The 56,447-nt window shown below is 59.9% G+C and carries 53 protein-coding genes (2 of these 53 running past the window's edge); 25 read left to right on the top strand and 28 right to left on the bottom strand.

The window, feature by feature from the left end:
- The 3 genes from purL to ACYVDM_RS16045 form a co-directional block, all read left to right on the top strand.
- Positions 1-684, top strand: partial view of a phosphoribosylformylglycinamidine synthase gene (gene purL / locus ACYVDM_RS16035; RefSeq protein WP_415792342.1) — the 3' portion only. 3,363 nt of this gene lie to the left of the window's left edge; only the last 684 of its 4,047 coding nucleotides appear in the window; its start codon lies off the left edge, out of view; its stop codon occupies positions 682-684.
- A 188-nt stretch (positions 685-872) separates the two neighbouring features.
- The gene (locus tag ACYVDM_RS16040; protein WP_415792341.1) at positions 873-2,339 is read left to right on the top strand and encodes a M20 family metallopeptidase; all 1,467 of its coding nucleotides are present in this window, start codon (positions 873-875) and stop codon (positions 2,337-2,339) included.
- Between the two features lie 22 nt (positions 2,340-2,361).
- Complete coding sequence (locus tag ACYVDM_RS16045; RefSeq protein WP_415792340.1) at positions 2,362-2,916, top strand: DUF1415 domain-containing protein; 555 nt, start codon at positions 2,362-2,364, stop codon at positions 2,914-2,916.
- 63 nt (positions 2,917-2,979) lie between these two features.
- Here ACYVDM_RS16045 and ACYVDM_RS16050 read toward each other — a convergent pair whose 3' ends face one another.
- From ACYVDM_RS16050 to ACYVDM_RS16075, 6 genes are all read right to left on the bottom strand, one after another.
- Positions 2,980-3,948, bottom strand: coding sequence for a bile acid:sodium symporter family protein (locus tag ACYVDM_RS16050; RefSeq protein ID WP_415792339.1), 969 nt, complete (start codon positions 3,946-3,948; stop codon positions 2,980-2,982).
- A gap of 105 nt (positions 3,949-4,053) precedes the next feature.
- Positions 4,054-5,040: a Bug family tripartite tricarboxylate transporter substrate binding protein gene (locus ACYVDM_RS16055; protein WP_415792338.1), complete on the bottom strand. Its 987-nt coding sequence runs from the start codon at positions 5,038-5,040 to the stop codon at positions 4,054-4,056.
- Between the two features lie 40 nt (positions 5,041-5,080).
- Positions 5,081-6,229 (bottom strand): mandelate racemase/muconate lactonizing enzyme family protein, encoded by a 1,149-nt coding sequence (locus ACYVDM_RS16060; protein WP_415792337.1) that lies wholly within the window; start codon positions 6,227-6,229, stop codon positions 5,081-5,083.
- On the bottom strand, positions 6,226-7,137 hold the full coding sequence (locus ACYVDM_RS16065) for an NAD(P)-dependent oxidoreductase (RefSeq protein ID WP_415792336.1): 912 nt from the start codon (positions 7,135-7,137) through the stop codon (positions 6,226-6,228). Before ACYVDM_RS16065 ends, ACYVDM_RS16060 begins: the two co-directional genes overlap by 4 nt.
- A 32-nt stretch (positions 7,138-7,169) precedes the next feature.
- Entirely contained in the window at positions 7,170-8,630 is a 1,461-nt protein-coding gene (locus ACYVDM_RS16070; RefSeq protein WP_415792335.1) for an NAD-dependent succinate-semialdehyde dehydrogenase, read from the bottom strand.
- Between the two features lie 9 nt (positions 8,631-8,639).
- On the bottom strand, positions 8,640-9,638 hold the full coding sequence (locus ACYVDM_RS16075) for a 2-hydroxyacid dehydrogenase (protein ID WP_415792334.1): 999 nt from the start codon (positions 9,636-9,638) through the stop codon (positions 8,640-8,642).
- Between the two features lie 168 nt (positions 9,639-9,806).
- Between ACYVDM_RS16075 and ACYVDM_RS16080 the strand changes: the two genes are divergently transcribed.
- Positions 9,807-10,595: a FadR/GntR family transcriptional regulator gene (locus ACYVDM_RS16080; RefSeq protein WP_415792333.1), complete on the top strand. Its 789-nt coding sequence runs from the start codon at positions 9,807-9,809 to the stop codon at positions 10,593-10,595.
- 43 nt (positions 10,596-10,638) lie between these two features.
- On the opposite strand, the gene pdxA is transcribed toward ACYVDM_RS16080, so the two are convergent.
- The 4 genes from pdxA to ACYVDM_RS16100 form a co-directional block, all read right to left on the bottom strand.
- On the bottom strand, positions 10,639-11,619 hold the full coding sequence (gene pdxA, locus ACYVDM_RS16085) for a 4-hydroxythreonine-4-phosphate dehydrogenase PdxA (protein WP_415792332.1): 981 nt from the start codon (positions 11,617-11,619) through the stop codon (positions 10,639-10,641).
- A gap of 84 nt (positions 11,620-11,703) precedes the next feature.
- Positions 11,704-13,380, bottom strand: a complete 1,677-nt coding sequence (locus tag ACYVDM_RS16090; RefSeq protein WP_415792331.1) for a PhoH family protein — start codon at positions 13,378-13,380, stop codon at positions 11,704-11,706.
- A gap of 58 nt (positions 13,381-13,438) precedes the next feature.
- Positions 13,439-13,903 (bottom strand): peroxiredoxin, encoded by a 465-nt coding sequence (locus ACYVDM_RS16095; RefSeq protein ID WP_415792330.1) that lies wholly within the window; start codon positions 13,901-13,903, stop codon positions 13,439-13,441.
- Positions 13,900-14,358: an Mth938-like domain-containing protein gene (locus ACYVDM_RS16100; protein WP_415792329.1), complete on the bottom strand. Its 459-nt coding sequence runs from the start codon at positions 14,356-14,358 to the stop codon at positions 13,900-13,902. The genes ACYVDM_RS16095 and ACYVDM_RS16100 overlap by 4 nt, the downstream gene beginning before the upstream one ends.
- Before the next feature lie 183 nt (positions 14,359-14,541).
- On the opposite strand from ACYVDM_RS16100, the gene alaC reads away from it, so the two are divergent.
- From alaC to ACYVDM_RS16120, 4 genes are all read left to right on the top strand, one after another.
- Positions 14,542-15,729: a pyridoxal phosphate-dependent aminotransferase gene (gene alaC / locus ACYVDM_RS16105; protein ID WP_460475423.1), complete on the top strand. Its 1,188-nt coding sequence runs from the start codon at positions 14,542-14,544 to the stop codon at positions 15,727-15,729.
- A gap of 115 nt (positions 15,730-15,844) precedes the next feature.
- Positions 15,845-17,149, top strand: a complete 1,305-nt coding sequence (locus ACYVDM_RS16110; RefSeq protein WP_415792501.1) for a homoserine dehydrogenase — start codon at positions 15,845-15,847, stop codon at positions 17,147-17,149.
- Positions 17,146-18,555 (top strand): threonine synthase, encoded by a 1,410-nt coding sequence (thrC, locus tag ACYVDM_RS16115; protein ID WP_415792327.1) that lies wholly within the window; start codon positions 17,146-17,148, stop codon positions 18,553-18,555. The genes ACYVDM_RS16110 and thrC overlap by 4 nt, the downstream gene beginning before the upstream one ends.
- Positions 18,556-18,699: 144 nt before the next feature.
- On the top strand, positions 18,700-18,921 hold the full coding sequence (locus tag ACYVDM_RS16120; RefSeq protein ID WP_415792326.1) for a YgdI/YgdR family lipoprotein: 222 nt from the start codon (positions 18,700-18,702) through the stop codon (positions 18,919-18,921).
- A gap of 418 nt (positions 18,922-19,339) precedes the next feature.
- Here ACYVDM_RS16120 and ACYVDM_RS16125 read toward each other — a convergent pair whose 3' ends face one another.
- The gene (locus tag ACYVDM_RS16125) at positions 19,340-20,359 is read right to left on the bottom strand and encodes a class 1 fructose-bisphosphatase (RefSeq protein WP_415786967.1); all 1,020 of its coding nucleotides are present in this window, start codon (positions 20,357-20,359) and stop codon (positions 19,340-19,342) included.
- A gap of 110 nt (positions 20,360-20,469) precedes the next feature.
- The gene (gene pepN, locus ACYVDM_RS16130; RefSeq protein ID WP_415786965.1) at positions 20,470-23,181 is read right to left on the bottom strand and encodes an aminopeptidase N; all 2,712 of its coding nucleotides are present in this window, start codon (positions 23,179-23,181) and stop codon (positions 20,470-20,472) included.
- 170 nt (positions 23,182-23,351) lie between these two features.
- On the opposite strand from pepN, the gene ACYVDM_RS16135 reads away from it, so the two are divergent.
- Positions 23,352-23,984: a DUF4136 domain-containing protein gene (locus ACYVDM_RS16135; RefSeq protein ID WP_415786963.1), complete on the top strand. Its 633-nt coding sequence runs from the start codon at positions 23,352-23,354 to the stop codon at positions 23,982-23,984.
- Positions 23,985-24,279: 295 nt separating this feature from the next.
- Here the strand turns inward: ACYVDM_RS16135 and ACYVDM_RS16140 are convergent, their stop codons facing one another.
- Entirely contained in the window at positions 24,280-24,648 is a 369-nt protein-coding gene (locus ACYVDM_RS16140; RefSeq protein ID WP_415786961.1) for an H-NS histone family protein, read from the bottom strand.
- Between the two features lie 146 nt (positions 24,649-24,794).
- Between ACYVDM_RS16140 and ACYVDM_RS16145 the strand changes: the two genes are divergently transcribed.
- The 7 genes from ACYVDM_RS16145 (at position 24,795) to glcF (ending at position 33,864) form a co-directional block, all read left to right on the top strand.
- Positions 24,795-25,613, top strand: a complete 819-nt coding sequence (locus ACYVDM_RS16145; RefSeq protein ID WP_415786959.1) for a carbon-nitrogen hydrolase family protein — start codon at positions 24,795-24,797, stop codon at positions 25,611-25,613.
- A gap of 11 nt (positions 25,614-25,624) precedes the next feature.
- Positions 25,625-27,085: a metalloprotease TldD gene (gene tldD, locus ACYVDM_RS16150; protein ID WP_415786957.1), complete on the top strand. Its 1,461-nt coding sequence runs from the start codon at positions 25,625-25,627 to the stop codon at positions 27,083-27,085.
- Positions 27,086-27,312: 227 nt separating this feature from the next.
- Positions 27,313-28,386 carry a 3-deoxy-7-phosphoheptulonate synthase AroG gene (aroG, locus tag ACYVDM_RS16155; RefSeq protein ID WP_415786955.1) on the top strand — a complete coding sequence of 358 codons (1,074 nt, stop codon included), beginning with the start codon at positions 27,313-27,315 and terminating at the stop codon, positions 28,384-28,386.
- A gap of 62 nt (positions 28,387-28,448) precedes the next feature.
- Entirely contained in the window at positions 28,449-29,858 is a 1,410-nt protein-coding gene (locus ACYVDM_RS16160; RefSeq protein WP_415786953.1) for an FAD-binding oxidoreductase, read from the top strand.
- Between the two features lie 95 nt (positions 29,859-29,953).
- Positions 29,954-31,453 (top strand): FAD-linked oxidase C-terminal domain-containing protein, encoded by a 1,500-nt coding sequence (locus tag ACYVDM_RS16165; RefSeq protein WP_415786951.1) that lies wholly within the window; start codon positions 29,954-29,956, stop codon positions 31,451-31,453.
- Between the two features lie 11 nt (positions 31,454-31,464).
- On the top strand, positions 31,465-32,628 hold the full coding sequence (glcE, locus tag ACYVDM_RS16170; RefSeq protein ID WP_415786947.1) for a glycolate oxidase subunit GlcE: 1,164 nt from the start codon (positions 31,465-31,467) through the stop codon (positions 32,626-32,628).
- 6 nt (positions 32,629-32,634) lie between these two features.
- Positions 32,635-33,864: a glycolate oxidase subunit GlcF gene (glcF, locus tag ACYVDM_RS16175; RefSeq protein WP_415786945.1), complete on the top strand. Its 1,230-nt coding sequence runs from the start codon at positions 32,635-32,637 to the stop codon at positions 33,862-33,864.
- 52 nt (positions 33,865-33,916) lie between these two features.
- Here the strand turns inward: glcF and ACYVDM_RS16180 are convergent, their stop codons facing one another.
- Positions 33,917-34,786: an N-formylglutamate amidohydrolase gene (locus ACYVDM_RS16180; protein ID WP_415786943.1), complete on the bottom strand. Its 870-nt coding sequence runs from the start codon at positions 34,784-34,786 to the stop codon at positions 33,917-33,919.
- Positions 34,787-34,849: 63 nt separating this feature from the next.
- Positions 34,850-35,839, bottom strand: coding sequence for a Bug family tripartite tricarboxylate transporter substrate binding protein (locus ACYVDM_RS16185; protein ID WP_415786941.1), 990 nt, complete (start codon positions 35,837-35,839; stop codon positions 34,850-34,852).
- Positions 35,840-36,041: 202 nt separating this feature from the next.
- Here ACYVDM_RS16185 and gcvA point away from each other — a divergent pair, with 202 nt between their 5' ends.
- The 3 genes from gcvA (at position 36,042) to ACYVDM_RS16200 (ending at position 39,019) form a co-directional block, all read left to right on the top strand.
- Positions 36,042-36,944, top strand: coding sequence for a transcriptional regulator GcvA (gene gcvA / locus ACYVDM_RS16190; RefSeq protein WP_415786939.1), 903 nt, complete (start codon positions 36,042-36,044; stop codon positions 36,942-36,944).
- A 27-nt stretch (positions 36,945-36,971) separates the two neighbouring features.
- A complete protein-coding gene (mnmA, locus tag ACYVDM_RS16195; RefSeq protein WP_460475424.1) occupies positions 36,972-38,114 on the top strand; it encodes an MnmA/TRMU family protein in 1,143 nt (380 codons plus the stop codon).
- Between the two features lie 86 nt (positions 38,115-38,200).
- On the top strand, positions 38,201-39,019 hold the full coding sequence (locus ACYVDM_RS16200) for a sulfite exporter TauE/SafE family protein (RefSeq protein ID WP_415786935.1): 819 nt from the start codon (positions 38,201-38,203) through the stop codon (positions 39,017-39,019).
- Positions 39,020-39,024: 5 nt separating this feature from the next.
- Here ACYVDM_RS16200 and ACYVDM_RS16205 read toward each other — a convergent pair whose 3' ends face one another.
- Positions 39,025-39,642, bottom strand: a complete 618-nt coding sequence (locus ACYVDM_RS16205) for a glutathione S-transferase N-terminal domain-containing protein (protein ID WP_415786934.1) — start codon at positions 39,640-39,642, stop codon at positions 39,025-39,027.
- 183 nt (positions 39,643-39,825) lie between these two features.
- Between ACYVDM_RS16205 and purB the strand changes: the two genes are divergently transcribed.
- Together purB and ACYVDM_RS16215 are read left to right on the top strand one after the other, a co-directional pair.
- Positions 39,826-41,202 carry an adenylosuccinate lyase gene (purB, locus tag ACYVDM_RS16210; RefSeq protein WP_415787091.1) on the top strand — a complete coding sequence of 459 codons (1,377 nt, stop codon included), beginning with the start codon at positions 39,826-39,828 and terminating at the stop codon, positions 41,200-41,202.
- Between the two features lie 51 nt (positions 41,203-41,253).
- Positions 41,254-41,712: a c-type cytochrome gene (locus tag ACYVDM_RS16215; RefSeq protein WP_415786932.1), complete on the top strand. Its 459-nt coding sequence runs from the start codon at positions 41,254-41,256 to the stop codon at positions 41,710-41,712.
- Positions 41,713-41,792: 80 nt separating this feature from the next.
- Here ACYVDM_RS16215 and ACYVDM_RS16220 read toward each other — a convergent pair whose 3' ends face one another.
- The 3 genes from ACYVDM_RS16220 to ACYVDM_RS16230 all read right to left on the bottom strand — a co-directional run bounded on the left by ACYVDM_RS16220 (position 41,793) and on the right by ACYVDM_RS16230 (position 43,811).
- Positions 41,793-42,485: a cytochrome b/b6 domain-containing protein gene (locus tag ACYVDM_RS16220; RefSeq protein WP_415786930.1), complete on the bottom strand. Its 693-nt coding sequence runs from the start codon at positions 42,483-42,485 to the stop codon at positions 41,793-41,795.
- Between the two features lie 120 nt (positions 42,486-42,605).
- Positions 42,606-42,896 (bottom strand): hypothetical protein, encoded by a 291-nt coding sequence (locus tag ACYVDM_RS16225; protein ID WP_415786928.1) that lies wholly within the window; start codon positions 42,894-42,896, stop codon positions 42,606-42,608.
- Positions 42,897-43,430: 534 nt separating this feature from the next.
- Positions 43,431-43,811 (bottom strand): hypothetical protein, encoded by a 381-nt coding sequence (locus tag ACYVDM_RS16230; protein WP_415786926.1) that lies wholly within the window; start codon positions 43,809-43,811, stop codon positions 43,431-43,433.
- A 77-nt stretch (positions 43,812-43,888) separates the two neighbouring features.
- Between ACYVDM_RS16230 and ACYVDM_RS16235 the strand changes: the two genes are divergently transcribed.
- From ACYVDM_RS16235 to ACYVDM_RS16250, 4 genes are all read left to right on the top strand, one after another.
- Complete coding sequence (locus ACYVDM_RS16235) at positions 43,889-44,581, top strand: DUF3053 family protein (RefSeq protein ID WP_415786925.1); 693 nt, start codon at positions 43,889-43,891, stop codon at positions 44,579-44,581.
- Positions 44,582-44,637: 56 nt separating this feature from the next.
- On the top strand, positions 44,638-45,855 hold the full coding sequence (locus tag ACYVDM_RS16240) for an AI-2E family transporter (RefSeq protein ID WP_415786923.1): 1,218 nt from the start codon (positions 44,638-44,640) through the stop codon (positions 45,853-45,855).
- A 141-nt stretch (positions 45,856-45,996) separates the two neighbouring features.
- Positions 45,997-46,368, top strand: coding sequence for a hypothetical protein (locus ACYVDM_RS16245; RefSeq protein ID WP_415786921.1), 372 nt, complete (start codon positions 45,997-45,999; stop codon positions 46,366-46,368).
- 152 nt (positions 46,369-46,520) lie between these two features.
- A complete protein-coding gene (locus ACYVDM_RS16250; protein WP_415786919.1) occupies positions 46,521-47,600 on the top strand; it encodes a DNA/RNA non-specific endonuclease in 1,080 nt (359 codons plus the stop codon).
- Here ACYVDM_RS16250 and ACYVDM_RS16255 read toward each other — a convergent pair.
- The 9 genes in view from ACYVDM_RS16255 to ACYVDM_RS16295 are tightly spaced (at most 40 nt apart) and all read right to left on the bottom strand, a layout consistent with a single transcriptional unit that may run on beyond the window.
- A complete protein-coding gene (locus tag ACYVDM_RS16255; RefSeq protein WP_415786917.1) occupies positions 47,580-48,032 on the bottom strand; it encodes an excinuclease in 453 nt (150 codons plus the stop codon). The two genes, ACYVDM_RS16250 and ACYVDM_RS16255, sit on opposite strands and share 21 nt — an antisense overlap.
- 40 nt (positions 48,033-48,072) lie before the next feature.
- On the bottom strand, positions 48,073-49,299 hold the full coding sequence (locus tag ACYVDM_RS16260) for a beta-ketoacyl-ACP synthase (RefSeq protein ID WP_415786915.1): 1,227 nt from the start codon (positions 49,297-49,299) through the stop codon (positions 48,073-48,075).
- A complete protein-coding gene (fabG, locus tag ACYVDM_RS16265; RefSeq protein WP_415786913.1) occupies positions 49,299-50,030 on the bottom strand; it encodes a 3-oxoacyl-ACP reductase FabG in 732 nt (243 codons plus the stop codon). Before fabG ends, ACYVDM_RS16260 begins: the two co-directional genes overlap by 1 nt.
- A 26-nt stretch (positions 50,031-50,056) precedes the next feature.
- Positions 50,057-50,515, bottom strand: a complete 459-nt coding sequence (locus ACYVDM_RS16270; RefSeq protein WP_415786911.1) for an ApeP family dehydratase — start codon at positions 50,513-50,515, stop codon at positions 50,057-50,059.
- Entirely contained in the window at positions 50,512-51,711 is a 1,200-nt protein-coding gene (locus tag ACYVDM_RS16275) for a beta-ketoacyl-[acyl-carrier-protein] synthase family protein (RefSeq protein WP_415786909.1), read from the bottom strand. The genes ACYVDM_RS16270 and ACYVDM_RS16275 overlap by 4 nt, the downstream gene beginning before the upstream one ends.
- Positions 51,708-52,244: a hypothetical protein gene (locus tag ACYVDM_RS16280; RefSeq protein WP_415786907.1), complete on the bottom strand. Its 537-nt coding sequence runs from the start codon at positions 52,242-52,244 to the stop codon at positions 51,708-51,710. The genes ACYVDM_RS16275 and ACYVDM_RS16280 overlap by 4 nt, the downstream gene beginning before the upstream one ends.
- A 6-nt stretch (positions 52,245-52,250) precedes the next feature.
- The gene (locus ACYVDM_RS16285; RefSeq protein WP_415786905.1) at positions 52,251-53,504 is read right to left on the bottom strand and encodes an NAD(P)/FAD-dependent oxidoreductase; all 1,254 of its coding nucleotides are present in this window, start codon (positions 53,502-53,504) and stop codon (positions 52,251-52,253) included.
- A gap of 17 nt (positions 53,505-53,521) precedes the next feature.
- Positions 53,522-55,828: an MMPL family transporter gene (locus ACYVDM_RS16290; protein WP_415786903.1), complete on the bottom strand. Its 2,307-nt coding sequence runs from the start codon at positions 55,826-55,828 to the stop codon at positions 53,522-53,524.
- 34 nt (positions 55,829-55,862) lie between these two features.
- Positions 55,863-56,447: the 3' portion of a LolA family protein gene (locus ACYVDM_RS16295; RefSeq protein WP_415786901.1), read on the bottom strand. 27 nt of this gene lie beyond the right edge of the window; only the last 585 of its 612 coding nucleotides appear in the window; its start codon lies off the right edge, out of view — the gene reads right to left on this strand; its stop codon occupies positions 55,863-55,865.

The raw sequence follows: 56,447 nt of genomic DNA on the forward strand, positions 1-56,447 counted from the left end.
CACATGACCGACCTGTTGGCGGGACGCATCGATCTGAGCACCATGCAAGGCCTGGTCGCCGTCGGTGGTTTTAGCTATGGCGACGTGTTGGGGGCAGGAGAAGGCTGGGCGCGCACCATTCGTTTCAACAGCCGCCTGTCAGATCAGTTCGCGGCCTATTTCGCCCGTCCCGATACTTTTGGGCTGGGTGTGTGTAACGGCTGCCAGATGATGGCTGCCCTGGCCCCGATGATCCCTGGCGCCGAGTTCTGGCCGCGCTTTACCCGCAACCAATCGGAAAAGTACGAGGCCCGTTTGTCGCTGGTCGAGCTGGCAAAGTCGCCCTCGATCTTCTTCAAGGACATGGAGGGCACCCGTGTCCCCGTGGCGGTCGCGCACGGCGAAGGCTATGCCGACTACACCAAGCAAGGCGATGCCGGCAAAGTGCTGGTGGCCGCGCGCTTTATCGATCACCACGGCAATGCCACCGAAGCGTACCCCTTTAATCCCAACGGCAGCCCTGATGGGCAAACCTCGGTGACGACGGCCGATGGACGCTTTACCGTGATCATGCCGCACCCCGAACGCGTCACGCGCAACGTGATGATGTCGTGGGCGCCGCCCGAATGGGGCGATGCCGATAGTGGTGGCGCCTATACGCCCTGGATGCGCATGTTCCGCAACGCACGGGTGTGGGTGGGCTGATCCGTACCACCGCCCGCCGAGCCTGATGGCTGCCCGGCGGTGCGGTGGCGATGGCGGCCGTCAACGCTAAATAGAAATGTCCGTCCACACCGGACATTCTCACGTTGCACCAACACCGATGGCGGTTGTCGACTTTGGGCGGCGAGGCATAGAATCAAGGTTTGCTCTTCTTCGTATAGGACCCTGCCATGAATGCCCGCATTCCCGACGACGCTTTGCCGTCCACCCTCGACCCGGATGCCCTGCAGGCGTTTGTGGATCGCCAGTGGGACGATGAAATCATCCCGGCCCTGACGGACTACATCGCTGTGCCGGCCAAAAGCCCGGCTTTTGATGCCGACTGGGAGCAAAACGCATACCTCGAGCGGGTCGTGCGCGATGCGTCGCAGTGGGTCGAGTCACGCAAGGTATCGGGCCTGAAGCTCGAGATCGTGCGCCTGCCGGGCCGTACCCCCGTCATCTTTTTCGATGTGCCCGCCACGCGGGCAGACAACGGCGATACCGTGCTGCTGTATGGCCATCTGGACAAACAACCCGAATTCTCGGGCTGGCGCTCAGATCTGGGTCCCTGGACGCCCAAATACGAGGACGGCAAGCTCTATGGCCGCGGCGGCGCTGATGACGGCTATGCCATCTACGCGTCGATCACCGCCATCATGGCGCTCGATGCGCAGGGTATTCCTCGCCCGCGCTGCGTCGGTATCGTCGAGACCTGTGAAGAATCAGGCAGCTACGATTTGCTGCCCTACGTCGATGCGTTGCGCGACCGGTTGGGCAATGTGGCCCTCGTCCTCTGTCTGGACTCCGGCGCTGGTAACTACGATCAATTGTGGATGACAACCTCGCTACGCGGCATGGTCGCGGGCGCGCTCGAGGTGCAAGTGCTCGACGAAGGCGTGCATTCCGGCGACTCCAGTGGCGTGGTGCCCTCCAGTTTCCGAATTTTGCGTCATCTGCTCGATCGCCTCGAAGACAGTGGCACCGGTCGCCTGTTGCCACAAAGCCTGCATTGCGAAATTCCGACGGACCGCCAAGAACAAGTGCGCGAAACCGCTCGCGTTCTGGGTGACGAGGTCTGGCGCCGTTTCCCCTGGAGCTGTGGTGGCGACGGCAGCTTTGTGTTGCCCATGACCTCCGCGCCCGAAGAGGCTTTGCTCAATCGCACTTGGCGCCCGACCTTGTCAGTGACCGGCGCCGAAGGGCTGCCACCGCTGTCGAGCGCCGGTAACGTGCTGCGTCCGCGCACCTCGTTCAAGCTGTCGTTGCGCCTGCCACCGTTGATCGACGCCGCGGCGGCGTCGGATGAAATCAAGCAGTTGCTAGAGGCAGACTCGCCTTACAACGCCAAGGTCATCTTCAAGGCGGAGCACAGCGCGACCGGCTGGAATGCACCCGCGTCCGAGGCCTGGCTGACGCAAGCCCTGGATGCGGCGTCGCGCCAGTACTATGATGCGCCGTGCGGCTATATCGGGCAGGGTGGCACGATTCCGTTGATGAGCTTGCTGCAAGAGGGTTTTCCCAAAGCGCAGTTCATGGTTTGCGGCGTATTGGGACCGCGCTCCAATGCCCATGGCCCCAACGAGTTTCTGCACGTGCCCTACGGCAAGAGACTGACAGCATCGGTGGCACAAATCATGGCGGCCCTGCCAGTCTGATCAGTGGCTTGCACCTAGACCTATGATTCACACCGACGGCGCTTATCAGCGCATTATCGACGACACGCGTTTATGGGTGGAGCGGGCCGTGATCGGCCTGAACCTCTGTCCGTTTGCCAAGGCCGTACACGTCAAGAACCAGATTCGCTACGCCGTCAGCGATGCAACCGACGCCGAGGGTGTTCTGACCGATCTGGAAAGCGAGCTGCTATTGATCTCGCAGGCCGATCCGAACCAGATCGATACCACCTTGCTGGTGTTGCCGGATGCGTTGGGCGATTTTTATGAGTTCAACGATTTTGAGGACAATACCGAGCGCCTGCTCAAACGCATGCGTCTGGTAGGCGATCTGCAGGTGGCCACGTTCCACCCGGATTTTCAGTTTGCCGATACGGAGCCCGACGATATCGAAAACTGTACCAACCGTTCGCCGCATCCGATCTTGCATCTCTTGCGCGAAGACAGCATCGATCGCGCGGTCGAAGCGTTCTCGGATGCCTCAGAAATCTACGAAAAGAACATCAGTACGCTACAGCGCCTGGGATGGGACGGCTGGTGCAAACTGATGGCGGGATAGCCAATGCAAATGGCCGGGATCAATCCCGGCCATTTGCATTGATGGTGCACGCCCAAGGGCCGCTTAGTGCGGCCGTTTCGCAAAGCGCGCGGCCAGGACCGCACACACCATCAATTGAATCTGATGGAACAACATCAGCGGCAGCACAATCGCGCCGACCGCCTGGCCCGCAAAGATCACCTGCGCCATGGGAATACCCGTGGCGAGACTTTTCTTCGAGCCGCCAAACAGCAGCGTGATGCGATCCGCAATATCGAATTTGAAAACCTTGCCCAGGATGACGCAGCCCAACAGCGCCAGCGCCAGCAAGACAGCGCAGCACACCACCAGCCCGATCAGCGCCGGGATAGGCGTATTGCGCCATAGCCCTTCGTTCACCGCCTCGGAGAAGGCCGTGTACACGACCAGGAGGATCGACCCCTGATCGACAAACTTCAGGACTGACTTGCGTTTGTGTACCCAGGCACCGACCCAGCGGCGCATGATCTGGCCCAGCACAAACGGCAGTAGCAACTGCAGCATGATCTTGCCGACGGCGTCAAAAGACATCGATACATTCGCGCTGGCGACCACAACCGTTCCCGCTAGCAGCGGCGTCAGGAAAATACCCAACAAGCTCGACGCCGACGCACTGCAAACCGCCGCAGGCACATTACCGCGCGCCATGGACGTGAATGCGATCGCCGATTGCACGGTCGCGGGCAGGCAGCACAAAAACAAGATGCCGGTATAAAGCTCGGGCGTGACCAGCGGCTCTAGCACGGGCTTGAGCGCGACCCCAAGAACGGGGAACATGATGAACGTGGCGGAGAAAACCGTCAGATGTAGGCGCCAGTGCAGGGCGCCGGCAATGATCGCCTCACGCGACAGACGTGCACCGTGCAGGAAAAACAGCAGCGCAATGGCTAAGTTGGTGATCCAGTCAAACGCCACCAGGCCCTGACCATGGGCAGGCACCAAGCTGGCGATAATGACGGTGGTGACAAGAAGGAGGGTAAAACGGTCGGGCAGAAAGCGCGTGTAGCGTGACATGGAAGGGGCTGCAGAACGATCACGGCCGTAGCGGCCAAAGTCCGCTATTGTAGACCGCTACGACTGCCGCCCCGTTCAGCTTCCAGTAGGGTAGCGTTGAGCGGGCTACTCGATCTTGATTCCAGCACGATCAATGACGCCAGTCCATTTCGGTACTTCGGCGGCGACCAGGGTCTTGAACTGTGCCGGGGAACTGGCCACGATTTCAACTCCTTGTTTGCTGAATTTCTCGACCACGTCTTTTTCCTGCAGCATCCCCACCATGCCCGCGTTTATTTTCTTGATGACGTCGACAGGGGTACCCGCCGGGGCTTGCATGCCAAACCACACCGTCACCTCATACCCTGGTACGCCCGCTTCGACCACGGTTGGAATATTCGGCAACAGGGGAGCACGCTTGGCGCCGGTGGCGGCGAGTCCGGTGAGTTTGCCTGCCATGAGGTTGGGATAGACGTTGGGCAGATTGTCGAACAGGACATCGATGTCGCCCGCAAGAAGCGCCGTGACAGCGGGAGCGCTGCCTTTATAGGGGATGTGAGTCATCTTGGTTCCGGTCAACTCCAGAAACAGCTCCATCGATAGATGGTTCGACGAGCCCGAACCCGTCGAGCCATAGTTGACCTTGCCTGGATTGGCTTTCGCGTAAGCAATAAGCTCTTTGACGCTCTTGAACCGCGAGTCGGCACGCACCGTAAGAATATTCTGCGTGCTGCCTGCCCAGATGACTGGCTCAAAATCTTTGAGCGCATCGTAGGGCATCTTGCTTCGGTACAACCCCGGCAGGGCCGAGAACGGCAGTGGCGTGATCAGCAAGGTGTAGCCGTCGGGTTCTGACTGCGCCACCAGCGTGTTGCCGATCAAGGTGTTGCCGCCCGGCTTGTTCTCGACCACCACGGATTGTTTCCAGGTTTTGGTCAGGTATTCACTGGCTGTTCTGGCGAGCGTGTCATTGAAGCCGCCGGGCGGGTACGGGACGACGATCCGGACAGGCTTGCCTGGATAGGTTTCTGCCGCATTGGCAACAAGCGGGCCGACCGATGCCAGCGCGAGACTTAAGCCGCCTATTAGCGAGATCAGCTTATGGATATTCATTATTGTCTCCTCGACCCAGAGGGTCTTGTGTTTTATTGATCTAGAACTTCACGACATATCCTGGTCCATCGACCGCCGGGAATTTATCGAATATGGATTCGTCCACTTCTATCCCCAGACCGGGGCCGGAGGGCGGCTCCACGCAACCATCTGCGCCGATCGCGAACGTTGAGCCAAACATGTCCCGGAACGGATTGAAATGCGAGACGCAGGCTTCGAAATACCCCGCGTTTTCGGTTGCGGCCAGAAAATGCAGCGTTGCCGCGTGATTCAGGCCGGTGGCCGAGCTGTGCGCATTGATCGGTATACGGAAGGCGGACGCCATGGCGGCGATACGTACGGCCTCTGTGATACCGCCTGTCTTCGAGAGATCCGGTTGCCAGACTTGTACGGCCCCCGCTTCGAGCATCTGGGCGAACTCGAACCGCATGAAGTGATTCTCGCCTGCTGCTAGAGGGACAATCGGCGTGATCTTGGCCGCCTCGCGATAGGATGCGAAGTCATTGCATGCGAAAGGCTCTTCTAGCCAGCCTGCCTGGATGTCCGCCAGCACGGGCAGCACGCGGCGTGCCTGGGCAATGGTGTAGGCCGTGTTCGCATCGGTCATGATATCGATGTCGTCGCCCACTATTTTGCGTACATGCAGGCAGCGTGCGATGTCGTCTTTGGTCGTGTCACCGATACGCAGTTTGATCGCGCGATAGCCCTGCTCGATGTATGACTGTGCTTCCTCTGCGAGCGCCTGCGGCGCTTGGTATCCCATGGAAATGCCGCCCGCATAGGCCGGCAGGCGTTTGCGCGAGCCGCCCAGTAATTCATAGAGCGGCATGTTGGCCGCTTTGCCGCGGATATCCCACAAAGCCATGTCGATGCCGGACAGCGCCAAGGCGGTGCCAGCCCCGAGGCCGTGACTCGAAAATTGCATGCGATGCACGCGCTGCCAGGCCCCCACGACGTCCGTGGCAGGCATGCCGACGAGCAGCGGCGACAGCGTATTGTGAATGAGGCTGACTATCGCGCCGGGACTACGGCCAGGATGTGATTCGCCGTAACCCACGATGCCTTCGGAAGTCTCCACGCGCACGATGATGGCATCGCGTTTTAACGTGCTGCCCACCCCCATGGTCACGGTTTTGCCTTCGGGCAGACGGTAGGAAATGGGTATCGCGGTGATGCGGGTAATTTTCACGAAATCTCCTTGCGTTCGGCTGTGCCGCTTTTACCCAGGCGATCAATCAGTGCGGCCACAGGCGATTGCCCGTGGCCGTCCTGGGCGGCATGTTCATAGAGCTGCCTGGTGGCCAAAGCCAGTTCGTCACGCGCGCCTTGCTCTTGGGCCATGGTGCAGTAGTAGCCCATGTCCTTCAATGCATTGGACATTGAGAACAGGAATCCCGAGGGATCTTCGGATTCGATATAGGGGCGCAGTCGATTCAGCACGACGCCACCACCGCCACCCGCGGCCAAGATGTCGCAGAATGTCGTCGGTTCTGTCCCGGCCTGGCGCGCGCATGCGGCGGCTTCAGCCAAGACAGCCGAGAATCCAAGCGACACATAGTTATGCAGCAACTTCATCTGATGGCCGCAACCCACGCCGCCCGCGTAGGCAATATTCTCGGCGTAGCTTTGGAGCACCGGCAAGCACTGCTCGTACACTTGCCTGTCGCCACCCACGATCAAATTCAGACGGCCCTCCGCGGCTTCCTTTGGGGTGCGCGTCATCGGGGCATCCAGGAAATACCCGCCCGCATCCTGCACGGCTTTGGCAATCTTGCGAGTCGAAGAGGGGATCGCAGTGGAACAGTCGATGATGGTGGTGCCGCGCTTCAGGCCTTGCAGCACGCCATTTTGCTGGAAGAGAACTTCTTCCACTTGGGGGGATCCGGTGATGCACAGAATTAATATATCGACCTGCGCGGTTAGCTCGGCAGCCTGCTGGCAGATGTTTGCCCCGCTCGCGAGCAGCGGATCCAAAGGCTGGTTGCCCGGGTGGGCCAGCACGGTCAACGGAAAGCCGTTGCGCAACAGGCTGGCGCCAATCCCCGATCCCATCATCCCGGCGCCAATCAGGCCAATATGCGGCTTTTTTTCTGTCATAGAAATTGCTCCTGGAAGGTGTGCGGTTTGTCCTAGGCGTTGCCCAGGCCGCCGGCGCAGATGTATTTGATCTCGACGTAATCGTCCACGCCGTATTTCGATCCTTCGCGACCCATGCCGGATTCCTTGACCCCGCCGAACGGCGCCAACTCGGTCGAGATGATGCCCTCATTGAGCCCCACGATGCCCGTCTCGAGCGCCTCTGCGACGCGCCACGCGCGACGGTAATCCGACGTGTAGAAATAGGCGGCCAGCCCAAACGGCGTATCGTTTGCAAGCTCGATGACTTCCTGCTCCGTGCTGAACCGTATCAGCGGCGCCACGGGCCCGAATGTTTCCTCCTGCATCAGCTTTGCTTGCCGGGACACATTGACGAGAATGGAGGGTTCGTAAAACAAGCCGCCGAGTTCATGTGCACGACCGCCAATCAGCGTGCTGGCTCCGCCAGACACTGCGTCGTCCACGTGCTCCTGCACCTTGTCGACGGCCGCTTGGTCGATCAGTGGCCCGAGATCGATTTCGTCGCTCAGGCCATCCCCCACTCGCAAGGACAGGACGGCCTGCTTCAGGCGCTCGGCGAACGCATCATAGACGCTGTCCTGGACGAAAATTCGGTTTGCGCACACGCAGGTCTGGCCCGCGTTTCGGAACTTTGAGGCCATGGCACCCGCCACGGCCTGGTCGAGATCGGCATCATCGAACACGATGAAAGGCGCATTGCCGCCAAGCTCCATCGATACTTTCTTCATGGTGCCAGCGCACTGTTCCATCAGCAATTTGCCGACGCTGGTCGAACCCGTGAATGAGAGCTTACGCACCAGGGGATTGCTGGTGATTTCCCCGCCTACGGTACTGGATTTTCCTGTCACGACATTCAGCACGCCGGGCGGAATGCCCGCTTCGTGCGCCAATTCGGCAAGCGCAAAGGCAGAGTACGGCGTAGCGGTGGCGGGCTTGATGACAATCGTGCAGCCTGCGGCCAACGCGGCGCCCGCTTTGCGAGTGATCATCGCGTTGGGAAAGTTCCATGGCGTAATCGCGGCCACGACCCCGACAGGCTGCTTGATGACGACAATGCGGCGGTCGGCACTGGCGGCCGGAATGATGTCGCCATAAACGCGTTTTGCTTCTTCCGCAAACCACTCCAGAAAGGAGGCGCCGTAGGCAATCTCACCCCGTGATTCTTTGAGCGGCTTACCTTGTTCCAGGGTCAGCAACTTGGCCAGATCCTCCTGGTGCTCCATGCATAAATCGAACCATCGACGGATCACTTGCGCACGCGTCTTGGCCGCCATCGCGCGCCATGCGGGTAGCGCACGATTTGCTGCCTCGATGGCCTGGCGTACATCGGGTCCGCTGAGCGAGGGTATGGTGCCGAGCACGGATCCATCGGCAGGGTTGGTGACGTCGATGGTCGTCCCGCTGGAAGCATTGATCCATTGGCCATCGATATAGCATTGTTGTCGAAATAGTTCAGGGCGTTTCAGGTTCATCGTGGGGCCTCATGAAAAAGGGGGAGTGCTGCGTGGATTGAGTAAGTTGTCGGGCATGTCGCCCTGGCGGAGGGCATCCAGGCCATTGAGTAATAGCCAGCCCATGGCATCGCGGGTTTCCTGGGTGGCGCTACCCATATGTGGGGACAGGAACACGTTGTCGAGCGTGCGGTAGCGCGGGTCGATGTTGGGTTCATTGGCATAGACATCGAGTCCCGCGGCAAACAGGCGCCCAGTTGATAGTGCGCTGATCAACGCGTCATCGTCCACCAAGTCACCGCGCGATATATTCACCAATACAGCACGCGGGGGCATGAGCGCGATACGCTCAGCATTGATGACGCCTTTCAGTTCAGGGGAGCCGGGTGCGGCGATGACCAGTACATCGGCAATGCGTAGTGCGTCGTCGAGGTCCGCGTGATAGAGGGCGCCGGCGGCCAGTTCCGGCGCAAGCGCGCGACGATTGTGATAGTGAATTTCCATGCCGAAGGCTCGGGCGCGTGCCGCGACTTCTCGACCGATGCGGCCCATGCCGAACACCAGAACCCGTTTTGCTTTCAGGCCAATTCCCAATAATTGGGTGGGAGCCCATCCCGGCCACTGGTTCGTGCGCACCATGCGATCGGCTTCGTATCCACGACGGCATGCATTGAGCATCAACATCATTGCCACTTCTGCGCAGGCATCGCTTAATACGTCCGGCGTGTGCAAGACCCCGATGCCTAATTCGTCCGCCGCGGCCATATCGATGTGGTCGTAGCCCACGGACAGTGTTGCGACGTAGCGCAACGTGGGAGCGAGTCGACGTAGAACGCCTTCGTTGATTTGCTCGGTCGCGCTCGCGAACAGCACTTCGGATCCTTGCGCGCAGTGCACGATCTCGTCAGGGGACAAGATGCCATCGTGCTCGTTGCGACGCAAATCGTACCGATCGTCCATCGCGGCTTCGACATTTTCCGTGAACCGACGGCACAGGTATGCCTTGGGTTTTGTTCCGTTGGCTTCCATCTCGCACCATGCCTCCTGTTTGTTTTTTTGATATTATCAATTCATAGTACCAATTTATCAACAAGATTTCGAACGCCTAGTATTTCCCTAGTCGTCGCGGCCAGATCGCCGGATAAGAGGCTAAGCTTCCAGCCCTGCAAACAGGGATTAAAAGGGACTCGTAGAGTCATGCAAGAGAACAATAAAAACGGTGAAAGGACACTGTCCGACCGGCTTACGGATATGCTCGCTCAGGAGATACGCTGCGGCGCATATCCCGTGAACTCAAGGCTGCCCACTGAAAGATTCATGACGGAGCAGTATGGCGTCAGCCGTACGGTCGTCCGAGAAGTGCTTTCGCGCCTCAAGTCGGCGGGCTTGGTGGACACCCGTCAGGGTAGCGGTACGGTCGTGCTCGACCCCTCGTCCAGCGATTCGTTCCGGCTTGGCCAACCCGACGAAGATCTTGCTCGTGGCGTACTGCGTATCATTGAGCTGCGCCGTGGCCTGGAAGGCGAAATGGCTGCTTTAGCGGCAGAGCGACGCACCCCGCAGGATATGCTGCGCATCAATCGGGCGCTCGCCGACATCGATCGCGCCGTTGAGATGGGAGGGGATGGCGTGGAAGAAGATTTGGCTTTTCATATTGCCATCGCCCGGGCGACCGGGAATCCGCATTACCCGGCGCTGCTTGGCATGCTGACCCGAGCGTTGAAAGATGCCATACGGGTTACGCGCGGCAACGAGGCACGTCAGGCGCAACTGGCTGACGATGTGCGCAACGAACACGAGGCGATACGCGCGGCAATTGAAAACCAGGAAGTCGATGCGGCACGCGCTACGGCGTTTCACCATATGCTGAATACCGCAGGACGCATCCAGAATGTGGATCCGGAATACTGGCAAGGTGCCAGCAGGGCTGCCGCGGGCAGGCTGGCACGCACTCGGCTAGCGGCCGAACTCAGAAACAGAAAATAGGCATTTCATGCAAAGACGATAGTCGCAGCCCGACTTGCCTCGGCTACGGCGTCATTGCCAGCGCTAAATCAAACGCCGCCACGAGCGACGAGTGATCGGCGATACCTTTGCCTGCAATATCGAAAGCCGTGCCATGATCGACACTGGTGCGTATGAACGGCAGGCCCACGGTGACATTCACGCCCTGATCGACGCCCAGATACTTCACGGGAATCAATCCCTGATCGTGATATTGGGCGACGACAATGTCGAACTCACCGCGTCGGGCACGCATGAAAATCGTGTCGCCAGGCCAGGGACCAGAAACCTGCAGCCCTTCGGCGCGAGCTTGTTCGATGGCCGGGGCAATGACGTCCAGGTCTTCGCGTCCAAACTTGCCGTCTTCGCCCGCATGCGGATTCAGCCCTGCGACGGCGATACGCGGTTGGGCAATCCCCATTTGGCGACAGGCGCGATCGGCCAGGCGGATGGCGCGCAGTTCAGCGGGCAGCGTAATCGCACGCGGCACATCGGCCAATGCCATGTGGATGGTCACCAACAACACGCGGAGTTCGTCATTGGCAAGCATCATGGCGAAATCGGTCGTCTGCGAGCGCTCCGCCAAAATCTCCGTATGCCCGGGCTGGTCGATGCCGGCTAAATGCATGGAGTGCTTGTTCAGGGGCGCCGTCACGATTGCCCGAATGTGGCCGGCCTGTGCATCGTCGATCGCGGCACAGAGATAGTCGTAGGCCGCCTGCCCCGCGGCGGCGCTGATGTGCCCCAGCGGGAGATCGGCCGGCAGCGGTGCACTGCGGGCAATCACCTCGATGCGTGCCGGCGTACCGGTGACATGGCTGACATCATCGATCTCGACAATCTCCAGCCGCGCGCCGAGTGTGTTGGCCGCACGCCGCAGCGTGGCGACGTCACCGTAGACGATAGTCGGAGCGCTCAAGCCCTGCGCACAGGCCTTGACGATGATTTCCGGGCCAATGCCGGCAGCATCGCCCATGGTGATGCCGACGGGAAGGAGGGTAGACATAATCATTGCGATTCAGAGAAAAAAACCGCCACCTTGTGTCACGAGGACGCTGGGTGGCGGCATTCTGCCAAGGCAGGAAAAAGATTACAGCACGTCGCCCGCATAGTCGGCCAGGCGCGAGCGCTCGCCACGTTGTAGCGTGACGTGTCCCGCATGAGGCCAACCTTTGAATCGATCCACCACAAACGTCAGGCCGGAGCTGCCTTCGGTCAGGTAGGGGGTATCGATCTGCGCGACGTTACCCAGGCAAACCACCTTGGTGCCCGGACCTGCCCGGGTTACCAGCGTTTTCATTTGCTTGGGCGTCAGGTTTTGGGCCTCGTCGATGATCAGGTACTTGTTCAGGAACGTGCGGCCCCGCATGAAGTTCAGCGATTTGACCTTGATGCGCGAACGGATCAGATCCATCGTGGCCGCGCGGCCCCAGTCGCCACCACCGTCGGCCTCGTTCATGTTGAGCACGTCGAGGTTGTCCTCCAGTGCCCCCATCCAGGGAAGCATTTTTTCTTCCTCGGTGCCGGGCAAAAAACCGATGTCTTCGCCGACCGGTACCGTCACGCGCGTCATGATGATCTCGGTGTAGCGCTTGGTCTCGAGTACCTGGGTAATGCCCGCGGCCAGGGCCAATAGCGTTTTGCCCGTCCCTGCCTGACCCAGCAGTGATACGAAATCACAATCGGGGTTCATCAGAAGGTTCATGGCGAAATTCTGCTCGCGATTTCGCGCAGTGATACCCCACACATTGTTCTTGCCATGTGTGTAGTCTCGCAGCGTGGCAAGCACGGCGGTTTTACCGCTGACCTCGCGGACCTGCGCATACAAGGGTAGTTGGCCCTCGAAGTACACAAACTGGTTGACCATGAACTGCGAGCACAGCGGTCCATGAATGCGATAGAACGTGGTGCCACCTTGTTGCCACGACTCGACGTCCTTGCCGTGCCGGTTCCAGAAGTCATCGGGCAATTGCATCACGCCCGTATACATCAGGTCCGAGTCTTCGAGGACGTGGTCGTTGTAGTAGTCCTCGGCGGCCATGCCCAGGGCGCGGGCCTTCAGGCGCATGTTGATGTCTTTGGACACCAGCACGACCTCGCGTTGGGGGTATTTTTCCTGCAAGGCGCGCACAACACCCAAAATCTGGTTGTCGGCCTTGCCCATGGGCAAATCGGCGGGCAGGGTGCTGTGTATGGCCGTGGTCTGGAATAGAAGCAGACCCGTAGCGTCTTTATTGCCCAGCGCGCTGAGCTCCAGCCCCTTGTCCAATTGCTCCGCATCGTTGACCAGAGCGTCGAGTGAACGACTGACCTGGCGCGCGTTGCGGGCGACTTCCGACATGCCTTTCTTTTGATGATCCAGCTCTTCGAGCGTCATCATCGGCAGGAAAATGTCGTGCTCCTCGAATCGGAACAGCGAACTGGGATCGTGAAGCAGGACGTTGGTGTCCAGGACAAACAGTTTGCGAACGTCGGTCTGCGTGCGCGCTTTGGGTTTGCGGGCCGGCGTCGTGGCCGGCTTGGCGCGGGCGCCGCGCACGTTCGCGGCGGGGGCAAGAGGGGTGATATCGGGTGTTGTCGCCGGCGATTGGGCCTGGGATTTGAGGCCTTCTAGTTCGGGTTGCACCGACTGATCATTGATCGCCTCGACGGGCGCCGATGATGGGGGAGGTGTGGTTTTTTTGCTGCGGGTGCTGGTTCGGGCGGCTTCGCCCGAGGGGAACGTCAGGATAGCTGCGGGTCGGGAGGGCAACTTAGGTAGTGGCATATAGGGTTTTCTCCTGGGGGGCCAGCTCTAGCGCCTGACTAGGATTCCTAGACGGGACTTAACCAATACTGCGGGCGGCTTGCAGGACTTCGTTGGCGTGATTGGGGACTTTTACCCCGCGCCATTCCTGAACGAGCCGACCATAAGCATCAATCAAAAACGTACTGCGTTCGATGCCTCTTACCTGTTTACCGTACATGTTCTTCTGCTTGATGACACCGTACAGATTGCATACCGTCTCGTCCGCATCCGAGATAAGGGGAAAAGGCAATTCTTGCTTGGCCTGGAAATTCTGGTGTGACTTTAGCGAGTCGCGCGAGATTCCCACGACGACCGTGCTTGCGTCGAGAAAGTCGGCATGCAAATCACGGAAATTCTGGCTTTCGGTGGTGCAACCCGGGGTGTTGTCCTTGGGATAGAAATACAGCACGACGGCGCGACCCTGGCATTGCTCCAGGCTGATCGGGCCTATTGTGCTTTCGGCGGTAAAAAGAGGGGCGGGTTTACCGATGAGCGTGGTCATGCGGGCAGATCTCCTTGGGTCGGCAGCAGGGCGACGATGACGCGCCGGCCTTCTGCCATCAGGATGTTATAGGTACGGGCGGCGGCCTGGGTGTCCATGACCTCGACGCCGATGCCGGCCATCAACAGAGGGCGCAAGACTTCCTGGCTCAGCAGTCGTTGCCGGCCCCCGGTGCCCACGATCAGCACTTCGGGCCCGATCCCATGGGCCGGGGAACCGCCTTCGGGTTCGTCCAGAAAGTCCAGGGGGTCGCGCCTGGTCTCGGAGAGCCCGGCAGCCTGTTGTAAGAGAGAGGTGGTGATTTCCGCGGCGGCCTGAACGGGCCATTCGGCGACAGTGCCTTCAGGGCCGAAGGCCACGGCGTGGGAAAATCGCACCTGGTTGACCTCAATGTATCCGTCGCCGTAGGCGGTGACGGTATTCAGGGCCGATGCAGGGTCGGTGTGCAGCTTCAATAAAAACTCCGTCTATCTGCGTCAGATAATAGCGCATCAGACCAAAGGGATGTTGCAGGGTATCAATTGGGAATGGGGACGGAATACACCCATTTGCCGCTTGGGCCCGCTTGCGCTAGATTACTGAGTTTTGCTGCACTGCAAATGTCCGTCACTCCCCGCCCACATCAAGGAATAGTCCCCATGAGGCAATTCTCCCGCATCGAGCGTCTGCCCCCGTACGTGTTCAACATTACCGGCGAGCTCAAGATGGCCGCCAGGCGCCGGGGCGAGGACATCATCGACATGTCCATGGGTAATCCCGACGGCCCGACGCCCAAGCACATCGTCGACAAGCTGGTCGAGGCCGCGCAGCGGCCCACCACCCATGGCTACTCGGTGTCCAAGGGTATCCCGCGTCTGCGCAAAGCGATTTGTGACTGGTATCAGCGCCGTTATGACGTCGAATTCGATCCCGACAGCGAGGCGATCGTCACGATCGGATCCAAAGAGGGCCTGGCCCACCTGATGCTGGCCACCCTGGATCGTGGCGATACTGTGCTGGTACCCAACCCCAGCTATCCTATCCATATCTATGGCGCGGTGATCGCCGGCGCCAATATTCGTTCGGTACGTATGACGCCGGGCGTGGACTTCTTCGAAGAGCTCGAACGCGCCGTTCGCGAGTCGATCCCCAAGCCCAAGATGATGGTGCTGGGGTTCCCCAGCAATCCCACCGCGCAGTGCGTGGATCTGTCGTTCTTTGAACGCGTGGTTGCACTCGCCAAAGAACACGACATCCTGGTGGTGCACGATCTGGCCTACGCGGATATCTGTTTTGACGGCTATGTGGCGCCGTCCATCATGCAGGTGCCGGGTGCGCGCGATGTAGCGGTCGAGTTTTTCACCATGAGCAAAAGCTACAATATGGCTGGCTGGCGCATTGGCTACATGGTGGGCAATCGCGAGCTGGTCAATGCCCTGGCACGTATCAAGAGCTATCACGACTACGGCACGTTCACGCCCATCCAGGTCGCGTCCATTGCCGCGCTCGATGGCCCTCAAGAGTGCGTCAACGAGGTCGTCGAGCAGTACCGCAGCCGCCGTGATGTGCTCGCGCGCGGTTTGCACGAGGCTGGCTGGAATGTCGAAATTCCCAAGGCATCCATGTACATCTGGGCACAGATTCCCGAGCCGTATCGGGCCATGGGGTCGCTGGAGTTCGCCAAGCGTGTACTGTCGGAAGCCAAGGTCGCGGTATCGCCCGGTATCGGGTTTGGCGAGTACGGCGACGAGTACGTGCGTTTTGCCCTGATCGAAAACGAACAACGTACGCGTCAGGCCGTGCGCGGTATCAAAGAGATGTTCCGCAAGGACGGCCTGTTGAAATGACCCTGTTTCTTGTCGATTTACGCGCGATGGGCAGGGCATCGCACTCTGGAAATCTGAAATGAAAATCGCTGCAAGTACCCAGCCCGTCTCGGGGGCAGTTCAGCCGAGCACCGACCTGAAACCCATCAAGATTGGTCTCTTGGGCCTAGGCGTCGTGGGCGGTGGCACCTGGAGCGTGCTGACCCGTAATGCCGAAGAAATCGCGCGTCGCGCGGGCCGGCGCATTGAGATCAGCCGCATCGCCGTGCGTGACGTCGCCAAGGCGCGCAGTCGCATTGGCGAGAGCCTGCCGGTGGATACCGATGTACACGCCCTGGTGCGCGACCCCAATGTCGATATCGTGGTCGAACTCATTGGCGGCGACACGCTCGCACGCGAGCTGGTGCTCGAGGCCATTGCAAACGGCAAGCATGTCGTCACCGCCAACAAGGCCCTGTTGGCCAAACATGGCAACGAGATTTTTGCAGCCGCCTCCGCACAAGGCGTGATGGTGACGTTCGAGGCCGCAGTCGCGGGCGGCGTCCCCATCATCAAGGCCATTCGCGAGGGCCTGACGGCCAATCGCATCGAGTGGCTGGCCGGCATCATCAACGGCACGACCAATTTCATCCTGTCCGAAATGCGGTCGCGCGGGTTGCCCTTTGCCGAGGTGTTGGCCGAAGCCCAACGTCTGGGCTACGCCGAGGCCGACCCCACTTTCGACGTCGAAGGTGTGGACGCTGCACACAAACTTACGTTGTTGGCGTCGTTGGCCTTTGGCATACCGGTTCAGTTCGACAAGGCCTATATCGAGGGCATTTCAACGCTTGCCCAAGAAGACATCGCTCATGCCGAGCGTCTGGGCTACCGCATCAAGCTGCTGGGTATCACCCGGCGTCGTGCCGACGGCATCGAGTTGCGCGTGCATCCCGCCCTGGTGCCTGCCGAGCGTTTGCTGGCCAATGTCGAAGGCGCCATGAATGCGGTCCTGGTGCATGGCGACGCAGTGGGCCCAACGCTCTATTACGGTCAAGGCGCGGGCGAAGAGCCCACCGCATCGGCTGTGGTGGCGGACTTGGTCGATGTGACGCGCCTGCATACGGCGGATCCCGGCAATCGCGTGCCGCACCTGGCCTTCCAGCCCGATGCGCTGTCCGACATGGCTATTTTGCCGATCGATCAGATCAGCACGTCTTACTACTTGCGCCTGCGTGTCGATGATCAGCCCGGTGTGCTGGCCGATATCGCCCGCGTTTTGTCAGAACGCGGCATCTCCATCGGATCCATGATTCAACAGCCTTCGCATATTGGCGGCGCCGAGATTATTTTCCTGACGCATCAAGCCATGGAGGGCAATATTGATCACGCCATCCACACCATCGAACAACTGCCGTTTGTACGTTCCAGCGTGACCCGCTTGCGCGTCGAGAATCTGCTATGAAATACATCTCCACCCGCGGCGGTATGGCGCCGCAGGCGTTTACCGATATTCTCCTCGAAGGCCTGGCGCCGGATGGCGGCTTGGCCATGCCCGAAACCCTGCCGCAAATCACCGCCGAGACGCTCGAGTCGTGGCGCAGCCTGTCGTATGCGGATCTCGCCTTCGAGGTACTGTCCACGTTTGCCACCGATATTCCGGCCGATGACCTGCGTCGCCTGACGCATGCCGCGTATCGCGAGGGCATTTTCAACAGCGCGGAAATCGTGCCGTTGCGACCGCTCGATGGTGGGCTTCAATTGCTAGGACTGTCCGAAGGACCGACGCTGGCCTTCAAAGACATCGCCATGCAGTTCCTGGGCCAAGTGTTCGAATACGTGCTGACGCAACGTGGCGCGACGCTGAACATCCTGGGCGCGACCTCGGGCGACACAGGCTCTGCCGCCGAATACGCCTTACGCGGCAAGCGTGGCGTGTCCGTCTTCATGTTGTCGCCCCACGGTCGCATGAGCGCGTTTCAGCGCGCCCAAATGTATTCCTTGCAAGACGACAACATTCACAACATCGCCGTGCGTGGTGTATTTGACGAAGCGCAAGACATCGTCAAGAACCTGGCGGGTGACCTGGACTTCAAGACCCGATATCGTTTGGGCGCCGTGAACTCCATCAACTGGGCGCGCATTGCTGCCCAAGTGGTGTATTACTTTCACGGCTGGCTACGCGCCACGTCCGGCCCCGGCCAACAAGTTTCCTTCGCCGTACCCTCGGGCAATTTCGGCAACATCCTGTCGGGCTACATCGCCCGCAGCATGGGCTTGCCAGTGCGTCGCCTGGTGCTGGCCACCAACGAAAACAACGTGCTCGAAGAATTCTTCCGTAGCGGTATCTACCGACCGCGCGGCGCAGAGCGCACTTACGCCACCTCCAGTCCCTCCATGGACATCTCGCGCGCATCCAACTTCGAGCGTTTCGTGTTCGATCTGGTCGGCCGTGATTCGCAACGCGTCAAAGCACTGTGGTCCGATCTGGCGCGCGACGGCTTTTTCGATTTATCCGATCTGAAGCCTGCATTCGAAACGCAATACGGTTTTGTGGCGGGCACCAGTACACACGAAGACCGCTTGTCGGTCATCCGCTCCACGCAGGACACCAGCGGCATACTGATCGATCCGCACACCGCCGACGGCGTCAAGGTCGCACGCGAGTTCGTCGAACCAGGCATCCCCATGCTAGTCCTGGAAACTGCCTTGCCGGCCAAGTTCTCCGAGACCATCGAAGCCGCCCTCGGCAAGCCCGTGCCTCCCCCAGCCGCCCTGGCCAACCTCGAATCATTGCCCCAACGCGTCGAAATCATGGATTGCGACGCTCTGTTGGTACGCAACTACATCGAGGCCCATGCCAAAGTGTAACGTGCGTTGCAGGCTATTTATGACACCGCCCTACAGGGTGGTGTCATTACAGTCTTACGCATTTTGGCGACATCCCGTCACGGAATAGGGGTGAACCAGGTTCTACAGTGAACATTCGTACACGCTTTACGGAGTTACTGTTTCATGAACCTAAAGACCCTCACGCTCGTCTCGATTGTCGCTGGCGTTGCTGTACTCGCGGGTTGCTCAACACCGTCGACCATCACCCAGCGCGATGGCAGTCAAATCACGACCGCTGACGAGCCTCAATACAACGACGACACCGGCTTCTACGAATACGAAAAAGACGGCAGCAACGTCCGACTCAACAAAGACGACGTCAAAAGCATCGAGGACATCGATTAAGTGGCGTTGCTCTAGTTCTAGCGTAGCAAGTTTCTCTGCTCGCGGGGATTGTCTCTATTGAGACGTTTCTGGGGCGTGCGAAGGGGCTTGTGTCGGCCAGATCGAAATGGCTCGGGCGCATACAGGCGCCCTCGGTCCCGCTACGCGGGACTGCCCATTTCTCAAACTGGCCGACACAAGCCCCTTCGCACGCCCCAGAAACTCACGGTAGTAGAGCGCTCCGGTCGGGTTGCCAGATATTTGAGCCGTTGCCTCCGTGTAAATGGCCACCGCCAGCCTTTTGAGCCTCGGGTAGTCCCGCGTAGCGGGACCGAGGGCGCCTGTATGCGCCCGAGCCGAGGTGATTAGGCTGGCGGTGGCCATTTACACGGAGGCAACGGCGTCAAAAGAACGCCATCCCCCCGCCAGCAAACAAACGTTACGCCGCTGTCGCTTCCGCGTGATAGCTGCCCACCCGTTCGACTTCGTTCTTCGAACCGAGGATGACGCTGACGCGCTGATGCAGCTTTTCGGGCTGAACGTCGAGGATGCGTTGCTCGCCATTGATGGCAGCACCGCCCGCTTGTTCGACGAGCCAGCTCATGGGGTTGGCCTCGTACATCAGGCGTAGCTTGCCTGCCTTGCCGGGCTCGCGGGCATCCCAGGGGTACATGAAAATGCCGCCGCGGGTCAGGATGCGGTGTACATCGGCCACCATGGAAGCGACCCAGCGCATATTGAAGTCTTTGCCCAGAGGGCCAGATTTACCGGCCAGGCATTCGTCGATATAGCGTTTGACCGGAGGAGCCCAGTGGCGCATGTTCGACATGTTGATCGCAAACTCTTTGGTGTCCTCGGGGATGCGGATGTTTTCGTGCGTGAGGACCCAAGAGCCCATTTCACGATCCAGCGTAAAACCGACGACGCCCTTGCCGATAGTCAGCACCAGCATGGTTTGCGGGCCATAGACGGCGTAGCCTGCGACGACCTGGTCTTTGCCAGGTTGCAGGAAATCTTGTTCGCAGACTTCGGTGCCGGAGACGCGGTGCGGCGCGCGCAGGACCGAAAAAATCGTGCCGATCGACACATTGACATCGATGTTGGACGAACCATCCAGGGGATCAAACAACAGCAGGTATTCGCCCTTCGGGTAGCGGTTGGGGATCAGGTGGATGGTTTCCATTTCTTCGGAAGCCATGGCCGCCAGATGGCCGCCCCATTCGTTGGCTTCCAGCAGGATTTCGTTGGACAACACATCGAGCTTCTTTTGCACTTCGCCCTGGACGTTTTCTGATTCCAGGCTGCCCAGCACGCCACCTAGCGCGCCTTTGCTGACGGCGTGGCTGATGGCCTTGCAGGCACGCGCCACGACTTCGATCAGCAACCGGACTTCGGGTGCAAGGGCCTGTTCGGAGCGCTGCTGCTCGACCAGGTATTGAGTAAGGGTTTTGCGTTTCAAGAGGATCTCCGTCATCAGCGTAAAACAGTTAAGCAGCGCAAGCCACCGCGAATCTGAAACAGGCAAGGTCATGCTTGGCGCGGGGGTCTCCCCTGCCAGGCAGTGTGGTATCAGGCGGCAAACTCCAGGGCTTTCGAGGCAATTTCCAGCACATTGCGCGACAGGCCGTCGTGGCTGCGTACGCGTTGCAGAGCCGCCTGCATGGGGGCGCGCAACGCCGGTACAAAGCGGGCCCAGTTATCCAGAGCTCGTGTCAGACGGGCCGCGATTTCTGGGTTGAGCGCATCAAGCGCCAAGACTTGTTCGGCCCAATAGGCGTAGCCGGCGCCATCGGGTCGATGCAGGCCACGTGCGTTATTCAGGCAGAACTGGAATACTAGGGCGCGCGCGCGGTTGGGGTTGCGCAGGGTGAAGGCGGGGTGGCTCATCAGCGCGCGTACGCTATCGACAGTGCTGCTAAGGGCAGTGGCCTGGAGCATGAACCACTTGTCGATGACCAGCGGATCGTCTTGCCAGCGCGCATAGAACGTATCCAATGCCTGCGTGGCGGCGTGGCGGTGACCGTAATTGACTAGTGCACCGAGCGCGGCCAGGCTGTCGGTCATGTTGCTGGCTTGGTCGAACTGCGTTTGTGCGAGCGCTTGCGCGCCGTCGATGCCGGCCGCCATCAGGTGATTGAGCGCCTGGTTTTTCAGGGCGCGTTGACCGGCAGGGCCAGGGGCCGGGCTGTACGCACCGGGGGTTTGGTTGCTGTCAAAGGCCGCGCGCCATTCGGTGGCGAGTTGTCGTCCAAGCTCGACGCGCAGAAAGTCGCGTGCGACAGCGAGGGCCGGCGGATCGATGGCCTCCTGGCGCTCTGCCAGGGTTTTTTCGGAAGGCAGGGTCAGGGCGCGCGCGCGATAGCCGGCGTCGAGGGCGGGATCCGTCAGCAGGGCGCGCCAAGTCGCGATAAAGCGGGCATCGACTTGCATTTGGGCACCCGACTGGTGCTGGGCGGTCAGCGCCAGGATTTGACGGGTCGCCAATTCCTGGCCTGCCTCCCAGCGCGCAAACGGGTCTCCATCATGAGCGGACAGCAGGGCGAGCTCGGCATCCGTCCAGTCGTAGTCGACGCTCACCGGCGCCGAAAAGCCACGCAATAATGAGGGTACGGGCTGCGTTGCTACCTGTTCGAAGACCCATTGCTGGCTGGGCTCGGTGAGCTCGAGCAGCACGGTGTCTTGTGCCTCGGTAGCGCCGTTGAGATGCAGGGGTATCGCGCGGCCGTCGGTGTCGAGCAGGCCTAGGGCAAAAGGGATGTGGAAGGGTGCCTTGACGTAATCGTCGCCGGCTCGTTTTTCGACGCCCACCAGTGGGCAGCTCTGGCTGAGCGTGACGGTGCAGCGTTGTTGCGCGGTATCGTAGTTCAGTGACACGGCGATACGCGGCGTGCCGGCTTGGCGATACCAGCGGCGAAACACCGACAGGTCACGGCCCGGGTTCAGTTGGGTATAGACCGACTCCATGGCAGCGACGAAATCGTCGCAAGTCACGGCCTGGCCGTCGTGACGCCGAAAATACTCGTCAATGCCCGCACGGAAACCCTCGGCGCCCAGCAGCGTGTGCTGCATGCGGATGACTTCGGCGCCTTTTTCGTAAACTGTTGCGGTATAGAAATTGCCGATTTCCTGGTAGCTTTCCGGGCGAATCGGGTGGGCCATCGGGCCGGCGTCTTCCGGGAATTGGGCGGCACGCAATGTGACCACGTCATCGATGCGTTTGACCGCGCGTGCGCTGGCCGCCGCCGTGGCGTCGAGTTCGCGAGCCATCATGTCGGCCGTAAACTCCTGGTCGCGGAAAACGGTCAGGCCCTCTTTGAGGCTGAGCTGGAACCAGTCGCGGCAGGTGACGCGGTTGCCCGTCCAGTTGTGGAAATACTCATGGCCAATGACGGCCTCAATCCCTTCGTAGTTGGCGTCCGTCGCGGTTTGGGGGTCGGCCAGCACGTAGGCCGCATTGAAAATATTCAGGCCCTTGTTTTCCATTGCCCCCATATTGAAATCGCGTACGGCGACCACCATGAAGCGATCCAGGTCGAGTTCCAGGCCAAATCGGGTTTCGTCCCACTTCAGGGCACGCACCAGGGACTCCAGTGCCCATTCGGTGCGATCTTCCGAACCCGGGTCGCTATAAACCTGCAGCAGCACCGACCGGCCGGACGCGGTCTGAACGGCTGTTTCGCGATGCGTCAGCTGGCCCGCCACCAGGGCGAACAAATAACAGGGTTTGGGGAAGGGGTCTTCCCATTGCGCCTCCTGGCGGCCATCGGGCAGCGTCTGCGTCGTCAGCAAATTGCCATTGGACAGCAGTACGGGATAATCGCTACCCGCGCGCAGGGTCACGCGATAACGCGACATGACGTCCGGGCGATCGGCAAACCACGTAATGCGGCGAAAACCTTCGGCTTCGCATTGCGTAAAGAAATTGCCGCCCGAGACATACAAGCCCATCAATGTAGAGTTGGCGCTGGGATTGCAACGGCTGGTGATTTCGACGGTGGCGGTCGCGGGCAAACCTGACAATGTCAGCGTCAACGCGTCCAGCGTGTAGCGATCCGCAGGCCAAGGTTCGCCATCGACGCGCAAGGACACCAGTTCGAGTTCGGTGCCGTCCAGGGTCAGGGGGGCGTCGACAGGCGCATCGGCTTTACGCTCGATCTGTAATGTGGCGTATACCTGTGTGGACTCAGGATCCAGGTCAAACGCCAGGGCTACCTCTGGAATAGCGTAGGGGTAGGGCTGGTAGTCCTTGCGATATACGGTTACAGACGTTTCGGTGCGCATGCCAGGATCGAATCAGAATAGGTGACCACGTATTGTAGTAGTAGGCGGCACGGCATTTGCCGGTAGAAATATCCAGTTGAAAACTTTTGGCTGCCAACACGGTCAAATTAGCTCCGGATATGAAATGGGGCCGGTATGATGAGTCCGTGGACATAAGCAGGAGATCCGCAATGTTTCAATCCCGTGCAGGGTGGGCAGGTTTGTGCCGTCTGGTGGGGGTGGGTGCTGTTTTGTCCGCAGCGTTGCTGACAGGATGCGCGACCCCGACCGTACAGGCCAGGGTGACATCGTTTCAGCAATGGCCGTCTGACGTCGTGGGCGCCGCCTATCGGTTTGTAGATGCAAAGCCAGAACAGGCCAATAATCTGGAATATCAAGCCTATCAAGACGCGATGCGCGCCAGTATTAGCTCTACAGGTCTGGTCGAGGCGCAAGGGGGCAGCCCAGCCAGATTTAACGTGTCATTTGAATATGGCTCCGAGCAAACTCAAGTTATGGTCCGGCAGGCCTACGATCCCTATTTCTATGGCGGATTCGGTGGGTTTTACGGACCTTGGGGTGGTGCGGGATATTGGGGACCTAATTGGGTCGATGTGCCTTCGGTCGCTTATCGCAATCGTCTGAGCGTCGAAATTCACGATAACGCCCGCAAAGGGGCGGAGGTTTATCGCTCGACCGCCTATATTGTGACTGGCCGAGAAGACCTGGTGCGCACAATGCCGTATTTAACACGGGCGATATTCGATAATTTCCCCGGTAATAATGGTTCTGAGCGCGAAGTTGAGTATCCATTAAATCGTTGAATTAATTGTTGATTAATTCAACGATTTAACATTGCACAAAAATGGCGTGATTGATGAGTTGTTATCAATCACGCCATGGTATTCGGAAACTCGGCAATATCCGCGAGTAGCCTAATGATTTTGCCGCCGGGCCGCCCCAAGGCAAAAACGCCCCCTCGGGGGGCAGCAAGCCGAAGGCGCGGCGTGGGGGCCTAATGATTTTGCCGCCGGGCCGCCCCAAGGCAAAAACGCCCCCTCGGGGGGCAGCAAGCCGAAGGCGGGGCGTGGGGGCCCATATTATGTGTGCCGTGTTTTTTTATTGAGTAATGAGAAAACTCTCGCGGCTATTGCCTGCGGCTTCCTCGGCGGCCAGCCAGCGCGGTGCCTTGCCACGGCCGCTCCAGGTTTCGCCGGTTTGCGGATGGCGATACTTCGGGGCGACTTGACGCTTGGGTGCCGCCTGTGCCGTGGATTTGCGGGGAGTGGTAGCGCGAGGCGTCCGGGTCGAGCCACTGAATGCAGCGGTGATTTCTTCCGGGGTGATATTGTATTCACGCATCGATGCAACGATAGAAGCAATCACCGGCTTGCGACGTTTGGTTTGCAGCGCTTCCGCTTTCTTTTGCAGTTTGCTGATTTCTTTTTCTATCTTGGCTTGCAGGGTAGCGTATGTTTCACGAGGCATGATTGAGTCCTGGATATATATTCAGACGAATTTGATTGTGGGTATTTATCTGAATACGATTTTATTAGGTAGTGTTTGCAATAATACCCAAAATCACCTTCATATAAAACATTTAGAGTTAAATTTATCATATAGAAGGCAAGGAAATGAGTAATTCCGGATTGAATACGATGTCAGTGGCCGCTATTCAGATGATTTCCAGCCCGGATGTTCAGGATAATTTGCAGCAGGCCGGAGAGTTAATCGAAAAAGCGGTCGACTCAGGGGCAAAACTGATTTCGTTGCCTGAGTATTTTTGTTTTATGGGTACCAGCGATCTGCAGAAGCTGGAAGTCAAAGAGCAGCCTGGTGCCGGCCCGATCCAGGATTTTCTGGCAGCGCAGGCGGCTAAACACAAAATTTGGTTGGCGGGCGGAACGTTGCCTCTGGATTGTCCGGATCCGGGCAGGGTGTTTAATACCACATTTGTTTATGATCCGGACGGCAAACCCGCCGCCCGTTACGACAAAATCCATTTATTCAATTTTCAGCGCGGTACCGAAGCGTATGACGAATCGATTGCCATTCGTCCGGGTGAGGGCGTCCAGACGCTTCAGACCCCATGGGGCCGTGTCGGATTGTCGATTTGCTATGACCTGCGTTTTCCCGAGCTTTATCGCGCATTGGGGCAAGTCGACTTGATTTTGGTGCCGGCCGCCTTTACCTATACAACAGGCAAGGCCCACTGGGAGTGCTTGTTGCGGGCGCGCGCGATCGAAAATCAGTGCTATGTACTGGCCGCCGCCCAGGGCGGGCGCCATCCCAACGGTCGTCGCACTTGGGGGCATTCCATGTTGATTGACCCTTGGGGCGAGATTATTGACGTGTTACCAGAGGGTCCGGGCGTCGTCAGCGGTACCATAGAGGCTGAGCGCCTGACGCAAGTGCGCGCATCGCTACCCGCGCTGCGCCATCGAGTCCTGTAAACAGAGATTTTATGAAACTGATCGATCCCGATATCCAATCCCTGGCCACGGCCAAGTCACTATTGCTCGACCCTTGGGGCTTGACCGAAGCCGACATGGCGCGCGCACTAGGGGAAATCTTTACCCATAAGGTGGACTACGCGGACTTGTATTTTCAGTACACGCGCAGCGAAGGCTGGAGCCTCGAAGAGGGGATCGTCAAGACCGGCAGTTTCTCCATCGGGCAGGGCGTGGGGGTACGCGCCATCAGCGGCGAGAAAACCGCGTTTGCCTATTCGGACTCCCTGTCGCCCGAGGCCTTGTTGTCGTCCGCCCGCACAGTGCGTGGCATTGCCCGTCGTGGGGCGGGCAGAGTCAAGGTCGCGGCCCAGGTGCCGCCGGACGGCAGTCGCAGCCTGTACACCGATCTGGATCCGTTGGCGACCTTGAGTGCGCCTGACAAGGTGGCCTTGCTTGAGCGCATCGAGCGCATGGCTCGTGCCCGGGATCCGCATGTCATTCAAGTCATGGCCAGCCTGGGGGCCGAATACGACGTGATTCTGGTGGCAGGCAGCGATGGCCGCCTGGCCGCCGATGTGCGCCCGCTCGTTCGTCTATCCCTGACGGTGATTGCCGAGCGTGACGGTCGGCGCGAAATGGGCCACGCGGGCGGCGGTGGCCGCACCGGTCTGGCCTACTTTTCGGACGAACTCTTGCAGGGCTACGTGGATCGCGCTGTGCACGAGGCCATGGTCAACCTCGAAGCGCGTCCCGCGCCGGCAGGGGAAATGACCGTCGTTCTGGGATCGGGTTGGCCCGGTATTTTGTTGCACGAGGCCGTCGGGCATGGGCTGGAAGGCGATTTCAATCGCAAGGGTTCCAGCGTGTTTTCCGGTCGTATGGGTCAGCGCGTCGCCTCCAAGGGGGTGACCGTGGTGGATGATGGCACGTTGCCGGACCGTCGCGGCTCGCTCAATATCGACGATGAGGGCAATGCCACCCAGCGCAATGTGCTTATCGAAGACGGTATCCTGCGCGGCTACATGCAGGACACATTGAATGCGCGCCTGATGAAGACCAGCGCCACGGGCAACGGGCGGCGCGAATCCTTTGCGCATTTGCCCATGCCTCGCATGACCAATACCTATATGTTGGCCGGCCAGACACCTCCCGAAGAAATCATTGCCTCGGTCAAGCGTGGCCTCTACGCTGCGAATTTCGGCGGGGGCCAGGTCGACATCACGAACGGCAAATTCGTGTTTTCGGCTTCGGAAGCCTACATGATTGAAAACGGCAAGATCACCTATCCCGTCAAGGGCGCGACGTTGATCGGTAACGGACCCGATGCGATGAATCGCGTCAGCCTGATCGGCAACGACCTGCAACTGGATTCGGGCGTAGGGACCTGCGGCAAGGACGGCCAGAGCGTGCCTGTCGGCGTTGGAATGCCCACGGTGCGCATGGATGGCCTGACCGTCGGAGGCACGGCCTGATCATTTCCGAGTCTGTGGACGCCCCTACGGATTTTGTGCTAGAGTTTGACGCTATGACGTTCGCATCCCCCGCCTTTTATTTTTATTTTTTTGGGTTTCTGAAGCCGCTGGCGGAGGAAGGGGTGCACGCAGTCTAGAGTTTGCACAAAATCCCTAAAAAAAGCCGCCAGCCGACCTGGCGGCTTTTTTGTGCCGTCAGCCTGGCGAAAATCACCCAGGAGTCTACCGTGTCACACAATACCGATGACCTTCGCATCCGCGAAATCAAAGAGCTGAACCCGCCATCACATGTGATGCGCGAATTTGCCTGCACGAAAGAGGTATCCGAGACCGTCTTTGCCGCGCGCCAGTCCATGCATCGCATCCTGCACGGCATGGACGACCGTTTGATTGTGGTGATCGGGCCGTGTTCGATTCACGACACCAAGGCGGCGCTGGAGTACGCAGGCCGCCTCAAACCGGTGCGAGACCGTCTGCAAGGTGAGCTGGAAATCGTGATGCGTGTGTATTTCGAAAAACCACGCACCACGGTGGGGTGGAAGGGGTTGATTAACGATCCGGGCCTGGACGGCAGCTTCGACATCAATCGCGGGATTCGGGTGGCCCGACAGTTGCTGCTGGATATCAATAGCCAGGGAGTACCGTCGGGTTGCGAGTTCCTGGATATGATTACGCCGCAGTACATCGCCGATTTGGTGTCCTGGGGAGCCATCGGGGCGCGCACTACCGAAAGCCAGGTTCACCGCGAGCTGGCTTCCGGTTTGTCGTGCCCGGTGGGTTTTAAAAACGGGACCGACGGTAATGTCAAAATCGCCGTGGACGCCATCAAGGCGGCGTCACAATCGCACCATTTCCTGTCGGTGACCAAAGGTGGGCATTCTGCCATCGTGGCGACGGCGGGCAACGAAGACTGTCACGTCATTTTGCGCGGTGGCAAGGCCCCCAACTACGACGCGGCGAGTGTCTCGGCAGCCTGCCAGGACATGGCTAAATCGGGCCTCGCGCAGCGTGTCATGATTGATGCCAGCCATGCCAACAGCAGCAAAAATCCCGAAAACCAGCCCTTGGTCGTCGACGATGTCGCGCGTCAACTCGAGTCCGGGGATCCGCGTATTGTCGGCCTGATGATCGAAAGTCATCTGGTCGCGGGCCGTCAGGACATGGTGCCCGGCGAGCCGCTGGTCTATGGCCAGAGCATTACCGACGGTTGCATCGATTGGGATGCGTCGGTCGCGGTGCTGGAGCGCTTGGCGGGTGCCGTCAAGGCGCGTCGGCTCGTCGCGTCCACCAGCGGGAAATAGGGGGGCCGAGCGGGCGCAAGGCGTAGAATGGGAATTTCACATTCATTACTGCTTTTGACGCCATGAACGCTCCCGCTACCGCTGAAACTTTGCGCCGTCCTGTTCCCGCCGCCTGTCTGGAGGCCCTGCAGGCACAGTTTGCTGATCGCCTGTCGGTATCGCAGGCGGTATGCGAGCATCACGGCCGTGACGAGTCGCCATACCCGCCCATGTTGCCCGATGCGGTGGTCTTTGCCCGCAGCACCGAAGAGGTTGCTGCCGTGGCAAAGCTGTGCAACGAGCACCGAGTGCCCCTGATCCCCTATGGCGCGGGCTCGTCGCTCGAAGGCCATTTGCTGGCAATCCAGGGCGGTATCAGCCTGGATCTATCGCAGATGAACCAGCTCTTGGCGGTCAATGCGGAAGACCTGACGGTGACGGTGCAAGCCGGGGTGACACGCAAGCAACTCAACGAAGAGATCCGCGATACCGGCCTGTTTTTCCCGATTGATCCCGGGGCGGATGCCAGCCTGGGCGGCATGGCCGCCACGCGCGCTTCGGGCACCAATGCGGTGCGTTATGGCACGATGCGCGAAAACGTGGTGTCGCTGACCGTCGTGACGGCCGATGGACGCGTCGTACGGACGGCGGGTCGTGCCCGCAAGTCCGCGGCGGGTTACGACCTGACCCGGGTCTTTGTCGGCAGCGAAGGCACGCTGGGCATCATCACCGAAGTCACGGTGCGGCTGTATCCGCAACCCGAGGCCGTGTCGGCCGCCATCTGCAATTTTCCGTCGCTGGACGACGCCGTGCAGAGTGTGATCGAGATCATTCAGATGGGCGTGCCGGTGGCGCGTGTCGAGTTTATGGATGAGGCGAGCGTGCGCTCCGTCAACCTGTACAGCAAACTGACTTTGCGCGAAACACCTATGCTGGTGTTCGAGTTTCACGGCAGCCCCGCCGGCGTCCAGGAGCAGGCGGAGATCGTGCAAAGCATCACCTCTGATCACGGCGGCATGGATTTCGAATGGGCCGAGCGACCCGAGGACCGCAGCCGACTCTGGACGGCGCGTCACAACGCCTATTTCGCGGGTCTGCAATTGCGCCCCGGTTGCCGTTCCAGCACGACGGACGTCTGCGTGCCGATTTCGCGCTTGGCCGATTGTGTGCGCGAGACGGTTGACGAGCTGGAACGCGCCAGCTTTCCCTACACGATCGTGGGTCACGTCGGCGACGGCAACTTCCACGTGCTGATGTTGCTGGACCCTGACGATCCTGCCGAATGGCGTGAGTCGGAAACGATTAATCACAATTTGGTGCGACGTGCCATTGCCGCGGACGGGACGTGCACGGGTGAACATGGCATCGGTCTGCACAAGATGCAGTTCATGGCCGACGAGCACGGCGAAGACGCGTTAGCCCTGATGCGCAGCCTGAAACACGCTTTCGATCCCAACAACATCCTGAATCCCGGCAAAATCATCAGTTGGTAAGCCGAGGCGGTTGCGCCACGGTAGAGCATGCACCGGCGGCGGATGCGGGTAAATCCGCTCTGCCATGAATGATAGTGACACGCTATTGTGTTGACATGAACTCATTGGTCGAGCCCAATCTGCGTCACCCCGAGCAAACATTTTCCGCGAGCCAACTCGTCGATGCGTTACGCGGCATACTGCCGGTGCATTGCGTTCTGCATCGCGAAGAGGATACACGCCCTTACGAGTGCGATGGCTTGTCCTTGTATCGAACATTGCCGCCGCTCGTAGTGTTGCCCGAGACCGAGACCCAGGTCATCGCCGTGATGCGACTGTGCAAGCGATTGGGCGTGCCTCTGGTCGCTCGCGGTGCAGGGACGGGCCTGTCGGGCGGCGCCATGCCCCATGCGCAGGGCGTGTTGCTGGGGTTGTCCAAGCTCAATCGTATTTTGCGGGTGGATCCCGTCGCGGCGACGGCGGTGGTCGAGCCCGGCGTTCGCAACCTTGCCATTTCAGAGGCGGCTGCGCCTTATGGTCTGTATTACGCACCGGATCCCTCTAGCCAGATCGCCTGTTCGATAGGTGGCAATGTCGCGGAAAATTCGGGAGGCGTGCATTGTCTGAAGTACGGATTGACGGTGCACAACGTGCTGCGTGTACGCGTCGTGACGATTGATGGCGAGGTGATTGAGCTGGGTTCCGAGGCGCCGGATGCGCCAGGCCTGGATTTGCTGGCGTTGTTCATTGGATCCGAGGGTATGCTGGGCCTGGTGACCGAGGTTACGGTCAAGCTGATTCCAAAGCCCGCGTGCGCGCAAGTGATCATGGCCAGTTTTTCCAGTGTCGAGGCGGCCGGCCAGGCGGTGACGGATGTGATTGCCGCAGGCATCATTCCCGCCGGTCTGGAAATGATGGATCGTCAGGCCGTGCAGATGGTCGAGCCCTTTGTGAAAGCGGGCTATGACGTTTCTGCACAAGCTATTTTGCTCTGCGAATCCGACGGCACGACGCAAGAGGTCGCGCACGAGATCGAGCGCATGGAGACGGTGTTTCGTGAGGCCGGCGCTACGCGTTTGCAGGTCTCGCGCGACGAGGCCGAGCGCTTGCTGTTCTGGGCCGGGCGAAAAAATGCATTCCCGGCGGCAGGGCGTGTGTCGCCAGACTACTACTGCATGGATGGCACGATTCCCCGACGCCATTTAGCCCGTGTGCTCGGTGCCATTGAGCAGATGGAGGACGAGTTTGAACTGCGTTGCGCAAACGTGTTCCACGCGGGAGACGGCAATCTTCATCCGTTGATTTTGTTTGATTCGAATAAGCCCGACGACGTCGAGCGGGCAGAAAAATTTGGCGCTGCAATTCTTGAATTGTGCGTGCAGGTCGGAGGCACTCTCACGGGTGAGCATGGGGTAGGTATGGAAAAAATAAATCAAATGTGCGTGCAATTTTCGCGCGACGAACTCGACGCGTTCCTGGCCGTTAAGCGGGCGTTTGACCCCCCCGGCCTGTTGAATCCCGAAAAAGTGATTCCTACCCTGGCACGTTGTGCCGAGTATGGAAAAATGCACGTGCACGGGGGAGATCTCCCTTTTCCAGACCTGGCGCGCTTTTAGGCGCGGCGAGTATGAAATTCGTCTTGCAGGAGTTGTGTGATCAGGTGATGACGGCGCACGCCGCTCACAGGCCGTTGTTTGTGCGCGGCGGTGGTAGCAAAGCCTTTTATGGCAACTACCGTCCCGTGACGCCCCAAGACGGCCATTGCCTGCTGGATATGACGGCGTATAACGGTATCGTCAATTATCAGCCGACCGAGTTGGTGGTCACGGCCAGGGCGGGGACCTCTCTGGCTTCGCTCGAAGCCGAGTTGGCCGAACAGGGCCAGATGTTGGCGTTTGAGCCTCCCCATTTTGGTGGGCCGGCGACGATAGGCGGTTGCGTGGCGGCGGGCTTGGCGGGGCCGCGCCGTATGACGGCAGGTGGCGTCCGTGATTTCGTCCTGGGCGCGCGTCTACTGGATTCGCAGGGACGCTTGTTGTCGTTTGGCGGAGAGGTCATGAAGAACGTGGCCGGCTATGACGTTTCGCGTTTGCTGGCCGGCTCAATGGGTATTTTCGGCGCCATTGTCGAGGTATCGCTCAAGGTCTTGCCCATACCTTTCGAACAGTGCAGCGTGCGATTTGAGGCGACTCAACAAGAAGCCCTGTCCCGTTTTGCACAATGGCGCAGCCAACCGTTAGCGATTTCCGCGACGAGCTGGACCGCCGCCGCGCAATCCAGTGCCGATGGCATCGCTGTGCATCGTGCCGATGCAGACCACGGCGACGCCATGTCGGCGGGCTACGTCACGGTACGGCTGTCGGGCGCACCGCCGGCCATTCAGGCCGCGGTAGGCCATATCGGCGGCGAAAAACTGGACGACGATCAAGCCGTGCGTTGGTGGTCGTCTTTGCGGGAGCAGACCCATTCATTCTTTACGCGGCATCAGCCGCTATGGCGCCTGGCGCTCCCGCCCGCAACGCCCGTCCAGGACTTCGGTCTACCCACGTTGGTGGAATGGGGCGGTGGCCAGCGCTGGTTAAGCGGCAGCATCGATGCGCAGACGATCCGGGCGTGGGCAGAGCGCCTGGGAGGGCATGCCACGCTGTTTCGACCTGCAGCCGGGCCCATTCCGGCTGACGGCGTCTTTCATCCCTTGTCTTCAGGCGTTGCCACGATTACCCGTCGCCTGAAGCACGAACTGGATCCCGCGGGATTATTCAATCCGGGCCGAATGGTGTTGGAGCTATAGCGCAGCATGCAGACGAATCTTGCTTCCTGGGTGCGCGATACGGATCAGGGCCGCGAAGCCGATGCCATCTTGCGGCGTTGCGTGCACTGCGGATTTTGCACCGCGACGTGTCCGACCTATCAGGTTTTGGGCGATGAGCTCGATAGCCCGCGCGGTCGCATTTATTTGATCAAGCAGGTCCTCGAAGGCGATGAGCCGACACGGGCAACGCAACAGCATCTGGATCGTTGCTTGACTTGTCGCAACTGCGAAACGACATGCCCCTCTGGCGTGCAATATGGGCATCTGATTGACATTGGCCGCCAGCTGGTCGATCAGAAAGTGCGTCGCTCGTGGCCAGACCGATTGCGTCGCACGCTCTTGCGCAAAGGCATGAATTCTTCGCTGTTTGGCGTGGCAATGCGACTCGGGCAGACGGTGCGCAGCCTATTGCCCGACGCGCTCAAACGCAAAGTGCCGGTGCCTCGCCATCCCGGTTTATTGCCCGATGTGACGCAGCATGTTCGCCAAGTCCTGATGCTGACCGGCTGTGTCCAACCTGCCATGATGCCCACCATCGATGCGGCCACTATCCGCGTGTTGGACGCGATCGGCATCGGTGCGAGATTGGCGCCCGGCGCGGGGTGTTGTGGCGCAGTCAACTTTCATCTCGACGCGCAGGCAGACGCGCTGGATCAAATGCGCGCCAATATCGATGCATGGTGGCCGTTGATCGAGCAAGGCAATATCGAAGCTATCGTGATGAATGCCTCGGGTTGCGGCGCGATGGTGAAAGAGTATGCGCATCACCTGCGCGGCGACGCGCGCTATGCAGAACGGGCGGCGCGCATCGTTGCGTTAGTCAAAGACGTGGCGGAAATCGTGGCGCCGCATGCGCAGACATTGAGCCAGCGCATGCCCCTCGGTGGCCGCGCGGCCTTTCACCCCCCGTGCACCTTGCAGCACTGGCAGGGGTTGCGACCATTGAGCGAGCGACTGCTCAAAGACCTTGGTTTTGAATTGCAGCCGTTTATGGATACGCATCTATGCTGTGGATCAGCGGGTGCGTATTCGGTGCTGAATCCCGAGATGGCATTGACGCTGCGGGATCGCAAACTGGATGCCATCCTGCAGAATCAGCCGCCGGTGATCGTGTCGTCGAACATGGGCTGCGTGTCTCACTTGCAAAGCGGAACAGATATTCCGGTGAGACACTGGATTGAGGTGGTCGACGAGCGTTTGTCGACAAGGCTGTAGGACAAGGGCATTCTTGATCAGCGCCCTTGCAGCCCTTGGTATCAAGCCGTTTTCAGGCCGTTTGCGTGCGCATCCAGTCCAGCAGGGCCGCGGTCAGGTCGCGCAGGTCGGCCTTCAGACGGGCATAGCCTTCGGAAGGACGCAGCGAGACTTCGTCCATATACAGCTTGCGGTTGATTTCGATTTGCAAGCTGTGGCGATCATCAGCGGGACGGCCATTGGCACGCACTAATTCCACGCCTTTGTAGGGATCGTTCTCGGTGACGTTGTAGCCGCGTTCGCGCAGCCACGCCGCGACGAATTGGCGAAAGGCCGGGTCGCTGGTGGAGCCGTCGCGGTCGCCCAGCACGAAATCAGGGTGTACGAGGCCGGGTTGGTCGGTCGCATAGGCGCCGGCAACGCTGGGCATCGAGTGGCAGTTGATATGCCAGACCTTGCCGTGCTTTGTGTGGGCCTGATCGATCAGCTCTGTGACTTTGGCGTGATAGGGTTTCCAGCAAGCATTAATGCGGTGGTTGACTTCGTCATGGCTGAGCTTGCGATCGTACAGCGGCGTGCCATCATCCAGCATGCGCCAGATCAGACCTTTGCCGAGTTTGACTTTGCCCGACTCGGGCAACGGCTCGGGCCACGGCTGATCGAGCAGCAGCGGATCGATTTCTTCGAGCGAGCGATTGGCGTCGATATAAGCGCGCGGAAACGAGGCGGCCACCAAGGGAACACCCATATCGACGGCATCGCCCCATAGATCGTCGACCCAGGTGTCTTCTGCGGTACGCAGCGGGCCAAATGGCGCCGAAGGCGAAAAATCGGGGGGATAGGTCGTGCCGCTGTGCGGCGAGTCCAGCACCAGCGGCGTGGCGCTTTCGGGATAGCCGGCTGGCAAAGCCAGTCGATAGGAAAGGGGGTTCGTAATAGTCATGATGATCGCGATACGTCCGCAAAAATAAAACGGCCCCCAGGAAAGCTGGGGGCCGTAGATCGATTAGTCGATCTTCACATTAGCTTCTTTGGCAATACGCTTGTTCTTGGCGATTTCGGCCGAGATCTGTTGTGCGTATTCTTCGGGCGTGTTGGCGACGGGCGAGGCGCCCAGGCTTTCCAGACGCGACATCAACGCTGGATCAGCGCTGACCTTGACGACGGCGGCGTGCAGTTTTTCAAGAACGGGTTTGGGCAGATTCGCCGGGCCAATCAAACCGAACCACGACGAATCGTTCACCGGGGCGAAGCCGGCCTCGGCAAAGGTCGGCACATCGGGCAGCGCGGCGACGCGCTTGTTCGAGGCGACCGCCATGGCGACCAGCTTGCCAGCTTGGATGTGTGGCAACGACGAGGGCAGGTTATCGAACAGCACATCGACTTGGCCCGCCAGCGTATCGTTCAAGGCCGGGCCGACGCCACGGTAGGGCACGTGCATCAGGTCGGTGCCCGACGAGATCTTGAACAACTCGCCCATCATGTGCGACACGGAACCATTACCGGCTGACGCATAGGCGAATTTGCCGGGGTTTTTCTTGGCCAGCTCAACGAATTCGCCAATGGTCTTGACACCCACCTTGGGGTTGGTGGTCATCACATTGGGCACGGCTGCCAGGTTCGAGATCGGCGTGAAGTCTTTTTCCGCATCGAACGGCAAATTGGGATAAATGGCGGGATTGATACCGTGCGTGCTGACCGTGGCGATGCCCAGCAGATAGCCGTCGGGTTCGGCGCTGGCAACTTGTGCGCTACCAATCGAGCCACCGGCGCCGGCCTTGTTTTCGATCACGACGGTTTGGCCCAGCTCTTGGCTGAGTTTGTCGGCGAACAGGCGACCTACGATGTCGGTGGTGCCTCCGGGCGGGAACGGCACGATGAGACGGATCGGCTTGCTCGGGTAAGCATCTTGGGCGTGGGCGATACCGGCGGTCAGCGGCGAGGCGAGGGCGGCGGCGGCCAGCGAGAGGCCCAGAATGACATGACGACGTTGCATGAATTCCCCTGTAGGAAGTGTATTGGATTAAAGCGACAGGTCTGGCCTGCTTTGGCGCATGCTTCTTAGAGCGACTCTGACTTTATAATTTTGGTTCTCGATACGGGTTTGCGCAAACGAAAGATTCTCCGTAAGCTATTCCTTTTACTCATGCATGAAGTCGTAAATAGTTACAAATAGCCATTTCGATTTCGCGCTTATCATGCGCCGATTTTGTCCCTCTCTGACTGACCTTCAAGCTTTCGAGGTCGCTGCCAGACATAACAGTTTTACCCGCGCGGCCCAAGAACTCTGCGTGACCCAAGGCGCCGTTAGCAAACAAGTGAAACATCTCGAGTCCTTTTTAGGGGTCGAGCTATTCCTCAGAATCAGGCAAGGCCTGGTGCTTACCGAAGCCGGGCGCAGTTATCTGAAGAAAATCCAGTCGGGCTTGAGCCAGATCGAGGCCGCAACGGTCGAGCTCATTGCCCATCAGGGCCAGGGCGGCACCCTGCGGCTGACCTGCATGCCGACCTTCGGGGCGCGCTGGCTGATTCCGCGCCTGACGGCGTTCATGCGGGTGCGGCCCGATATTCATGTGGAGTTTTTGCCGCATCGACAGGGCTACGATTTTTCGAGCCCGGAGCTTGATGCCGCGGTGCGTTTTGGCGAAGGCATCTGGCCTGGCAGCGGCGCGGACTACATCGTCGGGCGCGATGTGGTGCCGGTGGGCAGCCCGCGCTTGCTTGGCAAGGGTTGTGAAAACGCCAGCGAATTATTGAGCTACCCGCTGCTGCACCATACCTCGGCCCTGGAAGGCTGGCGTGAATGGCTCGATGAGGCGGGCTGCGACACGCGTCGCGCACTAGAGGGCGCGCGCTTTGACCAATATGCCTTGCTATCGCAGGCTGCGGCGGCGGGTTTCGGTATTGCGCTGATTCCGCGCTGTTTGATCGAAGACGAGTTGCGTGACGGCAGGCTGACCGTGGCCTTGCAGGCGCCTGTACGCGCACGCCAGGGCTATTACCTGTGCTTTCCCGAGCAAAAGGCCAACCTGCCCATTGTGCAGGCGTTTCGAACCTGGCTGGCCGAGGTCTCCCGTGCAGCCGAACCACGCGTGGACTGAGCAATCCCCGGCTAAAATGCCACTATCATGTCTTTAGCTTCCCCTCATATTCCTCGCGGCAAAGGCCGCGTCGTTGTCGGTATGTCCGGCGGCGTTGATTCGTCGGTCACGGCCTGGTTGCTCAAACAGCAGGGCTACGAGGTCATCGGCCTGTTCATGAAAAACTGGGAGGATGACGACGACTCGGAGTACTGCTCGACCCGCCAGGATCTACTGGATGCGGCGAGTGTGGCCGACCTGGTCGGCGTGGACTTCGAGTTCGTAAATTTCGCCGCCGAATACAAAGATCGGGTCTTTGCCGAGTTTTTACGCGAATATTCGGCTGGCCGTACGCCCAATCCCGATGTGTTGTGCAACGCCGAGATCAAATTCAAGGCGTTTCTCGATCACGCCATGACGCTGGGGGCCGAACATATTGCGACGGGACACTATGCGCGGGTGCGTGCCATTGAGGGCGCGAATGGCCCGGAATACCAGTTGCTCAAGGCACTCGATGCCAGCAAAGACCAAAGCTATTTCTTGCATCGCCTCAATCAGGCGCAGTTGTCGCGCACGTTGTTTCCGCTGGGCGAAATCCACAAAACCGAGGTGCGCCGTATCGCGCACGAAATCGGTCTGCATAACGCGGCCAAAAAAGACTCGACGGGCATCTGCTTTATTGGCGAACGCCCATTTCGTGAGTTTCTGAACCGCTATCTGCCGACCGAACCTGGCGACATCTTGACGCCAGAGGGCCAGCGTATCGGACGTCATCACGGCTTGTCGTTTTACACCTTGGGCCAACGTAAAGGCCTGGGCGTAGGAGGCGTGAAAGGCAATCAGCGCGATGACGGCACGGCCGATGCCTGGTATGCCGCTCGTAAAGACCTGACGCGTAATGTGTTGTACGCAGTGCAGGGGCACGATCATCCTTGGCTCTTGTCGGATCGCTTGCAAGCGCTCGACGCCAGCTGGGTGGCCGGCCGGCCACCCGAGGCGACAAATATCGGCGCCAAAACGCGCTATCGGCAGGCCGACGCGGCGTGCCGGGTGGTCTCGGCTAATCCCGAGTCATTTGAGTTGTCGTTCAGTCAGCCGCAATGGGCCGTGACACCTGGGCAATCGGCTGTGTTGTATGACGGAGATGTCTGCCTGGGTGGGGGCATTATCGCCTCATCATCAAATACATGATGCGGTATACCAGGTAGCGACTGCCGCCGGGTCCAAGCATTCAAACAAGTTTACTTACACGTTGTTCTTGACCGGAGGAAGTCGAAGTGGATGTCATGATGTTGGTGTGTTTGCTGGCGCTGGGGGCCGTCGTCGGGTTCGCGGCAGGCTTATTGGGTATCGGCGGTGGCATGCTGTTGGTGCCTTTCCTGACGATGCTATTTACCTGGCAGGGGATGCCACAGGACTTGATCGTCCACGCCGCGATTGCCACGTCGATGACGTCAATCCTGTTTACCTCGGTGTCCAGCGTGCGGGCTCATCAACGCAAGGGCACGATTCAGTGGCCCATCGTATTTGCCATGGCGCCGGGCATTATCGTGGGCGGATTGTTGTCCGGCGGGGCGGTATTTGCGGCGCTGAACACCGCGTGGCTGTCGTTGTTCTTTGCCTTGTTCGTGGGCTATTCGGCCTGGAGCATGTTGCGCAATACCAAGCCCAAGCCGTCACGCCAGATGCCGGGTGTGGTGGGTACGACGGCGGCCGGCGCAGGGATTGGCTTTCTGTCGGGCCTAGTCGGCGCCGGAGGCGGTTTTTTGTCCGTGCCCTTTATGGTCTGGTGCAACGTGGCCCTGCATGCGGCGGTATCCACATCGGCCGCGCTGGGTTTCCCCATCGCCCTGGCAAACAGCGTGGGCTATATCATTTCGGGCCTCAAATCAGACATCACGCAGCCGCACATGTTTGGGTACCTGTATTGGCCGGCTTTGCTGGCGCTGGTGGCCACGAGTGTGCTGACGGCGCCGGCAGGTGCGCGCATGGCGCACCGCTTGCCAGTGGCGACGTTAAAGCGCGTGTTTGCTTGCCTGCTGTTTGCGCTGGCGGCCTATATGTTGTTCAAGGCCGTCCAGGCGTTTAGTGGCTGATGCGTTTATGCCGCCGGAGGAGGCGGCACGCTGTCGATAAACGATTGGCGTTGCGACAGCTTTTCTTCGTGGCGCGCCAGATTAGGATGGTCGGCGCGCCAGTTCAGATGGGCAAACCGCAGATCCAGATAGCTCGTGGCGCAGCCCACCGCGATGTCGGCCAGGCTGTAATTGACACCCATGCAATAGGCCTGCTCGCCGAGGCTTTCTTCCATGGCGTGCAGCGAGGCATCGATCTTGCCGTACTGGCGTTCAATCCAGCTCGTGCTGCGCTCCGTCTCGGGGCGTAGATTTTCGCGGACGATCAGGATAGCGGCATCCAGCATGCCGTCGGCGATGGCTTCCCAGCATTTCACGGCCGCACGGTCACGCCCCGATTGCGGAATCAAACGTGCGACAGGGGACAGCGTGTCCAGGTATTCGACGATGACGCGCGAATCAAACAGCGCGCCGCCGTCTTCCATGACCAGGCAAGGCACTTTGCCCAGCGGGTTATAGCTTTGAATTTGCGTGTCAGGCGACCACACATTTTCGATTTCGAGCTGGTAGTCCAGCTTTTTCTCGGCCATGACGACGCGCACTTTGCGGACGTAGGGGCTAGTGAGTGAACCGATCAGTTTCATGGGGGCCACAGGCAAAGTCGAAAGGCGGGCGGAGTATAGCAGGCCTGGCTACGAGAGAAATATAGCAAGCCTGGCTACCAGGGAAACAGCCATCGATTTTACCGTGCAACGAGGGTCTGAATTGTTACAGAGACCCGGGTGATAAAATCGCGGGTTGCCTCCACATTTTTTCCCTTTCACGCCATGCAGATTGCCGACCAGATCAGTCACCTCAATGCCCTTTCTCCGCTCGATGGCCGTTACGCGGCTCGCGGTGATGCACTGCGGGGCCTGTTGTCCGAAGCCGGCTTCATGGCGCACCGCGTCGAAGTCGAGGTTGCCTGGCTCGTGGCCTTGTCCGATGCGGGTCTGCCCGAACTATCGAGCTTCTCTGCCGGCGCACGCACACGTCTGTCCGAGTTGGTCCGCGACTTTTCCGAGGCTGACGCCGCCCGTATCAAGGACATCGAGCGCACGACCAATCACGACGTCAAGGCCGTGGAATACTGGCTGAAAGAAAAGGTCGCCGACGATGCCGAGCTCGCGAACGCGGCCGAGTTCATTCACTTTGCCTGCACGTCCGAGGACATCAACAACACGTCTCACGCCCTGATGCTGACGCGCGCGCGCAGCGAGGTCGTGGTGCCGCGCTTGCGACAGATCGCCGATACTTTGGCGGACATGGCACGCGTGTACGCGGATCAGCCGCTCTTGTCGCGTACGCATGGCCAGCCCGCCAGCCCCACGACGCTGGGCAAAGAGTTTGCCAACGTGGCCGCGCGCCTGCAGCGCGCCATTGCCGCGATCGAGGCCGTCGAGCCGCTGGCCAAGCTCAACGGCGCGACGGGCAACTACAACGCCCACTTGTCCGCTTATCCGGAAATCGACTGGCCGGCATTCAGCGCCCGCGTGCTGGGCGGCCTGGGCCTGACACAAAACCGTCACACCATTCAGATCGAACCGCATGACTGGATGGCGGCCCTGTTCGACGCGGTGGCGCGGGCCAACGTCATCATTCTGGATCTGGATCGCGATATCTGGGGTTATGTGGCACTGGGTTATTTCAAGCAGCGCCTCAAAGAAGGCGAGGTGGGTTCGTCCACCATGCCGCACAAGGTCAACCCCATCGATTTCGAGAACTCCGAAGGCAACCTCGGCCTGGCCAACGCCGTGCTGCGTCACTTGTCCGAAAAGCTGCCGGTCTCGCGCTGGCAGCGTGACCTGACCGATTCGACCGTCCTGCGTAACCTGGGGGTCGGCCTGGGGTACTGCCTGGTGGCCTGGGATTCGTGCATGCGTGGCCTGGGCAAGCTCGAGGTCAACACCGCCGCGATTGACGCCGATATCGATGCCTGCTGGGAAGTCCTCGCCGAGCCCGTGCAAACCGTCATGCGTCGTTATGGTTTGCCGCAGCCGTACGAGCAACTCAAGGCCCTGACCCGTGGCAAGGGGATTACCGAAACGGCATTGCGCGAGTTCGTCAACGGCCTGGCCTTGCCCGACGAGCCCAAGGCCCGTCTGCTGGCGATGACGCCGCGTAGCTACATAGGACTGGCGGCTAGTCTCGCTCGGGAGGTATAGTCGGCAGTGCCGGGTAGGCCGGCACGCCGTCACACCGATCGGAGACCATCTATGAAGCAGTTCCCTTTGCTGGCCGCTGCGGCCTGTATGACCGTTGCATCGCTGTGGGCTGCGCCCGCCGAAGCGCAATTTGCCAAGCCCGCTGATGCGATCAAATATCGCCAAGCCGCCTTGACGCTGATGGCCTCGCATTTCGGCCGTATGCAGCCCGTCGTAAAAGGCCAGGCACCGTACGATGCCGAGCAAATCAAGGCGAACGTGCAACTGCTCAATACCCTGGCCGAACTACCCTGGGCGGGTTTTGGCCCAGGCACGGAAGGGGGAGAGGCTCTTCCCGAGGTCTGGAGCGACGCCGCGGGTTTTGCGCAAAAACGTGATGCGCTGAAAGAAAACATGGCCAAGTTGCAGGTCGCTGCCGACTCGGGCGATCTGCAAAAGGTCCGTGCTGCGTTTGGTGATGTGGGCGCCAGCTGCAAGTCCTGTCACGACAGCTTCCGCAAAAAGAAATAATTTTCGGTATCGCAATGCCAGCTTGCGGCCTGCGGATTAACCGTTCGCAGGCCGCAGTTGTTGGTCGTTGGGAGCGATTTTTACGAGAATGAAAAATCCGCCACGATCTCCAGTGAGCGGATCCACAAGACCAATGCTGTCGCGGCGGCGGCAATCAAAGCGGCACGTAGCCAGATCATTGGGCCATCATGCGCCGGCGGCGTGCCGTCGGGCAGGTCTTGAGGTCGTACATCGCCCGTAATCATGGGCCGTACCATACGCTGGCGTCGGACGACGACATACCAGACGATCGCCAGCAGATGCAGGGCAACCACGCCTACGATGATCCATTCGTTTCGGTGATGCCACGTGGAAAACCACGAGGCGACGCTTTCGTCTACCCGTGAGTAAAGCGGGCCCTGCGTCATGATGTCATCGCTGGTGAACAAGCCGCTGACCGCCTGAAACCCCAGCAGGGCCAGCATGGCAATGACAGAGAGTGCGCCCAACGGATTGTGGCCAGCCGAGGTCATCGCCCCCTGGAAATAGCGTTTTATTGTGCCAGGACCGCGGACAAAAGACGCGAATCGGGCATAGCGGGGACCGATAAATCCCCAGGCCAGGCGAAAGATAATCAGCCCCAGCGTGGCGAGGCCGAAACGGACGTGCCAGTCCATGTATAGCCCGCCGAGCTTGACGCTGACATACGCGCCGATGACACAGACGGCCAGGGCCCAATGGAATAGGCGGGTAGGCAGGTCCCAGATACGGACAGAAGATCGCATGTGCAGCATGGGCATGATGGCAGTAAAAAGGGGAAATTCACTTTATCATGGCCGCGCGTTGCAGTGCGGGTGTGCTGCGGGAGGCGAGACGTTGCCGCGCGATGCAGCACACGACCCGGATGCAACAGATTATGCTGCGTGTTGGCGCAGCGGTTCGATGCGATGCACGTGTTCGTGACGGAACCGGATACGCATGCCGGGTTGGCCGGTACGGCCGCGAGGGCATACCACGTCAGTGGTATACGTCACGGTACCGTTGATGGGCGCGTTGTAGATCACGGTCGCGCGAATTTCCGGACCGTTGGCGGGCCGCAGGTGCACGATGTCGCCCACATGAATCTGCATATGATCCAGGTTGCTGTGAGTCTGACGGGGTAACAATTCGGCCGGCGTGATGGGGTGGTTGATAAGTTGGCTCATGATGATCCTTATTCTAGGTTTTCGTTATGGAAATGCGATGACAGTCCGTGTACGGGGCGCGCAAATGCGCGAGCCGGACAGGGCGTGTCAATAATCTCGCGCAAATGCGGCGTACGCTCATAGGGCGCGTCTCGGTGATATGCGAGAGACGCCTGCAGGCATAGAACGCCACAGAAAAACTGCGCGAGGGCTGTATGGCGGTACAGGTAATGAAAACGGCATTTGCCGAGGCTCTCGCCACCAGGGGCGGTATTGTTATTGCTCCGTTTGAACGGATGCTCAATGAGCCAAAGAAATACTGCAAGACAGCAGGCTGGTTATTTGCATGGTTGTGCCATGCCTGCCATCAAAAAATATCAACTGCGACTTGTTTTACCGCGTACTGCTTGTGCACGTAGTACATGCACTCACGTTGCACCCAAATCCTAATACACATCTTCGTGTTAGATACGTATGGTTAGATCCGTATGTACAACTACTACTTATACTGCCAATCTTTCGATTTTATCCGTAAATTATTGTTTTAGCAAGCCTTTATTGACGCAAGGCCGCTTGTTGCTGTGCCAGGCGCTGGGCTTCGATGATTTGGTCTTCGAGTTCGGGTGACATTTCCAGCGCGACTTGCGGAACATCGCCCGGTTGCTCCGCATCGAGTTTCAGTATGATGCGTTGGCCATTAAAGGCGGCCGGCGCAGCCTGAACCTCAATGTACTTTTGTATCAGTGCATCGACGGCTTGCTGCGCGCGGGCCAACGCGGCGGCGTCGAGTGGCAGGCCGGCCAATTGTTGATTAACGACGCGCGCCAGGTCTGATGTGAAAAACAGGAACGCGGCCGCACCCCGGCAATCGGGATGGTCATAGCCCCAGGGTGGCGATTCGCCGGCGGCTGAATGGGAAGAATTGGAAGCATTCATTTCGCCATTGTAGGGTAGTCTATGCCAGCAGGCAGCGCGATAAATCGCGCCGCGCTGGGGGGGTAAACAGGAAATCTATGCGCATTGCGGTTTATTTCATCGGGATGGTGTGGTTGAGTCTGGCGGCAGTCGGCTGTGTCAATAAAGAGCCAGAAGAACGCGCCGCGTTCATCACGGGGTTGCAGACCCAGGTGATTGCTTCGCCAGACTTGCGCGTACCGGCGCCTGACGAGGCCCAGCGCGACGCCTGGGGAGACTACGCCAAGCAGTACGCGGTGTTGATGGAATCCAATAACGCGGCGGCGGCGTTGAGACAGCATCTCGTGCACGCGTTCGATCACGCGACGTTGTCGTCCGTGGCGCAACTGCAGGGCCGTCTAGAGGTGTTGCGGACTGATCGGCAGGCCCTGCTCAAGGCGCGAGAGGCACTGCGCGAGGCACAGGCCCAAGCCCAGACCCAGCGCGCCGAATGGAAGCAGCCTGCCGATTTGCAGTCCGTCTACGCACAGGCCTATGACAAGGCCGTCACGCAGCCCGCTGAGATCCTCGGTGGGTTGACCGCCACCGCATTAGCCGCGCTGGATGATGGGTTGCGAGCGTCGGATTTCGTCGCCCAGCATGCCAATCAGATGACTATCGAGGCCGATTCCGCCGTTGTGCAGGATCCTTCCGTCCAGCACGAACTGAATCAATTGCTCGACGCGTTAAATAGTCATGCCGACGCCATCGAGCAAGCGTCAAGCCGCTTGCAAACATTGCAGTCTTTATAACCACTGAGTTTGTACAATTCGCCACACGCGGCTGGGGCCGCCCACGGAATCAAACTATGAACGGGTCTAGCCTGTATTACCGCTTTTTCTTATTGCTTTTGGCGGCCGTGTCGATTGCCTTTTTATGGCTCTTGTGGCCGCTGTATGGCGCGATATTCTGGGGGTCGATTCTGGCTATTATTTTTGCGCCGGTTCATCGGCGCATCGCCAGCAAATTGGGCGCACGTCGTAATCTTGCCGCCCTGATCTCATTGCTGCTGGTCTTGTTTGTGGTGATCGTACCCGTGGCATTCATCACCGCCTCGCTGATACAAGAGGGGGCGAATCTGTATCAGCGCATGAAATCGGGAAATTTGAACTTCGGTGCGTATTTCCAGCAAATTCTCGACGCGTTGCCATCCAGTGTGCACAGCATGCTGTCGCGTTTTGGGGTGGGTGACTTCACCAGTATTCAGGAAAAACTGACTGCGGGTGCGTTGCAAGCCAGCCAGTATCTCGCGACCCAGGCCATCAATATCGGTCAGAACACCTTTGAGTTCCTGGTGAGTTTTGGCGTGATGCTGTATCTGTTGTATTTTTTGCTGCGCGACGGATCGATCTTGTCGGCGCGACTGCGTCAGGCGATTCCACTCAGTGACACGCACAAGATGCATTTGCTTCGCAAGTTCACCACGGTCATCCGTGCGACTGTGAAGGGCAACATCGCCGTGGCGGCGGCCCAAGGGGTGCTGGGCGGCGTGATTTTCTACGCATTGGGCATTCAAGGGCCGGTGTTGTGGGGCGTGGTCATGGCGTTCCTGTCATTGCTGCCCGCCATCGGAGCGGGTCTGATCTGGGCGCCCGTCGCGGTGTACTTCCTGGTCAGTGGGCATATGTGGGAAGGGGTGGCCCTGGTGTTGTACGGGGTGCTCGTGATTGGCATGGTGGATAACGTGTTGCGCCCGTTGTTGGTGGGTAAAGACACCAAGCTGCCCGATTATGTAGTACTCATTTCCACCTTGGGCGGCATGGGGTTGTTCGGGCTCAATGGCTTTGTCATCGGACCGCTGATCGCTGCGCTATTCATCGCCTGCTGGGACCTGTTTTCCTCTGGTATTGCGCTGCCTGAGGACGGGCACGAGTCACACCCGGGTGCGCCGCGTGTCGCTCCCGCGCAACGATCGCCCGGCACACCACGAGTCGATTCCGCTAAAAAAACCGGAGATTTCCAACAAAATAACCGTCCCGAACAAAGCGGCCACTCTCGGCGTCGAGTACGTTCCACTAAGCCTTGATCGCCTGCAGGGCAAAAAAGTAGGAATTTATAGGCGTATGTAACGTTATCGTAATGGTTTTCAAAGAATGCAAACGAACCGAGCAGACTTCTGATTTTGTTCTACTCTGGAGGGGTAGGACGTCATCAAGGAGATCAGGCTATGGACACTCTTGCTGCGTTTACCTCCAAAGTGAGCTACTCCATTCGCCCATGGGTACATGAAATGGGTATTGGTGAGTACCGGGGCTGCGTCGACGTAATCGGTCGCGAAGGGCTCCGCACATTCAGTTTTGCCCGGTTTTGCGAAATTTCCCGTCCTGGGCGCGAACGTGCCGAACACGACGCCATGCGTCTCGCGATGCAGTTGCGTGACACAGAATGTAGCGATGGGAAAAGCTGGATTCTCCCCGGCCAGATCAGCCAACGGGGTGAAGAGGGGCTGCTGGCCGATGTCCCCAGTAGTTTGCTGAGTCCCAACTCGAGCCCGGTTTCTGGACGTCGCGGCAAACGGCACTTGAGAGTGGCGGCGTAGATCCCGGCGCTTTGTCTCTTGCACATGATTCCGTTCGGCATGTAGGCAGATGCCGGATGGATCTTCGGGTTGGGTTTTTTCCCGATGATGTCATCTACAATGCGTCGCGGTGCACGTTGTGACGATGTGCCGGCCTGCAGCTTATTGGTAGTATGACGCGCTCGAAAAAATCAGCCTCCACAAAGAAACGTTCAAAAGCCAGCGTTAAATCCAGTAAAACCCATCGATCCGGTCGATTTTTGCGGGCGTTTGTCGTCTGCGCGATTACCGGTTTCGGGCTTGGGTCTTATCTTCTTAATCCTCAATGGCGGCCGTCATTGACATGGCAGCCTCCGACGCAATGGCAATTGCCCGCGCAGTGGCAATTGCCGTCTCAATGGACACTACCCTTTGACTGGGAATTGCCCTTTGAATGGGAGTTGCCCGCGTCAGCACAGGAGGTCCTGGCTCGTCTGGGGTGGCAAGGGCTAGAGGAGGACGCTGGGGCCACGGCGCCGTCCGTCCCGTTGAGTGGTCCGTCCGTTCAAACGCAATTTTCCGCGTGCCCACAGATTTTTCCCGACCAGCGTCCACCCATTGTTCCCGCAACACAAGGGCTACGCGAGCTGTGTTTTTCGGGGTTCGCTGTGTTGCATAACGGCCAGACCAAAACACCTGTTTTTGTCGCTGAGCGCCTGAATCGGGGGCTCTTGACGCAAGCTCAGGGATTAACGCGGACGGACAATTTTTACGAAGAGGCGCGCTTGCCCAAAGCCGAGCGCGCGGATCTGGATGATTACCGGGGCTCTGGTTATTCGCGTGGGCACATGGCGCCCGCCGCGGATATGTATAACGCGGAAACCATGGCACAGAGCTTCTCGCTGGCCAATATGGTGCCTCAAGACCAGACGCACAATGCAGGGCCCTGGAGCCGCATTGAGCAAGACACCCGGAAGTACATCATGCGCGCGGCGGGCGACGTTTATATTTTCACGGGGCCGGTTTACTCCGAGAGCCCGAGATCGATTGGCACCGGGGTCGCGGTGCCCACCCATTTGTACAAACTGGTCTATGACCCGGCGACAGGACGTTCGTGGGCCTATTGGCAGGCCAATAGCGCCAGCACGCGGGCGGGCGCACCGATCAGCTATGACGAGCTGGTGAAACGCACGGGCGTGCGTTTCCTGCCCACGGCGACATCAGCGGTATCGTCGGTCGTGCGGCCGACGAATTCAGTTGCCAATTCGGACTAAATTACCCTTGAGTGCGACGCCGGACATGATGGCGCCGACGTGGCATTCGAAGTTGGTCTTGTCGGTGTATTCGTTTTTGCGGAAGTAGCTGACGATGTTGGTGACCGCGTTTGCGCCGGCGTTCTTGGCTGCTTCCTGGAGTTGAATCAGGGCCGATTGGGCCGTCCAGATGCAGATTTCGTCATTTTCCTTGCCAAAGGCGTTGCTCTTCTTGTTGGTGATGACGTCGGCCTGTATCAGCTTGCCTGTGGGGCCCGTGCCAGCGAGGTAGAACTTGACGCTACCATCGAGTTTGCCGGCGGTTGTCGCGGCGTCGATGGCCTGCTTGAGCGGCAGGTGGACAATGTCGTCGGCGGCATAGGCGCCGGTAGCTGCCAGGGCGAAAGTCAGGCAAACGCTGGCTTGGGCAAGACGAGCGCGGATCAGAGACATGGTTTCTTCCTTGTATTTGGATAAACAGCGTGCGGGGTGGTTAAGGCCAACGCCGAAAAATCAAAGACGTATTGATACCACCAAAGGCGAAATTGTTGTTCATCACGTACTCGAGGTCGGCCTGGCGGGCCGTGCCGGTGATGTAGTCCAATTCCCCGCACTGTGGGTCGACCTCGGTAAGGTTGAGAGTGGGTGTATAGCGGCCTTTTTTGAGCATCTCGATACTGAACCAGGATTCGAGTGCACCGCAGGCCCCCAGGGTATGGCCCAGGTAGCTTTTGTGCGAGCTGATCATCATTCGCGGACCAAACAAGTCATGTGTCGCATTGGTTTCGGCGATATCGCCGTGCTCGGTCGCGGTGCCATGTCCATTGACATAACCGATGGCCTCGGGCGGTACGCCCGCATCGGCCAATGCCTGGGCCATCGCGATGCGCATGGTGGTGGCTTCGGGACGCGTGATGTGCGTGCCATCGGAGTTGCTGCCAAATCCGACGAGTTCGGCATGTATACGTGCACCGCGCGCCTGGGCGTGCGAGAGCGACTCCAGTACCAGGATACCGGCCCCTTCGCCGATCACTAGGCCGTCGCGGGCCCGGTCATACGGGCGCGGCGTGAGTTCGGGAGTCTCGTTTCTCTGGCTGGTCGCGTAGAGCGCATCGAACACGATGGCTTCGCTCGGGCAAAGCTCCTCGGCGCCGCCCGCCAGCATCAGCGCCTGGCGACCATAGCGGACAGCCTCGAACGCATAGCCGATGCCTTGACTGCCTGAGGTGCAGGCACTGGAGGTCGGGATCACACGCCCCTTTAGGCCAAAGAAAATGCCGATATTGGCAGCGGTGGTGTGCGGCATCATGCGCACATATGAATTCGCATTCAAGTTGTCGGTCGTGCCATCGATCAGCATCCTGCCAAAGGCCTGGACATCGGCTGTGCTGCCCGTCGACGACCCACAAGCGACCCCCATGCGGCCGTCGCTGATGCAGGGATCGCCGAGCAGGCCGGCATCCGCCAGCGCGCGCTCGGCCGCGTACACCGATAGTTGCGACACCCTGCCCATGCTGCGCAGTTGCTTGCGGGTCCAGTGCGAGGGTGTGGTGAAGGCTGGCAGCGGCGCGGCCAGACGCGTGTTCATGTCCGTGTAGCGATTCCAGTCGGGCATGTACTGCACCGCATTGCGTCCGGTATCGAACGCCGCCTCGATTTGGTCCCATTGATCACCCAGGGCGCATAGGCCGCCCATACCGGTGACGACGACGCGTTCCATCAGCACAACCCTCCGTTGACCGCCAAAACCTGGCGTGTGATGTAGCCAGCAGGCTGTGACATGAAAAATACTACCGCGGCGGCGACTTCTTCGGGAGTGCCCATGCGTTGGGCAGGCACGGCCTTGAGGATTTCTTCGACTGGGACGTGTTCATCGAGCATATCCGTATCGATCAGGCCCGGTGCGACGCAATTGACGGTGATTTGCCGTTTGGCGAGTTCGACGGCGAGGGCCTTGGCCGCGCCGATCAGGCCGGCCTTGGAGGCGCTGTAGTTGACCTGACCGCGGTTGCCGATCAGCCCGGAGACCGATGCCATGCAAACGATGCGGCCGCTGGCACGGCGTCGAATCATGGGCATGATGACAGGGTGCAGCACGTTGTAGAACCCATCCAGATTCGTGCGCAGGACGCTGTCCCAGTCATCATCGCTCAGGGCCGGGAAGGCATTGTCACGGGTGAGGCCGGCGTTGAGCACAACGCCGTAATAGGCGCCATGCGCCTCAATGTCGGCCTCTAGGGCAGCGCGGGCGGCGGCTCGGTCGCTGACGTCGAATTGCAGCACGCGCGCGTCACGACTGAGCGCACGGACCGATGCGGCCGTGGCTTCAGCTTGCTCGCGCCTGTCGCGGCAGTGGATGACGAGATTGTGGCCGGCCTGAGCCAGTGCGATTGCAATAGCGCGTCCGATGCCCCGGCTGGAGCCCGTGACGAGAATAAAAGAAGAATTCATACGTTTGTTTTCATGTAATGCGAGCGTCAGCGCGGTTCTTGTTCTTGCATAAAAGCACTGGGATCCGGCGGCCGGTAAACATTAAGCCGAGCACAGGCCAATAGGCGATCGAGTGAGGACAGCTTGCACTCGAACACCCCCATGCCCGAATCATCCTGCAGGCTACGTTTTACGTCCACGATCAATTCCATGCCGGCGGTGAAAGCGCAAAGGTGGCATTCATAGTGGCGCGTACCGAGTAAAAACCCCAGTTCTACCGGTTGATTGGCGGCGCGTGCGTGACATCCCGCCCATGCGGCCACGGCTTGGGCCATGAATTCCAATCCCATCCAGTTGGCCAGCGTGTTGTCCGGCAAGTGAAAGGGGCCGCTGGCGCGCACGGTGGCACGCGCGCGCAGGGTGTCTGCGTCGAAAGTCAGCACTTCGTCCAGCAGAATCGCGTCGCCGGCGTGCGGGACGAGTTCGGCGATAGGCCAGATTGTCATGATGCCGCTGCGAGAATCAGGCTGGTGTTGTTGCCCCCAAAGGCAAAGGAATTGCTCATCGCGATGCGTCGCTGGCGCTCGCCGTAGCGCTGTGTTCCATTGCAGAAATCGAGTGTTGGCAACTGCGGATCGGGTACGCCGTCCCACGCATGGAGAGGCAACGGTTGCCCACGACTGGCGCGATCGAGGGTGAGCCAGGTGATCGCGGCCTCAAGCACGCCCGCTGCACCCAAGGTGTGGCCCGTCATGCCCTTGGTCGAGGCGCAGGGGACGCCGGAGGGGAATAAGCTTTGCATGGCGTGACTTTCCATCGCGTCATTGAGCGCGGTACCGGTTCCGTGGAGATTAACCCAACCAATCTCGTTGGCCTCCAGGTTCGCATCGGCCAGGGCGGCCTGCATTGCTTGCCGGGCGCCAGCGCCGGTGGGCTCGGGCGCCGACATGTGCCAGGCGTCGGAGCTGCCGCCGCCGCCCAGCAGGGCGACGTCTCCGGTAGGCTCGCGATGCATCAAAAACAATGCGGCAGCCTCACCAATATTGATGCCGGCGCGATTGGCAGAAAACGGCAGGCAGCGCGTGTCGGAAATCGCTTCGAGGGCGGCAAACCCATTGATGGTAAGACGGCATAGCGAGTCGGCGCCGCCGCAGATGACGGCATCGCAGGCATTCAGTTGCAGCAGGCGGCGCGCCGATAGCAGCGCGCGTGCACTCGAGGTGCAGGCCGTCGACAGGGTATAGGCGGGACCGGCCGTGCCGAGCCATTCGGCGAGAAACTCTGCCGGTGCATTCAGGGCCTGGCGCCGATAGTCATGACCCGCGGGCCAGCTACCCGTCGTCGCCAAGGTGGTAAACGCGGGTGCATTGTCGTTAATGCCGGAGGTACTGGTGCCCAGGACGATGCCGACGCGCGCGGCGCCGTAGCGGTCCAATGCGGCGCGTAGTTGGGGTTCGATTTGTTGCGCTGCAGCGAGTAAGAGACGATTGTTGCGGCTATGCAAATGCGCTGGCAAGTGAGGCGGAATCTCGGGTAGCGCGGCGTCTACGGCAGCGAGCGTGATGCTGCGATTTTTCACCCAGCCCTCTTCTTGACGCAGACCACGGCAGTCAGCCGCCAGCAGGCGCGCGCGTACCGTCGCGGTATCGGCGCCGAGCGCACAGACGATTCCTGGCGCGTCCAGCCAATGGGTTTCGTTCATGGCTTTTCCTTCAGCGGCATCACTTGCCAGCGAGTGCCATCGTTGAGCTCGATGCGTAGTGTGTCGCCGGGCATTGGTGTGACGCTGACGAGGGGCTTGCCCTGCGCGTTGAGGATGCGCGTGTGATCCGCTAGCGTGACGTTGGACGCGCCGTAGCGGGAGGCCAGTTCCGCCTGGGGCGTCCAGGCAAAGATCAGAGCCGCGAATAGTGATCGCGCTTTCGCGTTCGGGGGCAGGAAGCCATCGGTGCGCCATTGGCCATCCTCGAGTATCTGGCGGGCACGAGGCGCGCCAAGCGGATCGAACAGGGACCAGCGCGTGCCGCTTCCTTCGGATTGCACGACCAGCATGGCATCGTTGACGGCCTCGCCGGGGCGCTGCTCTGTGACGTGGAGCATGCGTGGCGTCGTCAACGCGATGGGTTCGCGCGGCACGGGCAGGCTGCTGGCGCAGCCAGCTACCAGCACGCTGACCAATGTACCCATTGCCATGAGGTTGCACAGGCGAGAAAGGGGGGCGGAGCGAAGATTCATTGCGGATCAAAGTGCCGTTGCTGCGGCGCGCTCAGTGGCACCCTGGCATATCTCGGCCAGGGTGGCAAGGCGCCGCCGGGATTCGGCGACATACGGGTTGGCTTGATCCCAAGCATAGCCTGCCAGGATGGAACTGATCATGGCGCGAATTGCGGGTTGGGGTTGCTCGTAGAACACGACATCCTGGAACGCGCCTTCGTACCAGCCTTGCACATAGGTGCGAAAGGTCTCCACACCCACCATCAGCGGGTCGGCAAAATCCCGTTGCCAGTCGACGGTCTCACCGCTCAATTGGCGATGCAGGGCGTCGGCGGCCAGTTTTGAGGAGCGTAACGCGATGGTGACGCCCGATGAGAACACCGGATCGAGGAACTCGGCGGCATTGCCCAGCAGGGCGAAACCCGGGCCGTGCAAAGACCGCACGCTGGCGGAGTAGCCGCTGATGAGATTGGCTGGAGTGTCCCATTGTGCGTTGCCTAGCAAGCGCTGCAGATTGGGCGCGGCATCGCAGGTACTGCGCAGTGTGTCCATGAGCGGTTCGTCGGACGAGCCAAAGAGATTAACGTCGCCGACGACCCCGATTGAGCTGCGACCGTTCGAGAAGGGAATGAGCCAGTACCAGATGTCGCGGATTTTCGGATGGACAGTGATCAGGATCTTGTTGCGATCAAACTGTTCACTATCGATACGGTCTTCGATGTGGGTGAAAATCGCCTTGCGCGGGGGCGCGGAGGAAGGTTGTTCCAGATCGCACAGGCGAGCCAGCACGCGGCCATACCCGCTGGCGTCGAGCACAAAATCGCAAGTCACCTGATAGGAGGAGCCGTCGGCACTACTGACATCCAGCACAGGGCGCGCGCCGCTGAAGTCAGCGGCCGTGACCGTTTGTTCGTAGCGAATTTCCACGCCCTGGCGCTCGGCATCGTCGGCCAGGACTTTATCGAACTGCGCGCGCAATACCTGGAACGTGGTGCCAGGGCCAGGCGAGAATTTGTCACGAAAATCAAAGGTCGTGTAAGCGTTGCCGCAAGCAAAAGCCGCACCGTTCTTGGTCTGGAAGCCTGCGGCGCGGACCGCGTCCATCATTCCGGCTTCTTCGATGAATTCCAGACAGTGAGCCAGCAGGCTCTCGCCAATCGAAAAGCGCGGAAAACGCTGTCGCTCCAGGATCAGCACATCATGGCCCCGACGCTTGAGCAGCGCGGCTGCGACCGAGCCCGAGGGGCCTGCTCCAATCACGACGATTTGACGATTTTGCATGGGAATCTCTGTGAGGATTACGGTTGGGAGTGAGGTGGGTGAGACAGGAACGGGCTACGGATCCAGGCCGCGCAAAAGACCGAGCACAGCACGCCGATCGTCACGGTCAGTCCAAAGCTGGCGATGGCGGGCGTGGCGCTGGCCGCGAGCATCCCGAATGAAAACAGTGTCGTCAATGCGCCCAGGGATATACCGATCACGCAGGCGGGGGCGCCGCCCACGCCTTCATACATGAAGATCGCGTAGTCGACGGCCAGTGCCGAGGTCAGCAGCAGCCCAAACAACGAGAACAGGGTGATTGGCTGGCCGGTAAAGCCGAGTATGGCTAGCGTCGCGACGGTGGCGATGATCGGTACTGTCAGGATGCGCAACATCGCCGCGCGACCCAGCAGGAGGGCTATCAGCAGACCGGCCACCACATAAGAACCGATCTTGAGCTCGGCGGCTTTCAATCGTGTGGCGGAAAACAGAGCATTGAGTTCGCCCGCACGGTCGATCAGCGACACGCCTGCTTGTCCCTCGGCCACGTGTACGAGCACCTCGGCGGAACTCAGGCCCTGCAGGGTGACCAGACCCGCCACCTCGCCATCGATGGGGCCGAGCCACAGCGTACGCCAGCGTTCTGCGAGCGGTGAGGCCAGTACCTGATCGAGGCTGAGCAGGGGCAGGGATGTCAGCGTCTTCAGCTCAGCTTGAATGGCGCTTTCAGGCAGGCCCAGCTCGGTGAGTGCGCGCCATGCGGCTGGGTTGTCGGCCTGGGCATGTAATTGAGCTTGCAATTGCTGCTGTGCCGCGCGCGGTACCGCGACTTGGCTAAGCGCGTCGTAGCCCTTTAATTTTCCCTCTGTCACGAGGGAGTCGAGTCGTGCCGTTAATGCGGCCTGACGCTGGAGCAAGGTATCCGTATCGGGCGCTCGCACGAGAAAGAATTGGCTAGTGGGCATGACACCGGTGATGGCGGCGATTTCTTGTGCCTGCTCGAGCAGGGTCGCCGGCGCGCTCAACCATTGACGCATATCGTCGCGCATGTCCAGGCGAAGAATGCCGGCGACGCTCAGGCCGATCATCAGCCATAACATGAAATGACGCAAAGTACGCGGTGCCCGGCGGGCGCTCGCGATGCCATCCAGCAAGCGTTCGGCCGCACGAGCTAAAAGTGCCGAGGGACGGGGGCGTAGTCGCGGCAGTAGCGACGGAAGCAGCAGTACCGTCGTGGCGTACGACGCAGCCAGACCAGCCGTGGAAAACACGGCAGTCTGGGTCAGGGCGGGAAAGGGGGTAAAGGCCAGCGCCACATAGCCGGTCAGTGTGGCGGCCAGACTGATGGTCAGGCCGGGCAATACGCGCCGCATCGCGGTATGCGACTGCCAATCGGGCATGCCGTAGCTTTTACCGAGCCAATGCATGGGGAAATCAATGGCGATGCCGAGCAGGCTCATGCCGATCACCAGCGTGAGCACATGGACTTCACCGAACAGCGCAATGCTGGCGGCCAAGCCGGCCACAAAGCCGACCGCCACTGGAAAAAACGCCAGTAGTACGCTGGCGCGGCGCAGGGCCAGCAGCAGGACCAGGACGGTGCCGATCAGCGACACGATGCCGATACGACCGCTTTCATCGGCCGCCTGTTCGCTACCGGCCGCGGCGTAGAGGACGCCACCCGTTGCCAGCAGGGCGCCGCCGCCTTGGGTGACAGCGGCATCCGCTTGCCGCACTATCGTTGCGATCGCACGGCTGGTTTCGCCATCAAACGCTCTACCGCGGATCTGCCCCAACATGAGTACCCAGGTACGACCCTCGGCGTTGGCTTGCAGCGTGGTGGTAGGTAGGTCCAGTTGCACAGTGCCCGTGGGTCGCATCGCACGTTCGACGCGCGAGGTCAGACCCAAAAAGTCGTCGTTCAGAGGGACGACACCAGCGCTGCCGAAGGGATCGAGTATTTGGGTCGCGCGGCGACCGGCGTAGGCTGCCGGATCATTGATGAGCAGGTGCCGGTCGTCGCTCGGCAGCATGGCAAGACGCATGGCGAGCAGGCTTTGACGTAGCTCCGGCAACGCGACGTCAATGTGCAAACGCACGCTGTCAAAACGCTGGCTATCTCGTAGCCGGCTCGCAACGGATTCAGCTAGCGACACGGCCTGTTTGCGGTCGGCATGACCGACCAATACCACCATCTGGCGCGTAAGCGGCGCATCAACGCGCGCCTGAGCCTGAGCCTGCGCGCGCAGCGGATCCGTGGTGGTGTGCGGTACCAGTACCATCAGATCTGAGGTAACGGGCCAGCCGTGACGGCACTGCCAGCCCAGCAGAGCTAGCAAAAGCACGAGCGCGACCCAAGCCGCGCGACGCAGGTGCCGTTCAGTCGGTGAGGTCGCGCTGTGCATCATCGCTCAACGAAGAGGCTGTCCGGGCGTCCTCCATGCGCAACACCGTACGGTCGCCCTGGGTTTCGCGCAGTTCGATGCGCTGCACCAGTGTGCCGCCGCGGATCTCGATGTCCGTGAAAACCTGGCGTAGCAGTAGCGAACTGGGCGTCATCAGCACGCGCCAGTCGGTGGGTGTTCCTTCCAACCGAAGGTTGAAGTTTTCGGCGAGACCTTCCGCGTCACCGCTCAGCAGGGCGAGAAATAGTTGAGTTTCGCGATTGCTGCTGCCGGGCGCAGGCTGCCAGGTATCGTCGGGTAGCTTGCGTGCTACCCCTTGCAAAGTGATGCGCAAGTTCTGCTCCAGCGGGCTGCGCAGGTGCCATAGCACGCCTTTACCTGTGGCCAGCACGAACTCGCCGCGCGAGACCAGTGGCTCGGCAAGCGAACGCAGGTGCTTTTCCTGTACGAATTTGCCGCGCACCACAGGCGCCGCGGTTAATTGCTCACGCAATTGGGCGAGGTCGAAGGCCCAGCCTGCGGCGGGCAGCAACAACGCACACAAGGTCAGGACAGGCAG

It is taken from the genome of Bordetella tumulicola, from assembly GCF_054779135.1.

What these genes read in the sequence shown, in the direction of transcription:
- ACYVDM_RS16040 (WP_415792341.1), top strand. Translation starts at nt 873, where the DNA reads ATGAATGCCCGCATTCCCGACGACGCTTTGCCGTCCACCCTCGACCCG.
- ACYVDM_RS16045 (WP_415792340.1), top strand. Translation starts at nt 2,362, where the DNA reads ATGATTCACACCGACGGCGCTTATCAGCGCATTATCGACGACACGCGT.
- ACYVDM_RS16050 (WP_415792339.1), bottom strand. Translation starts at nt 3,948, where the DNA reads ATGTCACGCTACACGCGCTTTCTGCCCGACCGTTTTACCCTCCTTCTT.
- ACYVDM_RS16055 (WP_415792338.1), bottom strand. Translation starts at nt 5,040, where the DNA reads ATGAATATCCATAAGCTGATCTCGCTAATAGGCGGCTTAAGTCTCGCG.
- ACYVDM_RS16065 (WP_415792336.1), bottom strand. Translation starts at nt 7,137, where the DNA reads ATGACAGAAAAAAAGCCGCATATTGGCCTGATTGGCGCCGGGATGATG.
- ACYVDM_RS16070 (WP_415792335.1), bottom strand. Translation starts at nt 8,630, where the DNA reads ATGAACCTGAAACGCCCTGAACTATTTCGACAACAATGCTATATCGAT.
- ACYVDM_RS16075 (WP_415792334.1), bottom strand. Translation starts at nt 9,638, where the DNA reads ATGGAAGCCAACGGAACAAAACCCAAGGCATACCTGTGCCGTCGGTTC.
- ACYVDM_RS16080 (WP_415792333.1), top strand. Translation starts at nt 9,807, where the DNA reads ATGCAAGAGAACAATAAAAACGGTGAAAGGACACTGTCCGACCGGCTT.
- pdxA (WP_415792332.1), bottom strand. Translation starts at nt 11,619, where the DNA reads ATGTCTACCCTCCTTCCCGTCGGCATCACCATGGGCGATGCTGCCGGC.
- ACYVDM_RS16090 (WP_415792331.1), bottom strand. Translation starts at nt 13,380, where the DNA reads ATGCCACTACCTAAGTTGCCCTCCCGACCCGCAGCTATCCTGACGTTC.
- ACYVDM_RS16095 (WP_415792330.1), bottom strand. Translation starts at nt 13,903, where the DNA reads ATGACCACGCTCATCGGTAAACCCGCCCCTCTTTTTACCGCCGAAAGC.
- alaC (WP_460475423.1), top strand. Translation starts at nt 14,542, where the DNA reads ATGAGGCAATTCTCCCGCATCGAGCGTCTGCCCCCGTACGTGTTCAAC.
- thrC (WP_415792327.1), top strand. Translation starts at nt 17,146, where the DNA reads ATGAAATACATCTCCACCCGCGGCGGTATGGCGCCGCAGGCGTTTACC.
- ACYVDM_RS16120 (WP_415792326.1), top strand. Translation starts at nt 18,700, where the DNA reads ATGAACCTAAAGACCCTCACGCTCGTCTCGATTGTCGCTGGCGTTGCT.
- pepN (WP_415786965.1), bottom strand. Translation starts at nt 23,181, where the DNA reads ATGCGCACCGAAACGTCTGTAACCGTATATCGCAAGGACTACCAGCCC.
- ACYVDM_RS16135 (WP_415786963.1), top strand. Translation starts at nt 23,352, where the DNA reads ATGTTTCAATCCCGTGCAGGGTGGGCAGGTTTGTGCCGTCTGGTGGGG.
- ACYVDM_RS16140 (WP_415786961.1), bottom strand. Translation starts at nt 24,648, where the DNA reads ATGCCTCGTGAAACATACGCTACCCTGCAAGCCAAGATAGAAAAAGAA.
- ACYVDM_RS16145 (WP_415786959.1), top strand. Translation starts at nt 24,795, where the DNA reads ATGAGTAATTCCGGATTGAATACGATGTCAGTGGCCGCTATTCAGATG.
- tldD (WP_415786957.1), top strand. Translation starts at nt 25,625, where the DNA reads ATGAAACTGATCGATCCCGATATCCAATCCCTGGCCACGGCCAAGTCA.
- ACYVDM_RS16160 (WP_415786953.1), top strand. Translation starts at nt 28,449, where the DNA reads ATGAACGCTCCCGCTACCGCTGAAACTTTGCGCCGTCCTGTTCCCGCC.
- ACYVDM_RS16165 (WP_415786951.1), top strand. Translation starts at nt 29,954, where the DNA reads ATGAACTCATTGGTCGAGCCCAATCTGCGTCACCCCGAGCAAACATTT.
- glcE (WP_415786947.1), top strand. Translation starts at nt 31,465, where the DNA reads ATGAAATTCGTCTTGCAGGAGTTGTGTGATCAGGTGATGACGGCGCAC.
- glcF (WP_415786945.1), top strand. Translation starts at nt 32,635, where the DNA reads ATGCAGACGAATCTTGCTTCCTGGGTGCGCGATACGGATCAGGGCCGC.
- ACYVDM_RS16180 (WP_415786943.1), bottom strand. Translation starts at nt 34,786, where the DNA reads ATGACTATTACGAACCCCCTTTCCTATCGACTGGCTTTGCCAGCCGGC.
- ACYVDM_RS16185 (WP_415786941.1), bottom strand. Translation starts at nt 35,839, where the DNA reads ATGCAACGTCGTCATGTCATTCTGGGCCTCTCGCTGGCCGCCGCCGCC.
- gcvA (WP_415786939.1), top strand. Translation starts at nt 36,042, where the DNA reads ATGCGCCGATTTTGTCCCTCTCTGACTGACCTTCAAGCTTTCGAGGTC.
- mnmA (WP_460475424.1), top strand. Translation starts at nt 36,972, where the DNA reads ATGTCTTTAGCTTCCCCTCATATTCCTCGCGGCAAAGGCCGCGTCGTT.
- ACYVDM_RS16205 (WP_415786934.1), bottom strand. Translation starts at nt 39,642, where the DNA reads ATGAAACTGATCGGTTCACTCACTAGCCCCTACGTCCGCAAAGTGCGC.
- purB (WP_415787091.1), top strand. Translation starts at nt 39,826, where the DNA reads ATGCAGATTGCCGACCAGATCAGTCACCTCAATGCCCTTTCTCCGCTC.
- ACYVDM_RS16215 (WP_415786932.1), top strand. Translation starts at nt 41,254, where the DNA reads ATGAAGCAGTTCCCTTTGCTGGCCGCTGCGGCCTGTATGACCGTTGCA.
- ACYVDM_RS16220 (WP_415786930.1), bottom strand. Translation starts at nt 42,485, where the DNA reads ATGCTGCACATGCGATCTTCTGTCCGTATCTGGGACCTGCCTACCCGC.
- ACYVDM_RS16225 (WP_415786928.1), bottom strand. Translation starts at nt 42,896, where the DNA reads ATGAGCCAACTTATCAACCACCCCATCACGCCGGCCGAATTGTTACCC.
- ACYVDM_RS16230 (WP_415786926.1), bottom strand. Translation starts at nt 43,811, where the DNA reads ATGAATGCTTCCAATTCTTCCCATTCAGCCGCCGGCGAATCGCCACCC.
- ACYVDM_RS16235 (WP_415786925.1), top strand. Translation starts at nt 43,889, where the DNA reads ATGCGCATTGCGGTTTATTTCATCGGGATGGTGTGGTTGAGTCTGGCG.
- ACYVDM_RS16240 (WP_415786923.1), top strand. Translation starts at nt 44,638, where the DNA reads ATGAACGGGTCTAGCCTGTATTACCGCTTTTTCTTATTGCTTTTGGCG.
- ACYVDM_RS16245 (WP_415786921.1), top strand. Translation starts at nt 45,997, where the DNA reads ATGGACACTCTTGCTGCGTTTACCTCCAAAGTGAGCTACTCCATTCGC.
- ACYVDM_RS16250 (WP_415786919.1), top strand. Translation starts at nt 46,521, where the DNA reads ATGACGCGCTCGAAAAAATCAGCCTCCACAAAGAAACGTTCAAAAGCC.
- ACYVDM_RS16255 (WP_415786917.1), bottom strand. Translation starts at nt 48,032, where the DNA reads ATGTCTCTGATCCGCGCTCGTCTTGCCCAAGCCAGCGTTTGCCTGACT.
- ACYVDM_RS16260 (WP_415786915.1), bottom strand. Translation starts at nt 49,299, where the DNA reads ATGGAACGCGTCGTCGTCACCGGTATGGGCGGCCTATGCGCCCTGGGT.
- fabG (WP_415786913.1), bottom strand. Translation starts at nt 50,030, where the DNA reads ATGAATTCTTCTTTTATTCTCGTCACGGGCTCCAGCCGGGGCATCGGA.
- ACYVDM_RS16270 (WP_415786911.1), bottom strand. Translation starts at nt 50,515, where the DNA reads ATGACAATCTGGCCTATCGCCGAACTCGTCCCGCACGCCGGCGACGCG.
- ACYVDM_RS16275 (WP_415786909.1), bottom strand. Translation starts at nt 51,711, where the DNA reads ATGAACGAAACCCATTGGCTGGACGCGCCAGGAATCGTCTGTGCGCTC.
- ACYVDM_RS16280 (WP_415786907.1), bottom strand. Translation starts at nt 52,244, where the DNA reads ATGAATCTTCGCTCCGCCCCCCTTTCTCGCCTGTGCAACCTCATGGCA.
- ACYVDM_RS16285 (WP_415786905.1), bottom strand. Translation starts at nt 53,504, where the DNA reads ATGCAAAATCGTCAAATCGTCGTGATTGGAGCAGGCCCCTCGGGCTCG.